Source organism: Rhizobium sp. BK379, assembly GCF_014193955.1.
Taxonomy (GTDB): Bacteria; Pseudomonadota; Alphaproteobacteria; order Rhizobiales; family Rhizobiaceae; genus Rhizobium.
In genome coordinates, this window is record NZ_JACIAD010000001.1 from 888,988 (window position 1) to 941,736 (window position 52,749).

Sequence of the window (52,749 nt, forward strand, 5' to 3'; positions counted from 1 at the left end):
CGCGCGGCCGTCCTTCTGCCCGTAGAACTTCAGCCCCTCGCCCGGCTTGACGTAGGGGTCGTAGCCTTCACGGTAGCGCCACCGCGTCTCCTTGCCGTCGACGACGGGCCAGCGCATGCCGCGCACCTGATGGTACATGTCGTAGGGTGCCAGATCATGCCCGTGCCCGCGGCCGAAATGGGCATATTCCTCGAACAGCCCCTTCTGGATGTAGAAGCCGAAGGCCTTGGCCTCGCGGTTCTCGTAGTCGGGCGAGACGTCCGTCAGCGGGAATTCGTCCACATTTCCGTTCTGGTAGAGCACCTGGTAGAGCGTCTTGCCCTTGTAGTCCGGGTTCTTGTCGAGGATGTCGGCGGGCCAGACCTCGTCGGTGGTGAAGCGCTTGGAAAATTCCACCAATTGCCAGAGGTCCGAGCGGGCATCGCCCGGCGCATTGACCAGCTGGTGCCAGACATGCGTGCGCCGTTCGGCATTGCCGTAGGCACCCTCCTTCTCCACCCACATGGCCGCCGGCAGAATCAAGTCGGCGCTCATGGCTGTCACTGTCGGATAGGCGTCCGAGACGACGATGAAATTGTCCGGGTTGCGATATCCCTTATAGGTCTCGTTGCTGGTATTCGGGGCTGCCTGGACGTTGTTGTTGACCTGCACCCAGTAGAAATTCAGCTTCCCGTCATGCAGCATGCGGTCCTGCTCGACGGCGTGATAACCGGGCTTGTCCGGCAGCAGCCCCTCCGGCACCTTCCAGATTTCCTCGGCATGCTTGCGATGCTCCGGATTGGTAACGACCATATCTGCCGGCAGGCGGTGGGCGAAGGTGCCGACCTCGCGGGCCGTGCCGCAGGCAGACGGTTGCCCCGTCAGCGAAAACGGGCTGTTGCCCGGCTCGGAAATCTTTCCCGTGAGCAGATGCAGGTTATAGACCATCTGGTTGGCCCAGACGCCGCGCACATGCTGGTTGAAGCCCATGGTCCAGAGCGACATGACCTTGGTCTTGGGATCGGCATAGAGTTCCGCGAGCTGTTCCAGGAAGGCGCTGTCGACGCCCGAAAGCTCGACCGCCTTTTCGAGCGTGTATTCGGAGACCATCGCCTTGAAGGCCTCGAAATCGATCGGCTCCATCTTGGCGGCGTCGGCGACACCCTTGGCCTTCAATTCCAGCGGATTGTCGGGGCGCAGGCCGTAGCCGATATCGGTCGTGCCCTTCATGAACTTCGTATGCTTGTCGACGAAGTCCTGGTTGACCCGGCCGGTCTGGATGATGTGGTTGGCGATGTAGTTGAGGATCGCAAGGTCCGAACCGGGCTTGAAGATCAGCGGTATGTCGGCAAGGTCCATGCTGCGATGCGTGAAGGTGGAGAGCACCGCGACCTTGACATGCTCGTGCCCGAGCCGCCTATCGGCGACGCGCGTCCAGAGGATCGGATGCATCTCGGCCATGTTCGAGCCCCAGAGCACGAAGGCATCGGCGTTTTCGAAATCGTCGTAGCATCCCATCGGCTCGTCCATGCCGAAGGTGCGCATGAAGGCGACCGCCGCGGACGCCATGCAGTGGCGCGCATTGGGATCGAGGTTGTTGGAGCGGAAGCCCGCCCGCATCAGCTTTGTCGCGGCGTATCCTTCGAAGATGGTCCACTGGCCGGAGCCGAACATGCCGAGCGCCGTCGGCCCCTTTTCTTTCAGCACGCGCTTGGCCTGCGCCGCCATCACGTCGAAGGCTTCTTCCCAGGTGACGGGCTCGAACTCGCCGTCCTTGGCGTAGACGCCGTCCCGCTTGCGCAGCAGCGGGCTCGTCAGCCGGTCCTTGCCGTACATGATCTTGGAGAGGAAATAGCCCTTGACGCAGTTGAGGCCGCGATTGACCTCGGCCTCCATGTCGCCATGGGTGGCAACGACCTGGTTCTCCTTCACGCCGACCATGACGCCGCAGCCGGTGCCGCAGAAGCGGCATGGCGCCTTCGACCATTTGATCTCCAGCGCCGCCACTCCGCCCGGCACCGATTGCGCCGCAGCGGGCGCAGCGATGCCGGCAGCCGTCGCGGCAATCGCCGCCGCCTGCGCCTTCAGGAGATCACGCCGCGTGAGTTCGGTCGTCATCATTTGTCTCCTCGATTTCCAATGCCTGTTCAAAAACCATGTGGGCGGCGAGCACGCCGTCCATCCCCGAAATGCCGATGAGCCTCTCCCCGAGCACCCCGGAATGCGGCCCCTCGATCACGACGACGATCTTGCCGGGCACCGTCGCGTGAACCTCCACCCCTTCGATCGCAACCAGACGCGCCGCGACATCTCCGGTCAGTTCCGGGCGGGTGATGACGACGGCGCTGGAGACGTGATGGCGGCTGTCAGACATGGGCTGTCTCCCGATGGCGCGGTTTCATCGCGATTGCATCGGCCGGACAGACCGAAATGCAGGCGCCGCATCCCGTACAGGCATGCGCATCGAGCTCCGGAACGAACGGCCCGCCGAGCCGCGGCCAGAATCGGATGGCGCCTTCAGGACAGCTGTCGCGGCAGGCCTGACAGTCGACGTAATTATTGGCGAGGCACCCGTCATCGATAACTGCATGATGGGCAAAGCTGCTGGCGGCACCTGCCGGAAAAACGCTCTCGGGACATCGTTCCGCGCACTGGCCGCAGAAGGTGCATTCCCCGAGCCTGAAGTCCACGGTCGGAACGCCCGAACGGATCGAAATGATCTTGGTGGGACAGGCATCGACGCATGCGCCGCAGCCCGAACAGCTCCGAACGGATGTTTCAGTCGCTCCGGGGGGAAGTATCACCCCGGGAGGAAAATTCGTCGCCGGATCTGCCGATGACCTGCCGGTCAGAAAACCGCGTCGCGTGCGTGTCGAGAGAACCATTGGAGATCCTCACTCTGCCGAGCCGGGAGGTGCGGCCTTGACCTCATGCGGCCCCGGCGGCCCGTAGACGATCTGGTACATCCAGACCACGAAGCCGTAACCGCCGACGACCCCGACAGCAACGACGGGCCAAATCCCGAAAGCGAGCACCGCGAAGGTCAAAAGCTCCCGCCTGCGCTTCCTCTTGAACTCTGCGACAGAATCCGTGATTTGAGCCACAACGCCTCCCCAGAGTTGCCGACGCAACCATTATGACACTTTAGGCGTGTCAGGCCAATCACCATCTCCTGTCGCGCCATCGCAGGCGCTGCACGTCCAGGAATCGGGTACATGAGAAGGTGTATCGCAGGCCCGCCCGGCAGTCCTTGACAGAGATCAAAGCAGACCGCCGACGAAAGTGAATCCACCTCTGCCAAGCCTCGTTTCTTTGTGACCGGCACGCTATCCTTCCACGGGCGGGTGATGGCGCAAGGCCGGCTCCGCTTGGCCCGCGCCGGGATTATTTCCATCGTCCCGCTGTCGGATTCAGGCCCGCCTGCCCGTCTTCCAGACGGACAGATCACGGAGGACAGAAATGACGATCACCATTACCGCCTTCGAACGCTCGCCCGATCGCGGCAAGGGCCTTGCGCGCGATATGCGCGTGCGCTGGGCGCTGGAGGAAGCAGGCCAGCCCTATGATGTCCGCCTCGTCTCCTTCAAGACGATGAAGGAGCACGCCCATCTTGCGCTTCAGCCCTTCGGGCAGATCCCGACCTATGAGGAAGGCGATCTCGCGCTCTTCGAATCCGGTGCGATCATCCTGCATATCGCCCTCAATCATGGCGGCCTGCTGCCCGACGATGCCAACGCCCGGGCGCGCGCGATCACCTGGATGTTTGCCGCCATCTCCACGATGGAACCCGTCATCGTCGACCGCGAAACCGCCAGATATCAGGAGGGCAAGGAGGCCTGGTACGAAGAGCGACTGGCCTACGTCAACGACCGCATCCGCAAGCGGCTCGGCGAACTGTCGAAACGGCTCGGCGATGCCGACTGGCTCGACGGAAACTTCACCGCCGGCGACCTGCAGATGATCTCGGTGCTGCTGCGGCTGGAGGGATCGTCCCTGCTGGAGGAATATCCCAACCTCTGCGCCTATATCGCGCGCGGACAGGCGCGGCCCGCATTCAAGCGCGCCTTCGAGGCACAGAAGGCGGTGTTCCTCGCCGTATCGGCCGGCGGGCAATAGCCGGATCAGGCCGATGGGCTGCGAGGTTTTCGGCCGCCCTGCGTCAGAATCTATGGTGCGTCATAGTAGTGGACCTCCAGCAGCAGACATCCCGTCTCCGATCTGAATGGTCCGTGAAAGACACCGGGCGGACGGCAGGCATAGGTATGGATGGAGAAGGTGGTCGCCAGTTCTGTTCCATCGCCGACGATCAGGTCGCCCTCGAGCAGATAGACCTCCTCCCAGTAATCGTGGACAAACGGCCGCTCGGTCCGCGCACCCGGGCTGAAGCGGAGCAAGCGGGTGCGGCTGCCTTTGCCCCCGGTCTCGTCCAGGCGTCCCGCCAGTATCTTCTGTTCGATGCCGGGCGGATAGCCGGAAAGACCATGCCAGCCGGTATCCATGTCGACGCGGTGGAACTCCTTGTGCTCCCGGAAGGCCGAAATCGGGAAGCTCATGCCGCCACCGCGGCATCGGCGGGACGCTCGCCCTCGAGCGAATAGGAATCCAGCATCTGGTCGACAAGCCTTGTGCCGGAATGCCAGTCGAAGGTGCGGAAGCTGTGGTTGGTGGTGACGAAATTCGCCCCGGCATAGAACATTTCGTATTGCGTATGGCGCGAGGCGAATTCCGAGCCGATCGCATCCCAGGCCAGCTTGAACAGCTTCACCCGTCCTTCGGCGCTGGTTGCCGGTGATTGCTGCGTCCTCTCGATCAGTTCCTTCAGCTGCGGGTCGGCGAAATCGGCGACGCTCGAAGGCAGCATGATCAATCCGCCGCCCGCCAGCTCACGCAGGGTCGAGATCACGGCGGGATAAAGTTTCTGGGTCAGCACCTGCGCCGAATAGAGCATGTGCGCATCCGGGATGAAATAGCGGCCGCGCATCTGCCCCTTGACCTCCATGGCGTGGACAAAGGCGTCGACCATCGCATTCTGGGCTGCCAGCGAGCCGAGGATCTCACGCACCTGCGGGAAATTGACGATGCCGTTGGTTTCGGCAATGCGATGCGCCAGCCCCGACAGGAAGCGCATCTTCACCATCAGGCGGATCTGCGCCTGATAGTTCTGCAGGACATGCGCCGGCGTGCCATGAAACTGCCGCTGGCACATCTTGATATCCTGGTTGATGAATACCCTGTCCCAGGGCACCTTGACATCATCGAAATAGAGGACCGCGTCGTTCTCGTCGAAGCGACTGGCGAGCGGGTTGTCGAACACGCTCACCGCATGTTCCTCGTAGGATTTGCGGGACATGATTGTCATGCCGCGCGCATTCATCGGGATGGCGAAGGAGACGGCATAGGGCTCATCTCCTTCCGAGAGCGGCTGGATGCAGGTCACGAGGACTTCGTTCGCCATGATCGCACCCGTCGCCAGCATCTTTGCGCCGCGGATCGTCAGGCCCTCCGCATCCTGATCGACGACACCGGCAGTCAGCGTGCGGTCCTGCTGCTGGCTTGCCGTCTTCGACCGGTCCGCCTGTGGATTGATGATCACGTATGTCAGGTAGAGGTCGCTGTCGCGGGCATGGCGATAATAGTCGGCCAGCGCATCGGCGCGCTTCGGATCATGATCCCGGAAGACATCGATCCCCATCATCATGCCGGACAGGCAGGAGGCGACATGATCGGGAGCACGGCCAAGGAAACCGCAATGCAGTGTGGCCCATGTCTCCAGCGCCTTGCGTCGCTCCACGAGTTCCGCGTAGCTCGCCGGCATCTGCCAGATCCGGCTTGCGCGGTCCCCGCTCTCCGTCTCGCAGGTCATGAGCGCCCGGTTCCGTTCCTCGCTCTGGAAGTCATAGAGCCGCGCCAAGGACCGTACCGTTTCGCGAAAGGCCGGATGCGCGGTGACATCACCCGCAACAGCGCCGTTGATGAACACCTGCCTGCCGTCGCGCAGGGCTTCGATATGCTGTGCACCTGTCTTCAACATCACTACCCCCTTCAATAGTGCGAGGCCAACGGCCACGATTGATCGGCGAATCCTTCATTTTCCAGGGCGGCGTAGCGGCCCTTGGAAAAGACCAGCGGATGGCGGTCTCGGAACGTGCGGAACGAGATGACTTTGCCTATGAAAAGAAGATGGTCACCGCCCTGATGGACGGCCCAATGTGCGCAGTGAAACACCGCCGCAGCACCCGGCAATGTCGGACCGTGCCCTGCCCGGGTCTCGCAGGCGATCCCCTCCCACTTGTCGGTCAGCGACCGCGAGAAGCGGCCCGACAGGTCCGCCTGGTTTTCCGAGAGAACGTTGATCGTGTAAGCCGCCGCCTGCTGCCAAAGCGGCAGGCTGGCCGCACGGCGATCGATGCTGAACAGGACCAGCGGCGGGTCGAGCGAGAGAGAATTGAACGAGCTGATCGTCACACCGAGCGTCTCTGTGCCGACGACACTGGTGACCACGCACACACCGGTCGGAAACTGCCCCAACGCCTGCCTGAATGCACTCACGTCGAAAACTGGTTCCATGTCCGGCCCCCCGGTGCTGATCTGAATTATCCGATTGCCATTCCTGCTTTCCTGTCAGCCTTAAGTTTGCGTCCGCGCAGCGGCTATTCCGCAGCCCGAGAGACGGCAGCCCGGCCGCCGAAAGCCGGCGCCCGCAATGCCGTCAGCGTCCTCGCCAGATGCTCGCCGACCGCCGCCACCGCCCGCGCCGGCTCGCCGGCCCGGATCGCATCGACAATTGCGCGATGTTCGACCAGGACCTCGTCGATCCGGCTGCCGACGGAGATGGCATGCACGCCCATCCTGACCTGCCGATCCCGCAGGCTCTCGTAGAATGTTGCGAGAACCACGTTGCCCGCTGCCCGCACGATTGTCCTGTGGAATTCCCGATCGCTTTCGATGAAGGCGACGGGATCGTTGCGGACTTGTTCCTGCCGCTCGATCATCCTGTCCAATTCATCGGCGACGCTGCTGCCGAAACTGCTTGCCTGCTGCGCGCACCATTCTTCCACAAGGCGCCGTGCCTGCATGATATCGTCGATCTCGGCCTCGGTGATCGGCGCGATGTAAGCCCCCTTCTTCGGCATGATCTTGAGCAAGCCGTCGGCTTCCAGCCGCAGGAAGGCCTCCCGCACGGGGGTTCGGGAAACCCCGGTCTCCCGGCAGACCTGCGACTCCGTCAGGAAAGTCGTCTCATGGCGGGGCAAGGTCAGCACGTGCTGCTTCAACCAGGCATAGACCATGTCCTGGGCGGCATCCGGCTGCGAAGAGAATGAAAGCGACATGGACCTGCTCCACGAGCTGATAAACAACTTGTATACAACATGCGTATCAGAATTCAAGCAGTTTCTAATGAATGCTATCGTCGGCGCGACAGTCGACGTCCTGTGCGTTTGCTTTTTGCTTCGATCGAGATCGAGCGGACAACTGCAAATTATGAATGTCGCCGCCGCATGTTCGGCGTATGATCCTCCCTGGCAATCTGGGGGGATTTCCAATGCGTCATCGCACGAGAATCCGCATGGCGACCAGCACTGTGGCTGCCCTGCTGTTCACATATTTGCTGCTTGCCTATTTCGTCATTCCCGAAATCTGGATTTTTCACGATGCCGACCGCGTTGCCAAAGTTGGCAACATGGTCACGACCACCGAGCAGGGTATTCCCGGCGACCCCATCAATGTCGGTCTTGTCGGTTCGAAGGAAGAGGTTATCCGGGCGTTCGCGGCGGCCGAATGGGATCCTGCCGACAAGATTACCCTGCGCACATCGATCGATATCGGGCTGAGCGTGGTGCTTGATCGGCCTGATCTCGATGCGCCGGTCAGCCCACTGCTTTTCGAGGGCAGAAAACAGGATCTGGCTTTCGAAAAGCCCGTCGGCAAAAGCGCCGACGAACGCAACCATGTTCGTTTCTGGCTGACCGAACAAACCGGCCCAAATGGCCGCCCGCACTGGCTGGGCTCGGCAAGTTTTGATCGCGGCGTCGGCTTCAGCCACGATACCGGTCAAATCACGCATCATATCGGCCCTGATGTCGATGCAGAGCGAGACCTTGTCATCAGCGACCTTCTCAAGGCCGGGCAACTTTTGTCGAGCTATGAGATCAATGGCATCGGACCGACCAAAGACGGTCGCAACGGCGGCGGCGATCCCTATTTCACCGACGGAAAGGCTCTCGTCGGCGTGCTTCGAAACCAGTAACGGGTCGCAGAAGCCGGATGCAGCATGATGTCCCCGGGAGCAGCGAGACGACGAAACAATATTTTCACTGGTTCAGTCAAAGCGCGTGTGTCAGTGTTTTGCAACCGATACGGCGCGTCTGGCGGTGAAGGTGGCACATGTCGACAATACAAGTCCCGGGACTGCTCTCCTTCACCATAGCGATCCTCGTGTTCTTCGCCGGCGCGAACCTCAATCGGCTCATCCCCGTCCTCACCCGCTGGAGCATCCCGGAGGCAGTCACGGGCGGGCTGCTGGCAGCGCTCGTGACGCTCGCCGCCTACGAGTTCTTCGATATCGAGATCAGCTTCGAGCTTGCCGCACGCGACATGCTGCTGCTTTACTTTTTCACCGGCGTCGGCCTGAACGCGCGGGTCTCCGATCTCTTTGCCGGAGGCAAGCCGTTTCTCATCCTGCTTGCCCTCACGCTTGCGTTTCTTGTCATCCAGAACCTCCTTTCCATGGGGGCGAGCGAAGTGCTCGGTCTTCCGCAAGGCATGGCAATCCTTCTCGGTTCGATTTCACTGATCGGAGGGCACGGCACGGCGATTGCCTGGGCACCTATCGTGTCGAGCCGTTTCGGGCTCACCAATGCTCTCGAAATCGGCATTGCCAGCGCAACGCTCGGCCTGGTCGTCGCCAGTCTGATCGGGGGACCAATCGCGCAGTATCTGATCGCCCGGAATGGCCTGAGCGGCCCCAAGGACCAGGAGCTGACGATCGGCGTGTCGCGGGATGCCGTTGCCGGCCAGGAAGACGATGTCAGCTACATCGGCCTGTTGCGCACATTGCTGGTGACAAATATTGCCATCATCATCGGCTACGCCCTGCACGAGCTTATCCTTGAAGCCGGGATCAATCTTCCGCTGTTCGTCGTCTGTCTGCTGGTCGCCATCGTGATGACGAACAGCATTCCGATCCTGGCTCCGAATTTGCCCTGGCCAGCACACACCCGCGGTCTGGCGCTCATATCCGATCTCTCTCTGAACGTATTCCTGGCGATGTCCTTGATGAGCATGCAGTTGTGGGCCTTGAGCGGACTGGGCCTTTCGCTCGCGATCGTGCTGGCGGTGCAGACGCTTGCGGCCATTATCTACATCATCTTCATCGTGTTCCCGGCCATGGGGCGCAACTACAATGCGGCGGTCATTTCCGCCGGCTTTTGCGGGATCTCGCTCGGAGCCACCCCCACGGCAATAGCCAACATGACGGCGGTCACCAAGATCCACGGAGCAGCGACCATCGCCTTCATCATCCTGCCGCTCGTCTCCGCATTCTTCATCGATCTTGCAAACGCAGCAGTGCTTGGGTTCCTTGTCCGGTGATTGGTCCTGCTCTCTCTGTGTCGTGATGCGAGGAGATCGCAATGGCCGATGCGTGGAACAAGGGCCATCTTGAGCGGGGGGCAGCGGTGTTGCCGCTGCCCCTCATGAAGGCCCTATCGGTCAATGCGCATAGCGATTAGCCGGCAGGATCGACTCGGCACGAGTCCGGTCGGCCGCCATCGACCAGATTTCCTCGGCAAGTACGTCGGGATCGATCGTCGTGAAGCGCCGATCATCGAGCGGCAGGCCATTTGCGGCCGCAATGCGAAGGCCTGTGGAATTGTCGATCATGGCACCGATGTGGAGCATCCCGGCGAACACGCCGCGCGCCTTGATCTCTTCGTGGAGGCCGAGGATGTATTTGCGTGTGGCGGCAAAGGCCGGGCCTGGGCCGCTCAATCCGGGCATTGGCGTCACCGCCGAAAGACCGTCGGCGACGATGATCGCCCCGTTGCCGCGAGCAAGCATACCCGGCAATACCGCGCGGACGACTTCGACTGGAGCCAAGGTCAGGATATTGACGAGTTCCTTGAGCAAGGCTGCCGTCAGATCGACAGCCGGAAGCATACGAAAGCTGCCGACAGGCGCGAAAACGGCGGTGTGAATTGGACCCGACTTCTCTTCGATCTTTTCTACCAAAGCCGCGATTGCGTCGATCTCATTGAGATCGCCGGGAAAGGCGGCCGCTTCTATGCCCTGCGCCGACAACTCGGACACCCTCTGGTCCAGAAATTGCGCGTTGCGAGCGACGAGGGCGACGCGGAACCCGGCCTTTCCATAGCGCCTTGCGACGGAAGCACCCAACCCTGTGCCGGCACCAAAAATCGCGATTGTTTTCCGGTCAGTCATAACATCTCCTGTGGTAGTATGTTTTACTGACTAGATATGTTTGCTAGACTGCATCGGCACAAGAACGCATAATTTTAGGGCCTGGTCACATGGATTTACCTACCCCGCCGCCGCAACCGGGAACGAGCATGGACTGTCGTCCAATCAGCCAGATGCTTGGTCGCATTGGTGACAAGTGGACGATCATGACGATCACGATGCTGCTGGATGGCCCAAGGAGATTTAACGAATGCGCCGGCTTATCGGGGGCATCAGCCAGCAGATGCTGACACGGACCTTGCGTGCCCTTGAAAACGACGGTCTCGTTTCCAGAAAGGTCTATCCGACAATCCCGCCTCAGGTGGAATATAGCCTTACCACCCTCGGCAGGTCGCTTGCCGAGCCTTTGACGCAGCTGACGCGCTGGGTTCTGTCGAACATGAGTGAAATTGAGCGCAACCGCCTGGAGGCTGCCAACGGTTCCCGCTAGATGAGAGCGCCACGAAAACGTTCGTCGCTTATCCGGGCCTCGTCATCCCCATCAATCGGCTGGCTGAACGGCAAATTCCGCGTCGGCCATGTGAATGAAGACAGGCGCTTGAAATTACATTAGCGCTAATATAATTTCCTGTCCATGAGCGACAAAGACAGGCCCGGTCTGGGCGAACTCCTTCGATATGTCGGCGAATTGGTGGACCAGGGCGCAGCCGAGCGCTATCGGGCCATGGAAATCGACTACCGCCCCCGCTATACGCCCGTGCTCCGTGCCCTCAGCGCAGGAGCCGTCACGGTGACTGATATCACGACCGCCAGCCGCCTGACGCAAGGGGCGATCAGCCAGACCGTGAGCCTGATGCTGAAGGACGATCTGGTCGTTCGGCACGATCTGGAAGACGGACGCAAGAGCGGCCTGAAGCTGACCAGGCGCGGACTGGAACTTCTGAAGAGGCTGGAACCCCATTGGGAAACGACGTTCCGCGCCATCGGCGCGCTTGAGACGGAAATCGGATTCCCGCTGCTCGACATGTTGGGCAGCCTTGCGGCCGCCCTTGAAAGACAGGGCTTTGCCGACCGGCTGGCGGATGCGGAACGTGCAGGAAAGACGGATGACTAGGAACACCTCGACAACCACTGCGAAAAACTGGTTCGACATGGGCGGCAGGGCCTATGCGTTGTTCAGACCGGAATATCCGGCGGGGCTTTCGAAGTTTCTGGCTGAGACCGTCGGCAGCAGGGGTTGCGCGGTCGATGTCGGATGCGGCACCGGGCAACTGACGCGACAACTCGCGGAGCATTTCCACAAGGTCATCGGCATCGATCCCAGCGAAGACCAGATCGCCAATGCGCAGGGTCCTTCGAACGTCGACTATCTCCGTGCCCCCGCAGAACAGCTCCCCCTGCCCGACGCAAGCGCGAGCTTGATCACCGCGGCGCAGGCGGCCCACTGGTTCGACCGCCCGCGTTTCTACGCCGAGGTGCGACGTGTCGCCGACGACGGCGCGATCATCGCCTTGCTCAGTTATGGCGTGATGCGGCTTGCACCTTCCGACCTGCAGCACCGGTTCGACAGGTTCTACAGCGATGAAATCGGTCCCTACTGGCCGCCGGAGCGCAAGCTTGTGGATTCCGGCTATGCCGACATCGAGTTTCCATTCGAAGAGATGCCCTATCCCGAAATGACGATCGATCGTGTCTGGGAGCTTGGAGAATTCCTGGGTTACCTGTCGACCTGGTCCGCCGTCCGGCGCGTGAACGAGGCCGGGCGCGATGATATTCTGGAGGGCTTCGTACGCGATGTCTCGTCCCTATGGGGCGAGCCAACGCGGAAGCTGCCGATTTCCTGGCCGATCAATATGCGATTGGGCAAGATATGAGACAGTCCGCCGAACTGCCGCCACTCTTTGTCGGGCTGCGTCATGTAGAACGGCTGCGTGTCGCCCCCATCCATACGGTTCCCGAGATCGACGATTCCTGGCCCGGTTTTCGTGACATGCCGCCGGTGCTGGCGACAGCAATCATGATTGCCTTCATCGAGCAGACCTGTGTGCAGGGCCTTCGACCTTTCCTTCGTCAGGGACAGCGCACCGTCGGCACCCATGTCAATGTCAGTCACGTCGCGGCAACGCCGGTCGGAATGAACATCACCGCGGAAATTGAACTGGCGGAGATCTGCGGAAAGTCGCTCCTGTTCAACGTAACATGCCGCGACGATGCCGGTCTTATCGGTGAAGGAACGCATCGGCGCGCCGTCATCGAGATGGAGCGCTTCATGAAGAGGCTTGACGAGAAGCGCCCTGCGCCTGCAACGAAGGCTCCCTAGGGGCTGGGCTCAACGATCCCGGGATCAACGATCCGGGGATCAATGCGAAACTGTTGAGAGTCCAGAGGCCGGCCGTCGCGGGCTGCAAGCTGAAGCTTCTGCAAGGGTTGCCGGTTCAGGCTGTCCACGATCGCATAGTTCAGTTCACCCTCTGCAAAGCAATGCTCCTCCCCCCATTGCCAGAGAGCGACAAGGACCACGCTCAGCTGGCGGCCTTTCGGCGTCAGGAGATAGAGATGGCTGAGTGCGGAGTCAGGGTCCGGCTCCACCGTGAATATGCCCTCTTCCACGAGCTTTCGCAGGCGAACCGAGAGGATGTTCTTTGCGAGCCCGAGGCTCTTCTGAAACTCGGAAAACCGTCGAAGCCCCTTGAAAGCCTCCCTGATGATGAGGAGCGACCACCAATCGCCGACGGCTTGCAAAGACCGCGCGATCCCGCACTGGGCATCCCCCATGTCAGTTCGCTTGCCCTTCATTTTTCCGCCTTTCATCCGAATTACGGTTGCAAAGTTAAACCATATCGGAATAGATGTCGATAGGTTTCAAAGTTAAACCTTTATGATCATCACGAACCGGAGGCTCTCGAAGTGACCGACCTATTGGATCTCGCAATCGAAGCGCATGGCGGCCTGCAACGCTGGCAGCAGATCGAGCAATTGCATGCGCATATCAAAGTTGGCGGCGCGGTCTGGCATGTGAAGGGCTGGCCGGATGTCTATGCCGACATCCACACCTCGGTCTCCACCCGTCGTCCGCACACCGAATTCACGCCCTTCCTGGAGAAAGGGCAGCATTGCGTCTGGGAGCCGGAGCAAACGGCTGTCGTTGCTGACAGCGGCGACGTCATCGAGCATCGTGCCGCACCGCGTTCCCTCTTTGAAGGACATACGATCGCCACGCCCTGGGACCGGCAGCACCTGATCTATTTCACCGGCTATGCCATGTGGACCTATCTGACGACGCCGTTTCTCTTCACGCTTCCCGGTTTCAGGACGGAGGAGATCGAGCCGTGGCAGGAAGAGGATGAAACCTGGCGCCGGCTGAAGGTAACCTTCCCGCCGACCGTCCCCAGCCATTCCACCGTGCAGACCTTCTATTTCAATGCGGACGGCCTGTTGCGGCGCCATGACTACAGCGTCGACATCATGGGCGGCACCAGGAGCGCCAACTATGCAAGCGATGTCAGGAGTTTCGCTGGTTTGAAAATCCCGACGAAGCGCAGGGTTTACGCAATCGGCCCGGACAACCGGCCCATCCTCGATCGGGTCGCCGTCTCGATCGATCTGCTCGACGTCGGCATCGAGCCGCAGCCTGCCCACTCGTGAGAGGCGGAACAGGAGTCAGCCATCACGCCCCCTTGACCATCCATGAACTCGTATCGTGATCGGGGTGCTGGTTGCTGCTCTCCTTGATCGCCGCAGCCCAGTCGGCGCCGTTGGTTTCGGTCGCACCGGTATTCTCTATGCCCGTGATCGTATCGAACCACCCCACCATGTTCTCGGTGCAGGTGCTGGCATGCGGCGGAAAGGCGTGCGGATCGTCGAGCGAACCGATCATCAGGTTGGTGCGGCCGTTTTCGAGGTGGTGGAAAAACAAGGGTGTGCCGCAATTGGCGCAGAAGCCGCGCTCGACTAGCTCCGAGCTCTTCCAGACTTGAGGCCTGCCGCGTGTCCAGGTAAGCGCATCGTCGGGCGCGGCGACGAGCGCGGCAAAGATGTTGCCCGAAGCTTTCTGGCACATGCGGCAATGGCAGAGATGCGAATTGTCGTGCATCGCGGTTGCCTGGTAGCGCACGGCCCCGCACTGGCAGCCGCCGCTTACTTCCCTCTCGATACGCTCCATTTTTTTTCCTCCTTCAAAACGCGGGCTTGGGGTCGATCTCTTTTAGGTTTTCGTTTTTTGATCGTCCAGCACAGCCGGCCTCTCCAGCCACGTAACCAAACCTAGGCCAGCCAGTCCGGTTTGCGGGCGACGCGCGACTGGTCCGGGCGGGCGGCGAGATCATCCAGCCATGCCAGCTCATCGGGTGGCACCTGCCGGCTTGCCTGCGGCGCCTCGCGCCAGCGATCCCACTCGGAGGTTTCCCGATCGTTCAGGACAAGGTGGTCGCGCAGGACATTGATCTTCACGAACCAGAGGCCGGTTGTGCCGCCATGGCCGAAGCTTGCGGGCTCGGCCTCTCCGCGGCGGCATGTCAGCCATGCTTCCCCTGCCATGAGGAAAGCGCTGCGGGGCATGTCGACGGCATCGAATTCAATGTGTTTCCTGCGTCTCAGCATCGAGTCAATCTGTGCATCGGCAAGCCGCCACTCGCCCGTCCCGCCATCCCGATATTCGCAGATCCAGTGATCTTCCCACTCCGTCGAAAAATAGGATGCGAAGCCGCATCGCACACGCGCGGGAACGCCCTTGCTCCGGAGAAATGCACAAAGCATGAGTGCGAAATCCCGGCATGTACCGACGGATCGCCTGTCGGCCGGCCGCGCCTGGGCGAGAGGACGGTCGTCGCGCTGCATGATGTCGGCAAGCCGTTCGGCGATCGGCAGGGTCTTGCGCGCGCTCGGCCCGAGCTTCGAGGCGTCGAGACCATAGTCCCCGAGCCAGCTGGAATGCACCAGGAGGCCCTGGACGATGCCGGCGAGAGGCCCGACCTCGTCAGGCAAAACTGCGATCGCCCTGGCGTGTTGGCCGGGGTCAGACATCGGCGTGTGGACGGTCCATCGATCGAGGCTGGTCATGCTGGCTCCCATTGATGGCTATGGTCGCCAGCCAAATCCATCATCGGGCCGCCGGCAAGGTCGGGAAACGGGCAATTCGACCACATCGCCGCCGTCGCGCAGCGAATTCATAGAATCTCGAACACATCGTATTCGACACCATCAGCGAGACGCTCATCGACGCTCTGGGAGGAGCGCCTCACGCCGCGACAGGTCATCAGGATCAGACCGCAGTCGTCAGCGGCGAGCAGGAGCCTGACATCCTGCTGAAACATACCGTCCGCGCGTCCGAGAAGGCGGTCGGAACCGATCAGCGGCGACGTCGTGATGGACGTGATCCGGAAGGCGGCCGTCGCAGTTCAAAGCGCCCGTCAGGTTTCCAACGACTCGAGGGAGGCCGCCGTAAAGTGGCCTCTCGTAAGCTTTGTTTGCCGCTATGCCGGTCAGCCGGCCTCGTTAGGCCGAGTATTTCACCGTCACGCCGCGCTGGCGAAAATATGCCTGCATCAGCTTCCTGCCTTGACGGTTGTTCTGCACGAGCCTGGCCGGATCGAATACCGCTTCTTTCAAACCCGCCCGAGCCAATGCCGCCTTGAGTGCAGCGATGTGTGTGTCGAGGTCGGCATTATCGGCATGCAGCGATTCATAGATGCGGTTTGTTGCATCCGCTACGGTCAGTTCGCTCACAATTGCACTCCTGTCATTGTCTGGCTGGCGCGCTTAGCACCTTTTTCAGCCTGATCCTATCGCAATGACAAACGTCCATGTCGATGGGCGCAACCGATTGGAAGATTGCGCCCGCTTCCCCCGGGCCCGTGCGGCCGCGGCTTCTACTGCCTCGCCAGGACGGTATGCGCCGTGATCGTGTAGCCGAACGGATCGACGAAGGCGAAATAGCGTCCGAACGGGCCGTCCTTCGGCGGGAAGGCTATGGGCACGTCGTGCTCGCAGAGATGCGCGTGCAATTCGTCGGCATCGTCGCAGCCGAACCAGATCGCGATGCCGACCCCGAGCTTTTCCGTATCGTCAAAATCCCCGATCGGCGTGCGGACGGCGAAGGGGATGGGCTGCGTTTCGAAAACAACCGCACCCGGAGGGGCTTTTGCCGAAGGCGTGAGCCCGACAATATCCTGGTAGAAGGTCCGTGCGGCGTCCAGATCCCTTGTCTGTATCCCGATGAAATCCGGTCCAATGAGGCGAGCCATGAGCTGTCTTCCCTTTTTATACCTGACGCAGTATCGTCAGGGGCCTGATATAATATAAGGACCCTGATATGTCCAGCCTGATTGATCCCCCGGTGGATGACACCTACCGTTCGCTCGGATATGCGCTGAAGCGGGCGCAACAGGCGCTGCGGGGCCATCTCGACAATGAACTTCGAAACATCGGATTGACGACCCCGCAATATTCGGTGCTGGCGGGGCTCGAGTTCAACGCGGGCCTGTCAAGCGCGGAGCTGGCGCGGCGCGCCTTCGTGACAGCGCAGACGATGCAGTCCATCATCGCCACACTCGAACGGGACGGCCTCGTGAAACGAACCGCCCACCCGGTGCATGGCCGGGTCCTGACGACGGAACTCACGCCGGACGGCCGGTCGGCATTGCGCGCGGCCCACGAGATTGTCGCCAAGGCGGAAGCCCTGACCCGAGACGCCGTTGCACCCGGCGATCCGGAGGTCATCTATGCAGCCTTGCTGCGGATAGCAGAAGCCATGCGGTGACCTCCGCATGGCAAGCGACCGGCGCGAATTGACGGCAACAGCCGTCTAATGCGCCACCGGTTTGGCATTCTCGCAGTCGGTCACCGGCACGACGATGCCGGAATAGAGCACGGGCGAACCGCTCTGGTCGCGAAAGGCCCGGCCGAAGGCCGCGACCGTCCGGTACCGGCCATCGCTGCCCTGGACGCGATAGATGTTCTGCTGGGCAATTTCGGCGACGATCGCCTGCGAGATCGTCTTTGCGAGATCCGGCTTGTCATCGGGATGGACTCGCTCAAGATAGTCTTCCAGCGGCAGGCCGCGCACCGTGGCGTCGGCATCCATGCCGAAAAGCTCGGCGAGCGCGCTGTCTGCGAAGACGAGGTTCCTGACGATATCCCAGGTATAGATCCCCGCATCCGAGGCCACTTCTTCGACGATCTCGAACGAGTGAACGGCTTTGCCAGTCATTGCCTGCATGTCCCTGCGACTATTTTAGTCGAAACTAAAGGTTTGACGGGCAACTTCAAGCTAGGGCCGACCGCAATGCGGGCACCATGGAAACGCACCCGGCCGCCGTTGCTGTATCAAGGGCCGGGTTGTCGTCGAGCCAGCCTTCCGGCGTCCCGCATCTCAGATATTCGGCTTCTGCCCTGGCCCTTCGCCGATGCTCAGCGCGCCATTTCGCTGAACGGACAGACATCATCCTCGAAGGGCACGTGCCTTCGACGAAACTGCGTGCCCTCCACGATCTCCGGCGCGCTGATCCGGTCCATGCGAAAATGGCGGAAATCCCCGCGCGCGGTATCCCAGCCGACGAGATACCAAAGTGGCGGCAGGATGAGCATGGCCTGCGGTTCGGCCTCGCGCAGCGTTTCCATTCCCCTGGCGTCACGGTAGCGGAACCGCAGATGCAGCCGCTGCAAAAATGCCGTCTCGAAGGCCGGCAGCAGCCCGGAATCGATCGAGCCAATGTCCGAAATATCCTGCCTGGGAGACAATTGCCCGACATAGAGGCAGTCGAGAAGCCGGCGCAGGTCCCGCACTTTCTCTGCCGAAAGCGCCTTTTCGATCTTCGCAAGCCCGGCATCGGCGAGATCGGAGAAGGGGAGCGAGCGTGCCGCGCGCATGGCCGCCACGCTGATCAGGAGCGCAAACACCTCTGTGACCGAGAGCCGGGCCGTGGTCTGCACCGATTCCGGGTCGAGCTGCAGCCCGCCACCCCGGCCGGATTCGGAATGGATGAGAAAACCCTGCTCGCGCAGCGCCCCGATGTCGCGCAGTACGGTTCGCCTGGAAGCACCAACCTCCTCTGCCAAATCATCGACTGTCGAGCTTCCGTTGCGCCTGAGGATGCGCACGATGGCGTCGTGTCTGAGGCGGATGTTCATTTGCGCCCCCTGGAGCTTTCCCGATATTCGGTGCCAAAATCTGGCACCGATTTACCTTAGGCGTGTCATGGCAACCCGACAAGGAGACAGACCATGACATCCCATCAAACCCTCGCCGCAACGCCTGTTATCGTGAACCCCTCCCATCTGCACGACCCGACACCGCACGGCTACAGCACGGCGGTCATCGCCCCTGCGGGCGGCCGGCTGGCCTTCATCTCGGGCCAGGGCGCGTACGACCGGAACGGCGCTCTTTCGCCTGACTTCGCCACCCAGGTGGAACAGGCTTATGCGAACCTCGCCGCCGTCATCGCAGCACTTGGCGCCCGCCCCGACCAGGTCGTGAAACTGACCGTCTACGTGGTCGGCCACGATATGTCGAAGCTCGGCATACTGACGGAGACCGTCACGCGCATGTTCGGCGACAGGCTGCCGGCACAGACGCTGGTTCCGGTGCCGAGACTCGCGATCGACCCAATGCTCTTCGAGGTCGAGGCTGTCGTCCTCCTGGATTGAGCGCCGCCCGCGCGAGGAATGGCTGGCCGGCTGAGTACCTTCGCCGGCCAGCCGGACCGCCGGATCAGCCGAGCCCCTCCTCGGCAAGGGCCTGCGTCACCGAAGGCAGCGTTCGCATATGGGCGAGGAACCTGCCGAGCGCTTCCGGCAGTTCGACGCCGGTCCTCGGCGCGACCGTCAGCACCCAGAACAGGTAGCAATCGGCAATCGTCATCTCGTCGCTGACCAGGAACGTCTTGTCGCCCATCTGGCCGGCAAGGATGGCGAAGGCCTGCGCGAGCTTTTCGCGGGCGCGCTCCTTCTCCGGCTCTGGGAAATTCCGGAAAAAGGGCTGGTACCGTGAGTGGATCTCCGACGACATGAAGGCGAGCGCCTCGAGCGCGCGCCAGCGTAAGATGCCGTCCCCGGGCAGGAGCTTGCCGCTCGTCTCGGCGATATAGGCCAGGATGACCTGGTTCTCCGTCAGGATCGCTCCGTCCTCGAGTTCGAGCGTGGGAATGTAGCCCTTGGGGTTGATCGACAGGAAATCGCGCCCATCCTCCGTCATCTTGTCATGCCGGATGCTGGTGAGCCTGTAGGCAAGCCCGGCCTCGATGAGCGCGATATGATCGGCAAGGCTGCAGGCGCCGGGATAGTAGAAGAGGTTCATGGTGGTCTCCTGGTGGTGACCCGCCCGCCGGCTTCGCCGCGAGACAAGGTCTCAGATGTTGACCACGGCCATTTATGGGACCTAAAATTATCCGTCAAAAGCATATCTTTGGGAGCTGGTCAGATGGATGTGACTGCAAGGCCGGCAGGCGCCGACTGCAGGGGTGTCAGCGAGATCCTCAGCCGGGTCGGCGACAAATGGACGATCCAGGTCGTCGTCGCACTTCGGCTGGGTGCTCTCCGCTTCAACGGGCTTAAGCGCCAGATCGGCGGCATTTCGCAGCAGATGCTGACGCGAACGCTGAAGACGCTGGAACGCGACGGCATGATCGCCAGAACCGTCCACCCCAGCACCCCGCCGCAGGTCGAATATACCTTGACCCCGCTCGGCCATTCCCTGTCGGAAACCGTCCGCCACCTGGCCGACTGGGCGGCTGAAAACAGGGGCAGCATCGAGGACAACCGCCTGCGCTACGACGCCGATCACCCATGAACCGACCTGCCTGTTCCGCAGGTGCCGCCAAAACCGCAAGATCGGTCGAGCGCATGCCCCCTGCCCGCGTTTAGTTGGAGCCGCCACGGAGGACGGAATGATGAAGGCGGCGCTTCGAAACTACCATGCCCGAATGCAGCGGGTGCTCGATCACATAGACCGGCATCTGGATGACGATCTGGACCTGGATGCGCTGAGCGCTATCGCAGCCTTTTCGAAGTTTCACTTTCACCGGCAGTTCTCGGCAACCTTCGGTCTGTCGGTGCATCGCTATGTCCAGCTCGCCCGTTTGAAGCGCGCCTCGCACCACCTGGCGTCAAACGGCGACCAGAGTGTCACCGACATAGCGATGGATGCCGGTTACGGTGCACCGGATGCCTTTGCCCGCGCCTTTCGGCAACGGTTCGGGCAATCGCCTTCCTCGTTCCGGAGATCGCCCGACTGGGCTCCGTGGCTTGCCGCCTTCGGGCCCCTCGAAAACGCAAGGAGCAAGCTCATGCAGATAACCTATGAAGAAGACGACGTGACGATCCGCGACGTGCCGCCAACCCCGGTGGCGATCCTGGAACACCGGGGCGACCGGGCAAATCTCGGCACCAGCATCGAGCGGTTCATCGCCTGGCGCAAGGCCGCCGGCCTGTCACCGGAGACGAGCCCCACCTTCAACATCTTCCGGTCCCCGAGGATCCCCGCCAATCCGGCCGATTACAGCATGGACATCTGCGTCGGCACCGACCGGCCGATCGATGCGGACGACGAGGTGATGAAATCGGGCGTGATCCCGGCCGGCCGCTGCGCGGTCATCCGCGTCGTCCACGATACCCACAACCTGGAGCCAGCAGCCCTCTATCTCTACCGGGACTGGCTTCCGGCAAGCGGCGAGGAAGCCCGCGATTTCCCGATCTATTGCCAGCGGCATTTCTCCTTCTTCCCTGATGTGCCGGTCCATGAGGTCGTCGTGGAATTGTTCCTGCCGCTGAAATAGCGCGAGCCGATGGCGGCCCGCCCTTCCGATCCCTGGGACGGGCGGGCCGCTTCAGGCTGTGCTTCCCGATGCGATGATCAGTCGATCTCCCGGCTCGCGCAGATTATGCCACCGCGCCTCCCATCCAGCTTTCCCGACCGGCCGCCTTCCCGTACAATCCCTTCATCACATGGGGGATTTCATCATGAGCGAAGACGCCTTCAACATGTCCATCCGCAAATTCCTGAAGGAAGTCGGCGTGACCTCGCAGCGCAAGATCGAGGAGACGGTGCGCGACGCGCAGATCGGCGGCAAGAAGCTGAAGGTCCGCATGACGCTGACGGCGGAAGGCACCGGCCTCAACCACGTGGTAGCAGGCGAAATCGAACTTCCCTGAAGCCTGTCGCGATCTCCACGCTGTCAGCGGCTATCAATATTGAGGCGAGACGCACGCCTGCCGTGGGCCGTAATAGGGCTGGAACGTGTTGTCGTAAGCCCTGTAGGACCGGTAACGCGCAAAGCACCAGCGTACATGGTCGTTGCCGCCATAGTAGGCCCGGGGATAGTAGTAGGTCCGGGGATAATAGTAGCGTCGCGCATAATATCGCGTCGAGCCGTAATAGTACGGACCGGAATAGCCGCCGTAGTAGCCGGGATCATAATAGCCGGAGCCATAATATCCGGAGCCGTAATATCCGGGCTGCGCCAGCATTCCGCCGATGATCGCGCCTGCGGCCAGGCCGCCGAGCGCCCAGCCCCAGCCGTCGCCGCCATGGTGGTGGTAGTATCCGCCGTGACCGCCATAATAGCCACCGTGATAGCCGCCATAGTAACCGCGGTAGCGTACCAGCTGCGCCTGCTGTGCCTCGACATCAGGGGCGGCGGCCATGGTGGGAAACGCCTCGGCCGGCAGTGCGCTCGCCAGCGCCGTTGCCAGCGACAGGGCAATGATTGAGAGCCTCTTCATTGGCTTCACCTCCGTCTGCATCCGCCGCGCGTCATTATACCGCGGAAAGGACGGCGTGGCACTCAATTTCCGGGCCTGACTGGTGCTCCTGGAGGGCTGATTTCAGTCGGCATTCCTCCCGTCCCGACAGCATCGGTCCGAAGACCGGCCGCAACTTCCGGCAAGCCTAACGTGACGTTTCAATGTGGAGCATCTTCACCCGGTCCCCTAACCCGAATGCAGCATTGACTGCCTGCCGCTCCGGCCTAGAATCATCAGCGGGTCGAACTGTCGGACTGGGGCTGGCGCATCTTGAGGAGGGTGCCATGCAGAAAACCGATAAGCAGAAAACCGATATGCAGCAACCTGACATGCAGAAAGTCGATGCACTCGTCGGTCGCCTCGTGGGCGATCTCGGCGCCAGTGTATCGGGCGTTCTCGTCGTGCTCGGAGATCATCTCGGACTGTTCCGGGCGATGATGGACGGGCGGCCGCGCTCGTCGATGGAGCTTGCGGAAACGACCAGTCTCACCGAGCGCAATGTGCGCGAATGGCTCGCCGCCATGGCGGCTGCCGATTACATCACCTATCACGAGGCCTCGAACAAATTCGCCATGACGCCCGAACAGGCGCTGGTCTTCGCCAATGAGGAAAGCCCCGCCTTCTTCGGCGGCGCCTTCGAGATCGTCCAGTCCATGTGGATGGACGAGCCGAAGGTGGAGGATGCCTTCCGCACCGGCAAGGGCCTCGGCTGGCATGAGCACAGCACCTGCCTCTTCCGCGGCACCGAGCGCTTCTTCCGGCCGGGCTATAACAGCCATCTCGTCACCGAGTGGATCCCGGCGCTGAAGGGCATGAAGGAAAAGCTGGAAAGCGGGGCGGAAGTCGCCGATGTCGGCTGCGGCCACGGCGCTTCGACGATCCTGATGGCCCAGGCATTCCCGAAATCGCATTTCCACGGCTTCGATTACCACGGTCCGTCGATCGAGCGGGCAAAGCGCGCCGCAAAGGACGCCGGTGTGGCCGACCGCGTGACCTTCAGCAAGGCATCGGCCAAGGATTTCCCGGCCGGCGACTATGATCTGGTTGCCATGTTCGACTGCCTGCACGACATGGGCGACCCTGTCGGGGCCGGCCGCCATATCCGCGAGACGATGAAAAAGGACGGCACCTGGATGATCGTCGAGCCCTTCGCCCATGACGGGCTGAAGGACAACCTCAACCCCGTCGGCCGCGTCTATTACGGCGCCTCGACGATGATCTGCACGCCCGCCTCCATGGCCCAGGAAGTCGGCCTCGGGCTTGGCGCACAGGCGGGCGAGATGAAGCTGCGCAAGGTGGCGCTGGATGCCGGATACCACCACTTCCGCCGCGCCAGCGAAACGCCGTTCAACATGATCTTCGAGGTCAGGAACTGAACGGAGCTGGGTGAGATGCGGGTCCAGGCCCTGACAGCGAGCATGTCAGGGCCTGGGCTCGTGCATGTTGGTCATTTGCCGTTCTGCCAAATCAGAATAGGCTCCATGCGAAGAACCTTGCCCCGAGAGCCTGATGACCCTCTTCTGGATTGCATCCCTTCCCTTCATGGCGGTCTTCATTGCCGCCCTGGCCATCGGGCGCGCGAAAAGCCTCTGGCTGCCGATCGCGGTTGCAGTTGCTTCACTGGCCGCAGGCACGCTCTGCCTTCATTCGATTATGGTCGCCCCGACCTGCGCGACCGGTGAAAGCGAATGCCTGGGCGCAACGGTGATCGCCTATCTAATCGCTGTCTTCTGGTGCGCTCCGGGCATCGGATTCGCGCTGCGACTTTACAGCCACGTGCGTTCGGACTTCCGGCGCGGGTAGGTTGCCCGCTCCCACGACCCGAACTAGTTCGCAAGCTGTTAAGTATTCATTCAACAACATGCTGTGAAGCGGGAACTATAACCGATTGCGCCGGTTATATTCGCAGCAAAGGATAAGGCCATGACCAGGGTCCTGAATTCACGCACAATCATTATTTCGGCAGATCGTCTTGATGATTGCAAGGAATACCTCGGAACCGACTTCCACCAGCTGATCGACCATGCTCTGAGCGTCGGCTGGTCCATCGACGAGGTCATTGTCGCACTCAGCGGCCTCGCAGAGGAAGAAATCGCCGTGCCGGAGCGAGCCGTCACCTTGCATTGAAATCCGCAACCGATCGCCATCATTCAGAAGGCCGGGCTTCGAAACCCCGGCCTTTTCGTGATCGCTCTGGGAATGTGGCCTGCAATGATTTGGCGGCCTCCATGAGGCCCGGCGCCATCACCAAACACAAAAAACGGCGCCCCGGAGAGCACCGCTTTATCATGCCATGGCAAGGCGAGGCACAGAGGCCCTAAGCCTTCTTGCCCGCTCTCGGCTTCTTCGGCGGCGCCTCGACCGCCTCCTGCGCGAGCCTCAGCGCGCGCAGCTTTTCGGTCTTCTTCTGCCTAGCGACAGCTTCGCTTTCGAGGATACCCTTGGCGACAGATGTCGTCTGCTCGGCCTTCGCCTGCGGCGAAAGCTTTTCGGGCTTGAAGAAAGTGTCTTTCGTCTCGGTCATGTTTCCTCCTTGTCGATGGAACGGGAGACCGGGAAGGCGTCAGCGGCCGCGAGCAATCACCTTCTTCTTCGGTGCCGGCAGCAGGCCTTCGCGCTGCGCCTGCTTGCGGGCGAGCTTGCGGGCGCGGCGGATCGCTTCACCCTTTTCGCGGGCGCGCTTTTCCGACGGCTTTTCATAGGCGCTGCGTTCCTTCATTTCGCGGAACACACCTTCGCGCTGCAGCTTCTTCTTGAGCACGCGGAGGGCCTGATCGACATTGTTGTCTCGGACGAGTACCTGCAAGTTTTCTCCTTAATCAGCGTAGCTGCTGTTACTTCCTGATGCGGATCACGTTCGAATTGATCCAGCTCGATTTCGGCTTTTCGGGCGCCGCCTCTGCTTCTGGAAGCGAAGGCGACGAAGGTGATGCCTGGACGTCGATGTCATCCTGGCGGATGCTGCGCTCGAAATTCTCGTTCTGAAACCGAACGCGATAGTGGACGAAGCCCTGCGCGGCCGGCAGAATGGACAGAATGTCGCCGGAGCCCAAGGGCTGCGCGCCGCCGAGAACACCATGCTTGAGCATGATGGTGTCACCCGGACTGTAACGACGATATGCCATGCCGTTCTACCCTCATGCAATGAAAAATAAAAGGCCGGGACTGCTCCCGACCTTCCCAGATCCTGACTTTTTTCAGGCCAGGCCCTGGCCTCGGTCAACGTCTCCGCGCGCCAGTACATCCGTGGTCGCGCGAAGTCGTGACAAGTTCTTATTCAGCGCGGAGGTTGTCGGCAGAGCTCTTGCCCGAACGGCGGTCCTGCACGATTTCGTAGCTGATCTTCTGTCCGTCTGCGAGCGAGCGCAGGCCAGCGCGTTCAACTGCAGAAATATGGACGAAAACGTCGGTGCCGCCGTTATCCGGCTGGATAAAACCGAAACCCTTGGTGGCGTTGAACCACTTGACTGTACCTGTATTCATAACGATCTCCTTTCAAAGCAACCGTTGAAACTTCCCGCGATACCCTGCGGGCTTGGGTCGATTATTTGGAAGGAAATCTGACGAGAGCAAATAGCTCCGCAACGACGTCACAAGCAATGGTCGATAACGGCAATATAAGGTCAATTTTAAATTTGGCAACAGATTTAGGCACAAAAACTTCGAATCACCTGCAAGTTTCTGTTGTAATATACTGATTTTTTTATGGAATATTATTCGTCTAGCGACTATTCGCAGGCGCGCTGCGGTGCGCCACCCCTGTCCGTGAGCCTCCTTGCCGCGATTCGCATCCGGCTTTCCGACACCATTCATCCTTGCTCGGCGTCCTCCTCGAACGGTTGGTGACCAGGTGGCTATCAACTGTTCGCAAGGGCGGCTGACCGCACACGGCGGGCTCCTCGCCCACGCGGCATATGGCCTTGGAACCGGCCGCGATGTAGGAAGGATCCAGGCGCCGCTCCCGCGCCTCCATTTGCAAGACCACTGGAACCCATATGGCGAAAAAGCCGGTTGAACATGCAGTCAGGATCCGCCCCGCCACATCGGCCGACATGGATATTCTCGGCGGCTTCGGCGCCTTGCTCGTTGCCCTCCATCACGAACTGGACCCCAAGCGCTTCATCGAAGCCGCCAAGAGCACCCCGCTCAGATACGGGCAGTTCCTGAAAAGCCAGCTCGCAGAGCCCGATGTCATCGTGATCGTCGCCGAAGACGACAGCGGCCTCCTCGGATATGCCTATGCCGCATCGGAGGGCTTCGACTACATGTCGCTTCGCGGACCGGCGGGCGTCATCCACGATCTCTTCGTCGATCCCGGCCGCCGCCGCGAAGGTGTCGGCCGGATGCTGCTGGAAGCGGCGATGGCCCGCTTGAAATCCCTCGGCGCCGAACGCTTCGTGCTCTCGACCGCCCACCGCAACGACGTCGCCCGCAGCCTCTTTAGCGCCATGGGCTTCCGCCCGACGATGGTCGAGATGACGCGAGAGGCGGACGAGGCTGACGGCTGACCAGAGCCAAAACCACACGTCCCGACCTCTTCACCGGTACCCGGCTACCTGCCTGCGGCATCCGGACCTCTCGCCTATATGCGCCATTGCGAATAAAATTGTGCAGTGCTGCTCTCCCGGCTTGCCCTCGCCTTCCGATGACGGTTTTTGGGAACTTCCGGCTGCAGGGAGGATTCCTTAGATGACGCTCCCCTCGCCCTTCCTTGCACGGCAGGAGTGGACCATGGCAAAGGCAACTGATTTGAAGACCATCCGAGCGCTTGCGATCGCGCTTTGCGCCTCCCTGCTTTTCAGCGGTGCGGCCAAATGGCCGGACCTGCCGAGCTCGGGCTTCCTGATCGGCCGCAGTGCCGCCCCCGAAGATGTCGACAACGGAACGGCGATCTTTGCGACCGGCGAGGATGCCAGGAACTACGGAAAGCCGATCGACATCGAAATCCCGCAATACGGCTATTTCCGCCAGGAAGACAAATACGTCATCATCCTGCAGGCCGAGAAATACGACGGCAAGAGCATCATCGGCGCCGAGACGTTCGACGGCGAAAAGGTGGTCGGCCTGATCGACGAGTTCGAATTGCTGGGTATTCACGCCAAATAGTCTGGCTCACCCGCGCACCGCTACCTACGCGTCCGACTGCGCCGGCGCCCAGCCCGTCTCGGCCGCCCAGCGGTCCGCCCGGCGGATCACCGCCCAGAGATGATCGGCCTTACCGTCCGTATAGGCCTTCCGATCGTCCCCATGGGCAGCGACGAGCGCGTGCTTGAGTGCGATATAGGCAGGGTGTTCTGCTGCATGGGCGCGCATGTAATCGCGAAACAGCAATGCCCATTGCTCGTGCCAGCTGCCGGAACGCCTGACATGGATATGCATGCGCTCCTGATCGGGACTTTCACGAAAATAACGTTTGGCGCGATCCGGATTGTCCTGCCGCCACACATAGCCGATGGCATTGAGCGGCATCAGCAGCCGCTCGAACGGTTCGAATCCGGCAACGGAAATCTGCATATCGATGACAGGCTTGGCGGCCATGCCCGCTATGGCGGTGGAGCCGATATGATCGATCCGCAGCGCGACATTTCCAAGCGCCCGGCGAATATCCACGGCCTTCGCCCGGAATTTCTCCGACCAGAGCGGCGACCAATCGGCAATCTCGATCGTCATGGCTGATGTCCCGGCTGTTGCGGAAAAGGATGCCCAACCGTGAATGTGAGCGCCTGCACCTGACGAGCCCAGGATAGACGCTTTAGGCCTCCGCGCAACGACAGCGGAATTCGCGGCTCTAGCAGCGGAAGCGCATGGCATAAAAAAAGAGGCTCGTCGGGAGAGACGGCCTCCAAGGTTGCGTCAAGTCGGCCCAGCTCCACAAGGCCGGCTTCCACCCTAGCCGTTAGCCTGATAATCGCCACCCCCAATCGGGTGATATTTGACCGGTTGATGACGATTTTCGGGAAAACCGAGAAGTTTCAATGATGTATTCCGTTGCGTAAGGCTCGCTTGGATGGTTTCTTCCTACCGCTTTCCCTAAGGTAAGCTGCAGGCGCCGACAGCGGAAAGACAGCATCGCCACGCGTCATGCCCGCCCCGCAGGCGACGGGCACGCGGCAATGGGCCGACTATGGCCACAACTGATTGGTTTCAACACATCAGGATTGGCTATAAGCCCGGACTGCGGCAACGACAGCGAGATCGGGCACATCCTTGGCTGTCGGCAGCATTGCCTGCAGATGTTTTATCCCTTCCCGCGGATCAAGCTGCCAGTTGTAATCCTTGCCGGGATCGAAGGCGATCTGCTGCAAACTGCCGTCGGCGAATTTCACCGTCAGGGCGGAATCCGGCGTCAGGTCCACGGTGATGCTGTCGCCGTCGCTTCCATCGAATGTAATGGTCGCCCTGTTGTCGGTGATGGAGATATGGGTGTTCTCCGCAGAGATGCCTTCGCCGAGCTCGAGCGTCGAGTCCGATCCGACAAGGTTCAGCTTGTCCTTGCCGTCACCGGCCGCATATTTGATAAGCGAGCCTGTTTCGGTCGGGATGTTGCTGCCCATTTCAGAGCGTCTGGCGGTGAGAGTAATGATATCGTCGCCCGTTCCTCCGGTGACGACATTGCTTGCGCCTGCGGTAATGCGATCGTCGCCTTCTCCGCCATCGATGGTGTTGGCCGAACCCGCCTCGATGATATCGTTGCCAGCTCCGCCCCTGATCGTGTTGTGGGTCGTGGCAGCCGTGATCTGATCGTCGCCGCTGTCGCCGTTGATGTCTGACCAGCCGCGGGTCACGATCGTGTCATTGCCCGCACCACCGCTGATGTTGTTGAGGCCGCCGGCGTCGATGTAGTCATTTCCGGCGCCGCCGCTGAACGAGGAGCCGAGCCCGCCCTTCATGATATCATCGCCATCCGTGCCGACGAGACCGGCATTGACGCCGCCGGCGATCAACTGCCCGCCGCTCTCCAGCAGGATCCGGGTGATCTTTCCGCTCGCATCCAGGGGGCCGGGCAAAAGACCAGCCGCGGTTGCAGCACTGAGAATCCCGTCCGGCGACGTCGGATCCTGCTCCTGATTTGAGCGAATGCCCTTCAGCAAGGTCAGGGCGGCCGAACTATGAATAGATGAAATAAATATCATGGTGCTTCCTCAAGGATCGCCCGCAGCCATCATCGGCCTGGAGCGCCAGTTGATTGCAGAGCGTCATGCTTGCCTCAAGAGTAACGGCACGACCCTAGGTGGCAGTTGGTTAACAAACGCAGAACGGGATATGCAGGATATTGAGTACCTGCAGTTGCGGGCGGCAGGGCAATTCCAGTGCAGCAGGTCGGTCAGCGTGCGCATAAGGCAAGCTTTGCAGGCAGAGATTAAGTTGCTCCCCGCTCTCGCCTTCTTTCCCGGTCATCAGCTACGAATTATCAGCCACGAGTCGGGAGATGCCATGCTTCGCACCATAATCGCCTTTGCCATGCTCCTTGCCGGTGCGTTTGCCGCGAAGGCCGAGGCGCCCGATGCGGCTGGCGCGCCGACGCCTGCCGATCCCTGCACACGCCAGAATTTCGAGGGCGGCAGCTATATCGTCTGCAGCGTCGATCCCGCAAAGGCGGATCTGCGCCTGTTCTGGAAGGATGCCGGGGGCAAGCCCTATCGCAGGTTTTCAGGCGTCGCCGATGCGGTTGCCGGCAAAGGACAGCGGCTTCTCTTTGCCATGAATGCCGGCATGTACCGCGAGGATTTCACGCCACTGGGGCTTTATGTCGAGGATGGCAGGGAGCTGATAGCGGCCAATGTCGAAGCGCCGCCCAAAGTGTCCGGCCCGGTGCCGAACTTCTTCAAGCAGCCGAACGGCATCTTCTATCTCGATGAGACCGGCGCCCATATCATCCCGACCGCCGATTTCCTGAAGCAGAAGCCAAAAACGCGCCTCGCCACGCAATCCGGCCCGATGCTGCTCGTCGCCGGCAAGGTCAACCCGATCTTCATACCCGGCTCGACCGACCGCACGCGGCGCAACGGCGTCGGCCTTGCAGCCGATGGCACGCTCCGCTTCGTCATCAGCGAGGGCAACGTGAATTTCCACGATTTCGCAAGGTTCTTCCGCGACGAGCTGAAATGCCCCGATGCGCTCTTCCTCGACGGCGGAAACGGCACCGGCCTCTACAATCCGGCGCTCGGCCGCAACGACACATCCTGGCACGGCGGCTATGGGCCGATCGTCGCGCTGGTGGGCGGCAAACCGGATTAGGCGGCGGCCCTCAGGCCGCCCACTCAGGCAGGCTGCATGGCCATCAGCTGCCGCGTCTCGACGATTTCGGCGAAATCCGATTTCAGGTGCGCCATCGTCACGTCGAAGATTTCCCGCGCCGAGAGATCGGCATCCGGCAGGTCGAAGCCGAGCACCGCGTCGCTGACGACGCTCATCTTGAAGCCGAGGTCACTGCCGGCGCGCACGGTCGTGTTGACGCAGAAGCCGGCGACCGCCCCCGTCACGACCAGATGCGTGATGCCGACCTCGTGCAGATAGCCCTCGAGCTCGGTGGAGGCAAAGGCCGACGACGTGGACTTGATGAAGACGGGCTCGTTCTCCCGCGCCTTCGCGCAGGGCATCGGCTGGTATCCAGGCGCTTTTTCGTTGAGCGCCGACCCTTCCGCGCTATCGCGGTGACGGACATGGATGACAGGCTTGCGGGCGGCGCGAAAGGCGCCGGCAAGGGCTGCGATATTCTCTCCCGCCTCGCCGTTCACGCGCTCGCGCCCGGCATCGAGCCGCTCCTGCATGACCATCTGCATATCGATGATGAGGAGTGCGCTGGTCATGGTTCCCTGGTCCTTTGCCGCTTGGAGGGCTTTGGAAAAGTTTAGCATCTGCTGCCGGCCAAGTCGCATGCAAAACAGGAAAACGGGCTCGACGGGTCATCACTTCTGCGACAGCAGACAGAAGCCTCAATGCCTCGCCCAGCCGGCGATCACGACAGGACGGCTTCGACGTCAGCCTCGTCGAGATCAGTCAGCGAGGTCTGATCAGGACGTTCCCCGGGCCTTGGGCCGGCTTCGACGCGCCGGGCTGCCCGATAGCGGCCGGGCGACAGGCCGTGGTGGCGATGGAACAACTTCGAGAACGCCGCAACGGTTTCGTAGCCAACGCGGCTTGCGATCCGGGCAATCCCCTCATCGCTTGATTCCAGCAGGAACGCAGCCTCCGACATCCGGCGTGCGATCAGATAGCGCTGCATGGACTGGCCGACGAGCTTGGTGAAACGAGCCGAAAACACCGAGCGGCCGAGCCCTACGCGATGTGCGAGGTCGCGAAGTGTCCACGGCCGATCCGGTTGCTCGTGGATCAGCTCGAGCGCTCGCCCAATATAGGGGTCCGCCATCGCCCCAAGCCATCCGCCTTCTCCCGGCCGGAGGGATTTGATCCAGCTTCGCAACACCTCGACGAAGAGCACCTCCGTCATTCGCGACAGCGCGACGCGTTGACCGGGACGTGCAAGCGCCGACTCGCTCACCATGCGGCGCAGGATAGCCTCGAGCCAGTCACCATCCATCGCCGGCTTCAGGAGAAGGACGGGCGGAAGCAGTTCCATCACGCTGCCGCGCGCCGGCCACGACAGGATGAAATTGCCGCAGATCATCGTCGAGAGCGGCTTCGTGCTGCCGCCGTGATGAACGACGCCAAGATGCGCGGGTCGGTCGAGGTCCGTAACCAGGAAAGGCGTCGTTCCGCTATCCGAGTAGATCAGATGGGGCTCGCCGCGTGTGATGACGACGAGATCACCCTCCGCCATCAGGAGTTCTTGCCCGTGTTCGAGCGCAAGCGTGGCTGAGCCGCGACTGAGATAATGGAACAGGGCGTAGGGCCGCTGCGGCATGGCCAGGTTCCAGGGATGACCGAGCTCGAAGTGAAAGAGCAGGGTTCCGCTAAGGCGAACGCGATCGAGCACTTCGGCGAGGATGTCCATGTCTGATGTTAATCCGCCGTACGGTCGGACACAATATCCGGACGATCGGGGCCTAACCTCCCGGAACTCTTCGTATTATTTCGTGTCGACGTGAGCCGACAGGCCACCCAGCAAGCAATCTGGAAAACTGCCGCAACACGTACCCAAGCGCCTGCCCTTTTCCATGGGGCGGGGTTGTCGGCATCCCAACAGGAGCAAGCAATGCGAAATAGACTACTCTTAGCCGCCACCGTTCTCGCCGCCGGAGCAGCGTTTGCCGCACCCGCCCATTCGGCCAAACTACCCGAGGGCGCGGCGCACAATATCGTGCTCGTCCATGGCGCTTTCGTCGACCAGTCAAGCTGGAAGCCCGTTGCCGACATTCTCACGAAGAAGGGCTATAACGTGACGCTGGTCCAAAATCCGCTCACGTCGCTGGCTGCGGATGTCGATGCCACCAAGCAGGCACTGGCAAAGCAGGATGGCAAGACCGTCCTCGTTGGTCACTCCTGGGCCGGCGTGGTCATCACGCAAGCCGGTGACGAACCCGAGGTCTCGGCGCTCGTCTACGTCTCCGCCTTCGCGCCTGACGTTGGAGAATCCCTGGCGTCCCTGGCCGCGCACGGCCCGGCAACCGAAGGCACCAATGCCATTCATCCCGACGACAAGGGCAACCTCTATATCGATCCCAAGGTGTTTCCGACGGCGGTCGCCGCCGACCTTCCCCTGAAGGTCGCCGAATCCCTCGCAAATTCGCAGCTTCCGCTCAACCACACGGCCTACGAGGCTCCGGTCGATATCGCAGCCTGGCACGACAAGCCGACTTTCTATGTGATCACCACGAAGGACAGGGTGATCGCGCCGGAGGCCCAGAAACTGTTCGCGGCCAGGATCAAGGCCAAGACCACCGAGGTGGCCGGCAGCCATGCCTCCCTCGTCGTCCACGCGGACGAGGTTGCCGCCGTCATTGAAAAGGCCGCGCTCGCGAAGTGACGATCCTGCTCCCGGTGCCACCGTGCCGGGAGCAGCTTTCCCCGCGCCCCCACCCCAGACAGCGCTCATACAGCCCCAAGACAACCAAGGGCTGAAGCCTCACAAAATACATTACACGCGCCAAAAAATGCGGCTATGATCCCGCCATCATAAGCCGGGATGGTGAAATGATTTCGTCGCTTCAAAACCTGCTTGCGGGACGTGTCGACGTTTGCGTCGTCGGCTCGGGGCCTGTCGGCCTGGCGCTGGGCATCGCGCTTGCCCGCTCCGGTCTCTCTGTCGCGCTGCTTGAATCCGGCGGCAAGACCATTTCCGAGAAGACGAACCGGCTGGCGGCAGCCGCCTCCATCAGCACCGACCACCATGCCGAAGCGAGCCTGACGATCCGCCGCGCGGTCGGCGGCACCTCGAAAGCCTGGGGCGGCCGCTGCGTCGAGTTCGACGACAGCGATTTCGATGGCAGGCCGGCGCGCGGCGATGCCCGCTGGCCGATCGAACACAGCGCCTTCAGGGCCTATTACGACGATGCCCGGGCCTTTCTCGGCGCCGAGCTGCCGGCAGTCGATATGCCCGACATGGACGGCGAATTCGAACCCTCGATCGAGAGCTGGGCCCGCGAGCCGGATATGGCAAAAGCGCACGGAGCGCTGATCGAGAACCTGCCGAACCTGCACCTCGTCACCCAGGCGACCGTGATCGGCCTCGATCTCGACCGCGAAGGCGCCCGCACGAAACGGCTGATGGTGTGGCATCGGGGCAAGCTGCATTCGCTCGGCGCCACGATCTTCGTTCTGGCCTGCGGCGGGCGCGAAAATGCCAGGCTGCTGCTGGCCGCACAGGAGATCGCGCCGCGGCTCTTCGGCGGCGTCGATGGCCCGCTCGGGCGTTATTACATGGGGCATCTGGCCGGCGAGCTCGCCCGCATCCGTTTTACCGATCGCAGCTTCATGGAAAAGATGTTCTTCCGCCGCAACGGCACCGGCGCCTGGTTCCGCGCGCGGCTGATACCGAGCATTGCCCTGCAGAACGAGCGCGATCTGCTGAACAGCGTCTTCTGGCTGCGCAGTCCGCCGCTGGAAGAAGTCTATGCGACGGCGGGCGCGCGTGCGACGCTGAACCTGTTCAAGGCCATCACCGGCAGGCGCAAGATGCGCCGCATGTCCTTCAAGTCGAAAGTATCCGATACCACCTCGCTGTCCGATCTCGTCGCAAACCCGGTGCAAAGCTTCAACGCCGCCCTGCAGCTGACGACATCAGCGCTCAAATCCGAACGGCAGCCGAATTTCTTCGTCAAGAACGGCGAGCATCTCTACTGGCTCGCCTATCACGGCGAGCAGCGGCCGGTCGCGTCCAACCGCGTGCGGCTGAGCTCCGAGGTCGATGAAACCGGCCTGAAGCGGCTCGCCGTCAGTTTCGACTTCGACGAGGAGGATCTCGCCTCGCTGATCAGGTGCCACCATGCGCTGGCGGAATGGATCGGCACAAGGCAGATCGGCACCTTCGAATGGCTTCACCCCGAAGACGGCCTGCAAACCGCCGTCCGCCGCCAGGCGCTCGACGGCTACCACCAGATCGGCCTGACCCGCATGGGCGCCTCGCCCCGCTCGAGCGTGGTGGACGGCAATTGCCGCTGTCACGACCTCGAAAACCTCTATGTCGCCGGCAGCTCGGTCTTCCCGGTGTCAGGACAGGCCAACCCGACCTTGCCGGCGGTGGCGCTGGCGCTCAGGCTGGCGGATCATCTGAAGGGGGAATTGCGGGCGGCGGGGGCGTGATGGTGCGCCTTGGGGCACCCCTCTGCCTTGCCGGGCTGCAGGGGTCGAGCCACGGGTCTCGACCCGTCCTTCGCCCCCCGAGGGTCACGATTTAACCGACGCCCCCGACGGCGACCCGAAACCGTTGCGCCTCTCAGAATTGAACCGCGATCAGCTCGGGAGGCTCCTTGTTGAAATCGGAATATCGAATCCACCGCGGCACCGCTTTGAACAACACGGCCCCTCTCTCGATGAACTCCCTGGCGGCCGGAAGGCTGTTGAGATAAGCGTCCTGGTATTGTTCGATATCCGCGGCAGGAACTCTTGTCGCCTCACCCTCGTATTGAACCGTGATATTGTCGTCCCATCCGACAACGAACGCGACGCCGGGACGCTCGGCGAGATTGTCGAACTTCCGCGTGTGCGTGAAAGTGCTGAACACGATCTCAAGATTGTCGCGCACCGAGAGGTCGATCGTAGCAGCCTCCGGCGTGCCATTACCATGGCAGGTCGCAATGACCGCCAGGGTGTGCTTCCTCAGGAATTCAAGGATCATGCGTTTCGTATGATCTTCGTCCATTGGCTCATCCCCCGGTGAGTATTCTCGATTTTTGTGCAGTTCCGTTTGACAGCCTGCCGGCCTCAGCGGAGTTTGGCCAGATGCGCCGCGTGCTTGAGAGATAGGCGTTCACCGCCCGACCCGGCCATTGATGCGTCCGTTCTAATCCCGTGCCTTCCAGGACGATTAACACATTGCTCGCCCTCGTTCGATGGTGGTGGGCGGCAACTGCCCGGAGATCGAACGGGCAATCGTCGACCGGGCAATGTCAGCCACGGCTGCGCGAATGACCTCCCGCATCCACGATCGCCCGAACGACCAGCGCGATGCGCTCGTCCCGCATGCCGGGCCGGATGCGCCCTGCCCGTTCGAGCGCGACAAGCCCGTGAAGGGCTGCCCAGAAGGTCTCGGTCACGATCTCCGCATCGGCGCAGAACGGAGATACGGCCGCGGCCAATGCCTCGAAACCGGCCCGAAGCTCCGGCCGTGTCTCGGCCTCGGCGAAGCGCAGCTGGGTCGGGAGGACAAACATGGCCTCGTAGAGCGACGGGCGGCTTTGCGCGAAGTCGAAATAGGCCATGGCGAGATCGGTCAGGGCCTCCCGCCTGCCCTTCGCCCCTTCCGCAGCTGCGCAAAGAGTGGCCGCGAGCTCTCTGAATCCCTCGATTGCGACGGCTGCCACGATCGCATCCCTGTTCTCGAAATGCGAATAGAGGACCGGCTGGCTGTATTCGATCTCCTTGGCCAGGCGGCGGATTGTGACGGCCTCCCATCCCTCGCTCTCGGCGATGCCACGGGCTGCCGCGACGATACGATCTTCGCGATCGGCGCGTTCCCGGCTCTTCCGCTCTGCGATACCCATTCCCCACCTCCATGCCCTGCCGCCTGAATGCAGAGATCATATCACGGCTTGAATATCTAGCAACGCTAGCATAAATGTTAGCACTGCTAGATTATTTAAAACCGCTAGAAGGATGGCGTGATGGATTGGCTTCTGAATGGGATCGGGCTGCTTGTGGCCCTTGCAATTATCGCGATCGGCACCGGCTATATTGCGAGCCCGACGACCATGGTGCGCAGCTTCGGCCTGCCGCTGCCGGGCGATGACCCGAACTTCCCTTCGTGGCTCCGCCTCAAGGGTGTTCGCGACATCGTCGCCGGATTGCTGGTGCTTGCCTTCATGGTCTGGGGCGTCCAGCGCGAGATCGGCATCGTGCTCTTGATCGAGGCCATCATCCCTCTCGGCGACATGCTGGTCATTCTCGCAGCGAAAGGCTCCACGAAAAGCGCCTTCGGCATTCATGGGCTGACGGCCGCGATCATGGTCCTGGCGGCCGTTCCCATGATTGCAGGTGCGCGCTGAGATGGTTCATGTTCTCTCACTCTGGTTCCTGTGTGCCGCGTTTTCAGGCGCCGGCCTCGTCAACGCCATCGGCACGTCAGGGATACGAAGCGATTTTGCCCGCTGGGGCTATCCGCGCTGGTGGGGCATCCTGACAGGCGGACTTGAGATATCGGCGGCCGCCCTGATTGCGTTTCCAGCCAGTCGAAGCTTCGGCCTGGTGCTCGCCACGGTCATCATCGCAGCCGCGATCGTGACTGTTCTGCGCCACCGGGACATGCAGCACCTTCCGCCGCTGAGCGTCTTCGTCAGCCTCATCGCTCTCGGCGCGATCTCGTCTTGAAACGGCCTATACCCTCGCGGGATTCACAGGGTTGCGCAACTCGAGGTAGCGCAACATCTGTTAGAACATTTCCCGGGCACCAATGATCTCTGACGGGATAATCCGCAATGGCTAATTGTTGTTATCGCGATCCCTGGTGCATCATTTCGCCGGCTGGTTGGGAAGACCAGCGGGAGATCATCGGCATCCAGGTGGAGGACGGAAACATGAAGCGCATCGCAGCTTTGGCAGTGGTCCTTGTCTTCGGCGCATTCCCCGCAATCGCCGCGACCGCGATGACGGGCAAGGAACTGACGGCCCTGTTGTCAAATGGCAAGGAACTCACCCTGGGCGGACCGAAGGAGGGGTATGCCGGCATGCTGTCCATATCGAAGGACGGGACCGCCAAGGGTCAGGTCAAGCTCGACAACGGCGACGTGATCCTGATCGAAGGCACATGGCACATTGCCGGCAACAAGTTTTGCCGAACCTGGAAGGGTCGGGACGCCGGAAAGGAAATCTGCGAGACCTGGAACAAGATCGGCCCGAACTCCGTGCGTGTCATGAACGGCAAGCGCGATATGGGCCTCAACTCGTGGTGATCGATGGCGAGGCCCCGTCCTCGCCTCAGTCAGCAGGTCACTCGCCCGGCAGGTCGCCGGCTGCCCGCAGTCTCGACATGCCGAGCTGCACGACCTTGATCATATGCGTCATTCGCAGCCCCCGGCCGGCCTGATACTCCTCGAGGCTGGGGCGCATGTGGACGAGATAGTCGAGTTCCCTGTGCCGCCCCTCCCGCGCCGCCTGGACACCGGCGGACCAGATGCGGTCGAAAAGCACACGCGTGCCGTCTCGGTTGGACATATCAGCCTTTTCGGATTGCAGTTCGGAAGCGGAATAGAACGAACTGGAGCGGCCAAAGTTCCCTCAGCCTTGCCTTTGGTACGGCAACGCACCCTTTCCCCGTCCGGGGCGCAAAAGACGGAACATTGAGAGCCGCGTCAGGTTGAGCCTCTGTCACAAAGCTCCAATTGAAGAGGCAATACCGATGTTTCTGAGAATCCTTGCAACGTCCGCCCTCGCCCTCACCCTGGCGGCCCCGGTCATGGCACAGTCTTCCGGCAGTTCAGGCGGCACCTCGGGCGGCACATCCGGCAGCGGCAGCAGCACCTCCGGCACCAATGGCAACAGCAACGGCACCGGCAGCAACATGAACGGCAGCGGCACCAACGGCGGCGCGACGGACAAGAGCACGACCGGCTCGACCAACAACGCCGGCAATCCCTCCAGCAACACCACCAATTCCGGCTCTTCGGGCGGCGACCCGAACGACTGCCAGCGCACGACCAACAGCGGCACAGGCAACCCGGCGCCGACCCCTTCGACGAATTCGGTCCAGCCGGATGCGGCGAACGCCTGCTGATGTCACCTCGCCATCAGCCCGGCTGAAAGCGGCCCGGCTCCCGGCGGGTAAATCTCCGCCGGGAGCCGGGTCATTCATGGCGCGGTGAGCATCACTTCGCCCGGACCGAGATGCTGGTCAGTTTCAGCCTGTCGTCTGCCGACAGCGGCTCAAGCGCCATGATCAGCGCCTCGCCGAGCGAGAACGCCTTCAGGTCAGACGTCCTGACGACGGTGTCGATCGTAAAGACAGTCTCGAAGACCTGGCGCTCCGGCAGGCCTATCGAATGTTTTTCGACCGCCAGCACCTGGAACGGATATGGCCTGACGGCGGCCGTGTGGACGGCGGCCAGCGCCATTTCGAGGTGTACGTTCACGAGATCGACGAGCTGCTCGATGTTGCTGAGAATACCCGCGCGGTCCTTCACCTCGCGGTGATGAGAGCAGAGATTGCGCGCGTCGCGCACCCTTCTGAACATGCCCATGAAGACTTCGAGGTCCAAAGGCGCGCCGTGATGAAGCCTGTCCGGTATCGAGGTCTTGAACTGCACCCATTGTTCGCGGATCAGCTCTTCGATGTCGGAGAGCTTGCTCCTCTCCAGCATCTTCCTGCCATCGCTCAAGGTCGGGATCAGCGTTCCGTGCAGTCCCTGCCCATCTATGCCTCTCAGCATGTTCTCGATCACGCGAGGCGTACCCGCCGTGACGCTAACCCCGTTGATATCGGAAAAATCGGAGGATTTGCCGCCGCGCTTGATGTGGGCATAGATATCGCTCCACCATTGGGGCGTGCCATAATGATGCTCCATCCATGCCGACAGATGCGTGCGGTAGGCCGCTTCGAACAATGACAATGCCGGAAAGAGCTTCGATTGCTCGCCGAGCTTTCGATAATAGGTGCGGATGATTTTCGGGATGAGTGCGGCAGCTTCGCACTTCGTTCCCGCCGCCTCGGCACGAGCCTTGGCCTTCGCGACGCTTCTGGCGACCCCGCGCAGTTCCTTCAATGCGCTGGTGAGGAAGTCGCCATTGGCCTGCGCGCAAAGAGCAGTAAACTGAGCTCTCTCGTAGATTTCCAGCTCGATTTCAAACTCTGCCAGCAGCCCCTCGGCATGCTTTTCGACGACAGTTTTCATGAACTTGCAACCGCGTTTGCTTTACGGTAGCGTTACACCCAATGGTTTGGGTTGCATAGATAATTTGCAACTGAATGGGTGCCATGGGGCTTGACATTGCCGGGGTGAACACTTACTTTCGATGCACTCCGTTGCGATGCCCTTAGGGGGGCTGTGCGCATTCTGCAGAGATTGCGACGCGAATGAGTCTAAACAACCCAAAAGAGGCCCTTCGAGGCCTCTTTTATTTTTTGTGCCCTCTGCACGACCACTCCCCTATTCCTCGGTCTCCTCGCCGGCAGGCTTGGTGCTGAACAGGTTCTTCAGCGCATTGGTCTTGGATTTCTGCGCCTTGCTGAGCTTCAGCGCGCGATTGGCGGCCTTGGCCTGTTCCAGCATCATTTCGATCTGGATCTGCTGGATCTCGGTCAGCCGTTCCCACTGCCGGTTCAGCAGGTGATCGACCTTTTCATGCAGGTGGCGGATTTCGAGTTCGGCCTTCAGATTGACCTTGTAATCGTTGAGCGCCCTCAGCCGGTCTTTCGCTTCCTGGCGGCGCTGGCTCATCATGATGATCGGCGCCTGCAGGGCGGCGATGGTCGAAAGGATGAGGTTCAGCAGGATGAAGGGATAGACGTCGAAGGCAGCCTTGTCGCCCAGCGCCAGGTTGATGCCCATCCAGACGGCGAGAAAGAAGCAGAAGGAGATGATGAAGGTCCAGCTGCCGCCGAAGGTGGCGACGACATCGGCGACACGATCGCCGAGCGAACGGCGTTCCTCGTAATCCTCTTCGATGTTTTCGGCGAGCGTGTCATGGCTCTTCAGGCTCTCGACGACCTCATCTTCCAGGTTGGAGAGCTCGCCGCGTTCGTCGCGCAGCAATTCGGCAATGTACTGGCCGCGATAGTCGTCGATCAGCTTGCGGCTGATATAATCGTCCGAGCGGAGGCCCGGATGTTTCTGCCGCACGAAATCGGCAAGCGCCGGGCGCAGATCGTCGAAATGGAAGGCGTCCTTCTTCTTCAGCGTCGCGCCGGTGATCGCATCCACCAGCTTGACCGACTTTGCCTTCGCCTGCGCCAGGCTCTTGGAATAGTCGTCCATCTCGACGGTGGCCGCCTCTCCGTGCCCCGCATCGAAGTCGACGATTTCGCCCGTCAGGTCCAGGGGCTTCTCTTCTGCCATCTGCCGATCCTCGCTGCCGATTTTTCGCCCGTCTAGCCATCAATTCCAACAGGATTGTGACATGCAACCGTCTCTGAATTGAGCAATATCTGCGGCAAATTAGCCGCCTCGCTACCGGGGGCAAGAAGAGGCCAAAACGCTTCGCAATGGTGGCAAGCCCCTCCCCGACCAAGTCACAAGTGGCGCGAGTCAGGGCCGGGTGAAAACAGGCAGAATTTCACTGGCTGCGACGGTGAAGATTCATTCGGCCGGACACCGCTAACCGCGCATCTGATATTCGGTGGATAGCAGGCCCATCATAAGGTCATCGTGCCACTTGCCATCTACAAAAGCTGTTTCCCGCTCTTGTCCCTCTACGATGAAGCCGCATTTCGCGTAGGCCCGGATTGCACGTTCGTTGTACGCGAGCACTCGTATGCCGATACGATGAAGTTTCAGCTCGAAGAAGGCATGTCTCAACAGCAGGTCGATCGCCTCGGTTCCTATTCCCATTCCAAGACGGCTACGGTCATAAATGGCAATCGCCATGGCCGCCCGCTTGTCCTCAGCGTTGATACTGTGAAGCTTTATTTCGCCAACCAAGCATCCTTCCACCTCGATAACCCACGCGTGAGGATTTTCTGCTTGGCCTTGAGCCCATCGCTTAGCAGCGTCTTTCGTCATTGGCTTCGCGTCCGCCAAGCTGACGCCGAACATCCTGACGATGTCGGGATCCGTACCCAGCGCGAACCGAGCATCCGCATCATCGGATGAAGCAGGCCTTAGCCTTACCCGTGCTCCCTGCAGAACAGTCATCGAAACGACCCGATATCAAGACAAGCCTAAAGCACTGTAGGAAAACCATAGCGGATCGCAATAACGGCTCATGACGCCGAGCGGTTATGCCGCCCAACCACACCTGCTGCCGATCCCGCCATTTCTATCAGCCCTCAGGGAAACACTATTCGTAATCGGGAAAGACTACCCTCTTGTCATCAGGCGCATCCACCCACGCTCGATAGGTTTCGTATTTCACGGCACCGAACGCAATTCCCTTGACCAAACGACGGCACACCTCTGCAGTCGCCTTCTCAGGAGGCATTCCGCTATCCCGCTCCACCTCCGTCCTTGCTGGACCGGCCATCGCTACCAACCCATTCTCAGTACATGCTTGGATAATTCGTGAATGGGTCGCCGGCTGCTTACGGATGATAGAAGCGTAGTATTCGAAGGTTTCACTGTTCCATGTACCGCTATCAGCCTGGGCCAAAGATGGCGTCGCGACCACTGTGATGAGTGCCGCAATCAATTGAATTTTGTTCGGCAAAGAATCCCCCGAAAGTTGCACAGGCAAGAAAAGCAGTTTCTGGATGTGAGCGCAACCGTTCACGCGGACCTCGACTGAAACCCAGCCGATGAAGACGGCAACCTGCGCCATTGCGTCGCTTCGTCGGTTCATTGCCGGTGCTGCGCAATGGCATATGTTTCGTCGCTGTGTTTTCGTCAGAAAGCGAGGACGTTTGATGTTCTGCGCATTGCCACGCCTGCCATTTGCCGGCTTCCTTTTTCTCTTCGGCCTGATCCTCGGCCCGGCATTTCTCCTCGGCGCGAGGGGCGCTCATGCCGATGACCTCCTGACCTACAGATGGCAGGGCGTCGACCGCACCGCGATCCTGCATATCCCCGCGGGCGCCGCCGGGCACCCTGCCCCGCTCGTCATCGTCATGTACGGGTCCGACGACAAGGCCGCCAACTTCCAGAAAAACAGCGGATTCGATGCCGTCGCCGATCGCGAGAATTTCATCACCCTCTATCCGGAAGCGATCGATGGCGCCTGGAACATCAAATCCAGAAAACCTGCCATCAACGGCGAGCCGGTAGACGACATCGGCTTCTTCCGCACCATGATCGACGATCTCGTCAGCCGGAAGATCGCCGATGGCTCAAGGGTCTATGCCACGGGCTTCTCCTTCGGCGCGCTGATGACCTATACGCTCGCCTGCGCGCTTCCCGACAGGATATCGGCGATCGCGCCCGTCGCCAGCGCGATCAACGAAGCGCAGGTCGAAGATTGCAAGCCCGGCCACCCCATGCCGGTCATGATGGTCAACGGTACGAGCGACGACGTGCAGCGCTACGACGGCTATATCCGCTCCTTCGGACGGCTGCTTTCCGTGCCCGAGACGACCGAATACTGGCGCCGGATCGACGGCTGCACCGGGGAGACGTCAACGCCGCTGCCGCATCTCAATCCGCATGACCTCACCCGCGCCAGTCTCGTGCAATGGACCGGATGCCAGGCCGATACGGGCGTTCAACTGTATCGCATCGAAAACGGCGGCCACTGCTGGCCCCGCCTCGCCAGGCCCGATACCGGCTCCGGCATGGACGATCCGCCGGACGGACCGCGTTTCGGGGGATGCAGCAACGATCTCGAGACGGCGGCCGAAGTCTGGAGCTTTATCAGCCGCTATCACGGCGAGTGACTAGGATCGGCAAGTGTGCTTTCAGGCGAAGCGGGCCGCCGATCGTGCTTTCGCCTTGGCGGCGACTTCCTCGCGGTCGCGGGGCGGTTGCGACGTCTCCATCGAATCGAGCAATTCACGGGCACAATTGGCAATCGCCATGACCGCGTTTTCGAACGCGGCCTCGTTGCGTTTCGATGGCTTGTTGGTTCCGCTGAGCTTGCGCACGAACTGGAGCGCCGCATCGTGGATTTCCGCGTCCGTCGCCGGCGGATCGAAATTGAACAGGGGCTTGATGTTCCGGCACATGCCTTTGCTTCCCTTTGATATCTTCGCCACGAAGGGCGTGGTTCCCCGAAAGTTAGTCCTGTGCGTGCCAATTGCAACGGACCATATCGCGATCATGCGGAAAGCAAAAATCGGCGGGATGGTTGTCGGTATTGCGCCGCCTCGAGCGTCCTTTGGTGCACGAGGCGATGCCTTGCAGAGTGAAACAGCAGCCTGGAGATCGGGAATATGGCGCTCAAGCGAATGGACAATGTGGGAATCGTCGTCGAAGACCTCGCAGAAGCGATCGATTTCTTTCGCGAACTCGGCCTCGAACTCGAAGGCCGGGCCATGATCGAGGGAGAATGGGCCGGACGGGTCACGGGCCTCGGCGATCAGCATGTCGAGATCGCCATGATGCGAACGCCTGATGGCCACAGCCGGCTCGAACTCTCCCGCTTCCTGAGACCGCAGGTCGTCGCCGACCACCGGAATGCCCCGGTCAACGTGCTCGGCTACCTCCGCGTCATGTTCGCCGTCGACGATATTGACGAGACGCTCGAAAGGCTGCGTGCGCGCGGCGCCGCACTCGTCGGCGAAGTCGTCCGGTATCAGGACACCTACCGGCTCTGCTACATCCGCGGCCCCGAAGGCATCCTCATCGGGCTTGCCCAGGAACTCGGGTGAGCTGAACGGCCAGGAGCAAGAATAGTGCGCTGGCCGTCGGCGACTTCGCCGGCGGCAAGTGCATATTTCTCAGCGTATTTGCCTTCCGACACGCTATAGTCGCGGCTGGCTAGCGGGAGGCGCTCATGGCTGACAACGACCGTTCACGGCATATTACCCAAGGCATTGCCCGTTCCCCCAATCGCGCGATGTACTATGCGCTGGGTTATGCGAAAGCCGATTTCGACAAGCCGATGATCGGCATCGCCAACGGGCACTCGACGATCACGCCATGCAATGCCGGACTCCAGCCGCTTGCCGATGCGGCAGTCGCCGCCATCAAGGCGGCCGGAGCCAATCCGCAGACCTTCGGCACGCCGACCATATCGGACGGCATGGCCATGGGAACGGAGGGCATGAAATATTCCCTCGTCTCGCGCGAGGTCATCGCCGATTGCGTGGAGACCTCGGTGCAGGGCCAGTGGATGGACGGCGTTCTCGTGATCGGCGGATGCGACAAGAACATGCCGGGCGGCATGATCGGCATTCTCCGCGCCAACGTTCCGTCCATCTATGTCTATGGCGGCACCATCAAGCCCGGTCGCTGGAAGGACCAGAGCCTTTCCATCGTCTCCGCTTTCGAGGCCGTCGGCGCTTACATCGCCGGGAGGATGAGCGCCGAGGATTTCGAGGGTATCGAGCGCAATGCCTGCCCGACAACGGGATCCTGCGGCGGCATGTACACCGCAAACACCATGAGTTCGTCCTTCGAGGCGCTCGGCATGTCGCTGCTCTACTCCTCCAACATGGCCAATCCCGATCAGGAGAAGATCGACAGCACGGTCGAGTCCGCGCGCGTCCTGGTGGACGCCGTAAGGGCCGGCATCCGGCCGCGCGACATCGTCACGCGCAAGTCGATTGAAAATGCCGTGGCGCTGATCATGGCCACCGGAGGTTCGACGAATGCGGTGCTGCACTATCTCGCCATTGCCCATGCGGCCGAGGTGGAATGGACGCTGGAGGATTTCGAGCGGATACGCCGCAAGGTGCCTGTCATCTGCGATCTCAAGCCATCCGGCCGCTACATGGCTGTCGATCTCCACTCTGCCGGCGGCATTCCCCAGGTTCTGAAGCTGCTGCTGAATGCCGGCCTCCTGCACGGCGACTGTCTGACGATCACCGGCAGGACGATAGCAGACGAACTCTCGGCCGTGCCCGACGAGCCGTCTGCCGACCAGGAGGTGATCCGGTCGCTCGCAGCGCCACTCTATCGCGAGGGACATCTCGCAATCCTCACTGGCAATCTGGCGGAAGGCGGCGCGGTGGCAAAGATCAGTGGCCTCAAGAGCCCGGTCATGACAGGCCCGGCGCGCGTCTTCGACGACGAGCAATCCGCTATGGACGCTATTTTGTCGGACAGGATCAGGGCCGGCGATATCATGGTCCTGCGTTACCTCGGGCCGAAGGGCGGTCCGGGAATGCCGGAAATGCTTGCCCCGACATCGGCCATCGTCGGACGTGGCCTTGGCGAAAGCGTCGGCCTCATCACCGATGGACGCTTTTCCGGCGGCACATGGGGCATGGTGGTCGGGCATGTCACACCCGAAGCCTTCGAGGGCGGAACGATCGCACTTGTCCACGAGGGCGACCAGATCACCATCGACGCCCATCGCCAGCTTCTGCAGCTCGACGTCCCCGATGAAGAGATTGCGCGACGCAGAAGCCTCTGGGTCCAGCCTCCACCGCGCTACAGGCGCGGCGTCCTCGCCAAGTTCGCGGCCCTGGTCCGACCGGCGAACGAGGGAGCCGTGACGGGCTGAGGCCCGCTTCGACCGTAAGGCACCCGCCGGGCAAGACCACCGACTGGTGGCATTGCTGATCCTCATTCGCAATCTCGACGCCGTCGGTCACAAGGACCACGGCTCGATGGAGGTGGAGAGCGCCTGGACTTGCCCCCTGCCCCTTGTTGACTCACCGACGGTTGAACAATAACTTGCTAATTCGGTCGTTAGGCTTGTCCTCACATGACGGATCAATCTCTTCAGCGTCGCCTTGCCGCCATCGTCGTTGCCGATGTGGTGGGATATTCACGCCTGATGGAGGCAGATGAAGTCGCAACGCTGGAGAACCTCAGGGAACTCCGTTCCGGCACGATCGAACCGGCGGTGATGCGCCACAAGGGCCGCATCTTCAAGGTCATGGGCGACGGCTTCCTGATCGAATTCGGCAGCGCGGTGGAAGCGGTCGCAGCAGCGCTGGAAATGCAGCTGGCCAACGCTGCCGTCGAGGCTTCCGGAGACCGGCGCCTGCTCTTGCGCATAGGCGTCAATCTGGGAGATGTCATCGACGAGGGTTCAGACGTCCTCGGCGACGGGGTCAATGTCGCGGCGCGCCTCGAGAGACTGGCCGCGCCGGGAGGCATCTGCATTTCATCCAGCGTTCACGGCGAGATCCTCGGCAAGATCGACGACCGGTTCTTCGATGCAGGCGAACGCTACCTGAAGAACCTCACTCGCCCGGTCCACGTGTGGCATTGGCCGGATGCGCTGCAGAGCATATTGCCGCTGCCGGAAAATCCCTCGATCGCCGTATTGCCGTTCACCAACATGAGTGGGGATGAAACGGACGCGCCTTTCGTCGACGGCTTGACCGAAGACCTGATCACCGACCTTTCCCGCACGGCCGGCCTGTTCGTCATCGCGCGCAATTCCGTCTACGGCTACAAGGGCAAGCCGGTCAACGTGAAGCTGGTCGCCCAGGAACTCGGCGTCCGCTACGTCCTGGAGGGGAGCGCCAGACGCGCAATGGGCCGTGTCCGCATCAACGCCCAGCTGGTCGACACGCTTGCCGGTGGGCACTTGTGGGCCGAGAGGTTCGACAGGACCGTGGAAGATGTTTTCGAGCTGCAGGATGAAGTCAACGCCAAGATCGTCGAAGCCCTCGTCGGCCGGCTGACCATCCCGCCGCAGCGCAACCGGCCGAAGAATTTCGAGGCCTACGACCTGTGTGTGCGCGCCCGCCTCCTGACGGAAGAGTCGCCGCAAACCGAGCGTGAGGCCCATATGCTGCTCCAGCGCGCGCTCAAGCTGGAGCCATCCTATGCCGAGGCGCTCGGCCTGCTCGCCTATAACCGCTGGCTGGCCTGGACGCATTTCGGCGAGCCCGAAGATCCCAACCGGGAGATGGCGACGACATCGGCGCAGAAGGCGGTCGACCTCGACCCCAACGATGCCGGCTGCCGTTACGTCCTGGGGACCATCCTGGCTTATGAGCGGCGCTGGCAGGAATCGGAGGCCGCCTTCGCCAAGGCCCTGGAGCTGGACCCCAACCACGCCGACACCTGGGCCGCCATGTCGGACATTTCCGTGCTGGACGGCAGGATTGCCGACGGACTGGCGCAGATCGAAAAAGCCCTGCGGCTCAATCCCCGTCCGGCCTGCTGGTATCTTTGTCATCTTGGCCAGGCGCAATACGCCGCGCGTGACTATGAGGCGGCGGCCGCGACACTGCGCAGGGAAGACACCTATCGTACCAACTCACGCAAATTCCTGGCTGCCACGCTTGCGCAATTGGGCCACCAGGACGAGGCGCTGCGAGAAGCAGAATTGTTCCTGATCGCCCACCCTCATTTCACCATCGCCCATTGGCTCAACTCCCAGCCGCTGCGCGATGCATCTGTGAGGGACCACTTTGTCGACGGCTTTAGGAAGGCCGGCCTGCCGGAGATGTGACGGGAGGGGTGGCTAGGGCGGACAACGGCATGCCCGTGATAGATGACATCCATAGGTCGGATGTGGTTAGTCCGGTTCTCTCGAAAGGTGTCTAATAGCCGATGTTACCGCTCCCGAGCTCGTTGCTGTCGAAACGGCAGCGCTAGTCTAATCAAAAACGACCATCAAACACATTGCTGATATGGCGGTTTCAGATCAATTGCGGACATCGGCAGACGGTCGCGCCCGAAACGCCTAGCCCAGTCTGGAAACCGGGATTAGGGCGTTTCCATCTCGGAAAATTTCAACTAGGTGCACGTTTTTGAGCCCATCCCAATATCGCGGATTGATATGCTCAAAAACAATCATCTGGAACTCTTTACCCATTTCATTTGCCGTGGTGATGAACTGGTCCAAAAGCCCCAGTGCCAACTTCACCTTCGCGACGTCGCTCTCGTCGACATCCTTCCCACCCCCCTCGTCCTCCTGATCATCCTCGCCCCAGTATGGTCTGGAGAACTGATCGATTATCAGGAACGGAGCCACGTGAATGCCGTCGTTCCGCATTATCAATTCATGCAGGCCCAGGAAAAGGAAGAGGTGAAGGAACATGTGATTGGAACTGCTGCCGACGTTTTCGGTCGAAGCGGTCTTGGGCTTGCGCAGATGGAGCTTCTTTTCCGAATAGTTAAAGGCGGAACGATAATCGCCATAGTTGCCGAGCGCCGCCTTCGTCAGTGTGATGTATTCCTGGATCGCCTCATCCAACGCTCTGGTGAAAAGCTCTTTTCGGTCCTCGACAGGTGATACCGTAAGGTCTTCGATTTGAGCTTCCAAGTTTGCGATCAACTCGCTGTTGTCTGGAGCCTTGTCTGACTGTGGATCGCTATACAGCTCAAGCTTGGCCTTAGTCTCGCCGATGAAGATGTACTTATCTTTGTCGTTTTCGAAACTTTCCATTTCGGCAGGCAAGGCTTGAAGGTCCTTTTCGAGCTTCTCGCGCTGAGATTCCAGATCTTTGATGATTTCGGAAATGTTGCTGTCTAGCGGCGTCTTTCGAGCAGTGGCGTCCTTGATCTCCTGTAGGCCTTGGGAAAGGTTTTTGAGAATGTCGTCGAACACGGATGTCCGAACCGTCTCCTCAAAATTCCTCATCAGATATTCAACAGGCTGGAGGCTGTCTGCTGTTTCCTTAAGGGTCGCCTTGTGGTTCACATATTCCGACGAGAACCTGCGGAGCCCCCTGATCTTCCGAGAAACGCGGTATATCTGTGAGGAAATTTCTTCATATTTCGCAGACACGTGCAGGTCGGGACCACTTTCCCGCTCTGCCACCATTTGCCTCAACGCGGTGACTGAAGTATCAGCGTCGGTGTTCTCGGCAACGAGCCCGTATCCTTTTGCCCGTGCGACGGTTTCGGCCAGCTGAGCGTTAAACTGCTCGCGCTTCTCCTCCGTTCTCGCCGACAGCTTTTGCTGGCGGGCAAGGTTTCGCTCCAACTCTCCGCGCTTCTCCCGCTTCAGGATGTTCTCGACTGTGTCGATGCCCACAGCGATATCGAATATGCGGGGTAACGCCTCTTGGTAGCGGGCCTGATTCTGCTTGTCGAAGAACTGGTCGCTATGCGTGATGATGTCTTGCGAGATGGTGTTGAAGAGCAGGAAATACCGGAGGGACACTCTCGAATTGGCCTGCAGAGTTCGCCCACCAAAGGGTATTTTTACGTCTTGGTCGATGCCGAAATCAGCGCTCAATAGCTTCTTCAAGACGCTCTCGCTGATATTTGGGATTGGCGCCGAGTTTGGCACCTCTCCCGTTGAAGAGAAGTAATAATCGGGCGACGGTGCCGTCCCGATCGGCGCGCGTCTCGCAAGCAGGTAGATTTTATCGTTTACATGTATGCGCAGCCCGTACCAGGCGACATTTTCATTGATAATGCTCTCAGAAATCCGATGGTTACTCGCGAACATGCAGTAGTCGACAATGTCCAAGATCGCCGTCTTACCAGTGTGACTTTCGCCGGTAATCACGTTGACCTTGTTCGGCAAGAACGTAACGGACCGTCTCTGTTCGGTCTTCAGCCAGAGTTGCAGGCTTTCGATATGGAATTTCACAGTTCGATCCTCGCATTGAGGTAGAAAACATCAGCATTGCCCGAGACCAACGCAGCTATGTTGGCTGACGCACGCTGGACGCGCTCGGCGCGTTTGCCCATGGACGCATCGAAGGGTAAGGCAGACGCGGCGACCGCCCCGTTATCTTTCAGTTGAACGACACCAATTTCACACAAAAGCTGAAGAGCATTCACCATAGGCGTCAACGACGCCGAGTATCGCTCATTGAAATTGTAGAAATATTCAATGTTATCGATTAGATACTGCTCAAAGCTGACGAAACGAAATCTGCGGTCAGCAAGCTTTTTCACCGTCTCGCGATGTGCAACAACGGGCAAGATCAAAGCGATTTTGGGAAGCGTTAGAAATCCAGCCTCTTTCAACACAGAAGATATAGCGAACGCATTGATACCAAGGTTATTGTAATATGAGCTAAACTTCACTTGTAGCGATCTTTCCAGTTACTCAACCAGCCGATCACCGGACGATCAGAAAGATCGTAGAATCCGCCATTGCTCATGGATAACGGAAGCTCCTGCGAAGCCAGCGTGAGCTTTCTCAGCCGCAAGTCCCCGAGAATCGCACGGGCAGATGCCCTCTCGTCGACGGCGGCCTGTTGGCCCGAATAAGTTTGGAGGAACTTGCCTTCCCACATAATGCTAGCTTCCTCCTCCAAATCGTCGATATCAGATTGAGTGATATCTCCGTCTTGGTTGAGCCGCTCCAAATTATCGCGAAAGTGCAGACGTCTGGTGGTGAACTTGGTGTGAAACTCGATGTTATCCGCCGCGACATCATCGATATCCACTAGTTGCCTGATGAACATCTGATCGGACAGATTGTCCGGCAGAACCGACGGAAACTCCCTAAAAAGCAGGGAGCCGCTCCGGGCCTTATCGAAATGCCGTCGGTATTTCTGGTTGAACTCGTCAAAGCTGATCGTGATCTTGTTGCCCGCCTTGACGGTGGCGAAGGAGTTTTGCCGCACCTCTGAGTCGACGGCGCTGAAAACGTCGTCAATTCGTGACTGGTGTATCTGCTTTTCAGCGATGGACGCTTTGCACAGATTGATGATCTCGTCCTTACCCAAGGCGAACGACAGCTGCTGAAAAAACCTCTCCGACACGGCGCTGTCGAGTGAGAGCACATCATTAATGTAACCCCGAATGACCAGGTCTTTGGTTTTCGCTTTAAGTGACGTGATATCAGCGACAAGCTCCGCATGACTCTTGGTGGCAGACTTGAAGGCTTCGATAGATATCAAGAGGGCGTTTTTGTCATTCTCCGACTTGTTGGACGCGAGCAGGAAGCTGGTCGTCTTAAGAAAGGCCAGCTGAGAATTCACCGACGCCCTTCCATCAGCCGGATCGATGATCAATTTGCACCAGTTCGAAATCGATTTCCAAAGGTCACTATCCAAGGTCGTAAGATTGATAGGCATTCCTTGCGTGCTCGTCTGAACGGTGTGTTTCAGCTGGACAAGTAGATTGGTGCCGTCGGGGCGCTCGACATGAACATCATCGAGAACTTCCAAGCCCACGACTTGGCCGCTCCTCAGATTTAGTAGCTCGTTGAGAAAGTAATAATACTGATAGTCGAAACCAATTGATTTATCTTCTGCACTAGTCGTATCGACCCGCGACCTTCCGCTCATGACCTACCAACAGAATTCCAGAAAACATGCCTCAAGTTGTCACACCGACACATAGCAGCTGCAAGTCGCTATTTCAATTTACCAACAATGGGTCTGGAGATCAGTTCCATGTCAATTTAACAGATTTGGTTGCTGATTTCGCCTTCTCGGGGATTGAGAAGGAAGATCTGGAGCTCTTTCTCGCTTGAATGATTCTCTTCCTGTCTAGAACCGGCAGGGCTCCGCAACTTTCGATCTAACTCAGTTCCGATCGTCTGAAATGTTCGAAAAGAAGGCGCAAAACTGTCCTTCAGCGAACCCTACCACGAAAGCCGCTTGCGCCCGAAAGCGACCGTGGCTGCCAGCGACTTCAATTTGGGCACCGACGCCCCACCTCCACGCCTCGTCCATGTGCTTGGGCTTGTTCCGGGGATCATCAAAGGGATTCCGCCTGCCCAAATCGCGGGCAAGAAGGGTTTCTTGCTAAGAGTGAGTCATCACCGCGCAGACGCGCGATGGATGGATTCCTGTGACAGGCACAGGAATGAGCCAGCTTGGGGCGGCGCCGGCGACCGCCTAAAACCAGCGCCGCCCCCATCCCCTGGGTGCGTCGCAGACCTCTCGCCCGCACGTCGCCGGCGGACCTCTCAGTTTGGTTCGCGGATCGCCTCAACCAGCCCGCGCAAGACTGGGTAGAGGAAATAGGACATCACCGTCCGGTTCCCGACCTTGGTTTCCGTCGAGACGGTCATGCGCGGCATCATCCGCACCGGCACATCAGAGGCATTCAGCCCTGTATCCGCGAGTAGGATGCGCGCCTTGAAGAAGGATTCCCGAACGCCAACGACACCCGCCGCGAAACTGCCCCCTGCCATTACATAGCTGCCTTGCATCATCGGAAGTATCCGTTTGCCCAAGAAGAGATCATAAGGCGCGTAGCTGATGTACATGAAAGTCTCCAAGATGGATTGGATCCCCGTAGTCCTCGTTATCTTCAAGCTTCTCGCATTGGGAATTGCCATGTTCTTCGCCATCAAGTGGCATTACGACCGAGGAGAAAAGGGCGAGAGGCGAGCGTTACTGCGCACGGGCGGCACGATGGTCGCAATGTTTGCGCTGGCGCTACTGGGCACGGGGCTCGTCGCCTTCGTCCTTGGCGGGATGCTTGGCCTGGA

The 52,749-nt window shown here is 60.6% G+C and carries 66 protein-coding genes and 3 pseudogenes (2 of these 69 cut by a window edge); 30 read left to right on the forward strand and 39 right to left on the reverse strand.

From position 1 onward, the window contains the following. The 4 genes in view from napA to napE are tightly spaced (at most 9 nt apart) and all read right to left on the reverse strand, a layout consistent with a single transcriptional unit that may run on beyond the window. Positions 1-2,097, reverse strand: partial view of a periplasmic nitrate reductase subunit alpha gene (gene napA / locus FHT93_RS04550; RefSeq protein WP_112971877.1) — the 5' portion only. It extends 408 nt beyond the left edge of the window; only the first 2,097 of its 2,505 coding nucleotides appear in the window; the start codon lies at positions 2,095-2,097; its stop codon lies beyond the left edge, outside the window. Further along, positions 2,072-2,353: a chaperone NapD gene (locus tag FHT93_RS04555; RefSeq protein ID WP_183846334.1), complete on the reverse strand. Its 282-nt coding sequence runs from the start codon at positions 2,351-2,353 to the stop codon at positions 2,072-2,074. Before FHT93_RS04555 ends, napA begins: the two co-directional genes overlap by 26 nt. After that, positions 2,346-2,864, reverse strand: coding sequence for a ferredoxin-type protein NapF (napF, locus tag FHT93_RS04560; protein WP_112546553.1), 519 nt, complete (start codon positions 2,862-2,864; stop codon positions 2,346-2,348). Before napF ends, FHT93_RS04555 begins: the two co-directional genes overlap by 8 nt. A 9-nt stretch (positions 2,865-2,873) precedes the next feature. Beyond that, the gene (gene napE / locus FHT93_RS04565; RefSeq protein WP_183846336.1) at positions 2,874-3,083 is read right to left on the reverse strand and encodes a periplasmic nitrate reductase, NapE protein; all 210 of its coding nucleotides are present in this window, start codon (positions 3,081-3,083) and stop codon (positions 2,874-2,876) included. A gap of 355 nt (positions 3,084-3,438) precedes the next feature. On the opposite strand from napE, the gene FHT93_RS04570 reads away from it, so the two are divergent. After that, on the forward strand, positions 3,439-4,095 hold the full coding sequence (locus FHT93_RS04570) for a glutathione S-transferase family protein (RefSeq protein WP_183846338.1): 657 nt from the start codon (positions 3,439-3,441) through the stop codon (positions 4,093-4,095). A 50-nt stretch (positions 4,096-4,145) separates the two neighbouring features. Here the strand turns inward: FHT93_RS04570 and FHT93_RS04575 are convergent, their stop codons facing one another. The 4 genes from FHT93_RS04575 to FHT93_RS04590 all read right to left on the reverse strand — a co-directional run bounded on the left by FHT93_RS04575 (position 4,146) and on the right by FHT93_RS04590 (position 7,310). After that, positions 4,146-4,532, reverse strand: coding sequence for a cupin domain-containing protein (locus FHT93_RS04575; RefSeq protein WP_183846340.1), 387 nt, complete (start codon positions 4,530-4,532; stop codon positions 4,146-4,148). Continuing rightward, entirely contained in the window at positions 4,529-6,010 is a 1,482-nt protein-coding gene (locus FHT93_RS04580) for a 4-hydroxyphenylacetate 3-hydroxylase N-terminal domain-containing protein (RefSeq protein WP_183846342.1), read from the reverse strand. Before FHT93_RS04580 ends, FHT93_RS04575 begins: the two co-directional genes overlap by 4 nt. Before the next feature lie 11 nt (positions 6,011-6,021). Beyond that, the gene (locus FHT93_RS04585) at positions 6,022-6,546 is read right to left on the reverse strand and encodes a flavin reductase family protein (protein WP_183846344.1); all 525 of its coding nucleotides are present in this window, start codon (positions 6,544-6,546) and stop codon (positions 6,022-6,024) included. An 83-nt stretch (positions 6,547-6,629) separates the two neighbouring features. Then, positions 6,630-7,310: a GntR family transcriptional regulator gene (locus FHT93_RS04590; RefSeq protein ID WP_183846346.1), complete on the reverse strand. Its 681-nt coding sequence runs from the start codon at positions 7,308-7,310 to the stop codon at positions 6,630-6,632. Positions 7,311-7,546: 236 nt separating this feature from the next. On the opposite strand from FHT93_RS04590, the gene FHT93_RS04595 reads away from it, so the two are divergent. Both FHT93_RS04595 and gltS read left to right on the forward strand, forming a co-directional pair. Beyond that, the gene (locus FHT93_RS04595) at positions 7,547-8,227 is read left to right on the forward strand and encodes an LssY C-terminal domain-containing protein (RefSeq protein ID WP_246781540.1); all 681 of its coding nucleotides are present in this window, start codon (positions 7,547-7,549) and stop codon (positions 8,225-8,227) included. A 137-nt stretch (positions 8,228-8,364) separates the two neighbouring features. Then, positions 8,365-9,570, forward strand: coding sequence for a sodium/glutamate symporter (gltS, locus tag FHT93_RS04600; protein ID WP_183846350.1), 1,206 nt, complete (start codon positions 8,365-8,367; stop codon positions 9,568-9,570). Between the two features lie 120 nt (positions 9,571-9,690). On the opposite strand, the gene FHT93_RS04605 is transcribed toward gltS, so the two are convergent. Further along, positions 9,691-10,419, reverse strand: a complete 729-nt coding sequence (locus FHT93_RS04605) for an SDR family NAD(P)-dependent oxidoreductase (RefSeq protein ID WP_183846352.1) — start codon at positions 10,417-10,419, stop codon at positions 9,691-9,693. A gap of 89 nt (positions 10,420-10,508) precedes the next feature. On the opposite strand from FHT93_RS04605, the pseudogene FHT93_RS04610 reads away from it, so the two are divergent. From FHT93_RS04610 to FHT93_RS04625, 4 genes and pseudogenes are all read left to right on the forward strand, one after another. Next, positions 10,509-10,888, forward strand: a pseudogene (locus tag FHT93_RS04610) (helix-turn-helix domain-containing protein). 144 nt (positions 10,889-11,032) lie between these two features. Beyond that, positions 11,033-11,512, forward strand: a complete 480-nt coding sequence (locus FHT93_RS04615) for a MarR family transcriptional regulator (RefSeq protein ID WP_183846354.1) — start codon at positions 11,033-11,035, stop codon at positions 11,510-11,512. Next, the gene (locus FHT93_RS04620; RefSeq protein ID WP_183846356.1) at positions 11,505-12,272 is read left to right on the forward strand and encodes a class I SAM-dependent methyltransferase; all 768 of its coding nucleotides are present in this window, start codon (positions 11,505-11,507) and stop codon (positions 12,270-12,272) included. Before FHT93_RS04615 ends, FHT93_RS04620 begins: the two co-directional genes overlap by 8 nt. Continuing rightward, positions 12,269-12,718 (forward strand): thioesterase family protein, encoded by a 450-nt coding sequence (locus FHT93_RS04625; protein ID WP_183846358.1) that lies wholly within the window; start codon positions 12,269-12,271, stop codon positions 12,716-12,718. The genes FHT93_RS04620 and FHT93_RS04625 overlap by 4 nt, the downstream gene beginning before the upstream one ends. Here the strand turns inward: FHT93_RS04625 and FHT93_RS04630 are convergent. Continuing rightward, entirely contained in the window at positions 12,715-13,194 is a 480-nt protein-coding gene (locus FHT93_RS04630; protein WP_183846360.1) for a helix-turn-helix domain-containing protein, read from the reverse strand. The two genes, FHT93_RS04625 and FHT93_RS04630, sit on opposite strands and share 4 nt — an antisense overlap. Before the next feature lie 111 nt (positions 13,195-13,305). Here FHT93_RS04630 and FHT93_RS04635 point away from each other — a divergent pair, with 111 nt between their 5' ends. Further along, a complete protein-coding gene (locus tag FHT93_RS04635) occupies positions 13,306-14,043 on the forward strand; it encodes a hypothetical protein (RefSeq protein ID WP_183846362.1) in 738 nt (245 codons plus the stop codon). Positions 14,044-14,065: 22 nt separating this feature from the next. On the opposite strand, the gene FHT93_RS04640 is transcribed toward FHT93_RS04635, so the two are convergent. The 5 genes and pseudogenes from FHT93_RS04640 to FHT93_RS04660 form a co-directional block, all read right to left on the reverse strand. After that, positions 14,066-14,560 carry a GFA family protein gene (locus FHT93_RS04640; protein WP_183846364.1) on the reverse strand — a complete coding sequence of 165 codons (495 nt, stop codon included), beginning with the start codon at positions 14,558-14,560 and terminating at the stop codon, positions 14,066-14,068. Positions 14,561-14,661: 101 nt separating this feature from the next. Continuing rightward, positions 14,662-15,456 (reverse strand): transglutaminase domain-containing protein, encoded by a 795-nt coding sequence (locus FHT93_RS04645; protein WP_183846366.1) that lies wholly within the window; start codon positions 15,454-15,456, stop codon positions 14,662-14,664. A 146-nt stretch (positions 15,457-15,602) separates the two neighbouring features. Then, positions 15,603-15,755: pseudogene (locus FHT93_RS04650) on the reverse strand (DUF3237 domain-containing protein); the annotation flags it as partial. A gap of 136 nt (positions 15,756-15,891) precedes the next feature. Further along, positions 15,892-16,125: a hypothetical protein gene (locus FHT93_RS04655; RefSeq protein ID WP_113145718.1), complete on the reverse strand. Its 234-nt coding sequence runs from the start codon at positions 16,123-16,125 to the stop codon at positions 15,892-15,894. 140 nt (positions 16,126-16,265) lie between these two features. Then, the gene (locus FHT93_RS04660; RefSeq protein WP_183846368.1) at positions 16,266-16,640 is read right to left on the reverse strand and encodes a VOC family protein; all 375 of its coding nucleotides are present in this window, start codon (positions 16,638-16,640) and stop codon (positions 16,266-16,268) included. Positions 16,641-16,708: 68 nt separating this feature from the next. Here FHT93_RS04660 and FHT93_RS04665 point away from each other — a divergent pair, with 68 nt between their 5' ends. Beyond that, on the forward strand, positions 16,709-17,155 hold the full coding sequence (locus FHT93_RS04665; protein WP_112971862.1) for a MarR family transcriptional regulator: 447 nt from the start codon (positions 16,709-16,711) through the stop codon (positions 17,153-17,155). A 45-nt stretch (positions 17,156-17,200) separates the two neighbouring features. On the opposite strand, the gene FHT93_RS04670 is transcribed toward FHT93_RS04665, so the two are convergent. Next, complete coding sequence (locus tag FHT93_RS04670; RefSeq protein WP_112546687.1) at positions 17,201-17,605, reverse strand: PAS domain-containing protein; 405 nt, start codon at positions 17,603-17,605, stop codon at positions 17,201-17,203. Between the two features lie 200 nt (positions 17,606-17,805). Then, entirely contained in the window at positions 17,806-18,525 is a 720-nt protein-coding gene (locus FHT93_RS04675) for a WYL domain-containing protein (protein ID WP_183846370.1), read from the reverse strand. Between the two features lie 93 nt (positions 18,526-18,618). Here FHT93_RS04675 and FHT93_RS04680 point away from each other — a divergent pair, with 93 nt between their 5' ends. Next, positions 18,619-19,041: a RidA family protein gene (locus FHT93_RS04680; protein WP_183846372.1), complete on the forward strand. Its 423-nt coding sequence runs from the start codon at positions 18,619-18,621 to the stop codon at positions 19,039-19,041. Between the two features lie 64 nt (positions 19,042-19,105). Here the strand turns inward: FHT93_RS04680 and FHT93_RS04685 are convergent, their stop codons facing one another. Continuing rightward, positions 19,106-19,690: a glutathione binding-like protein gene (locus FHT93_RS04685; protein WP_183846374.1), complete on the reverse strand. Its 585-nt coding sequence runs from the start codon at positions 19,688-19,690 to the stop codon at positions 19,106-19,108. 123 nt (positions 19,691-19,813) lie between these two features. Between FHT93_RS04685 and FHT93_RS04690 the strand changes: the two genes are divergently transcribed. From FHT93_RS04690 to FHT93_RS04700, 3 genes are all read left to right on the forward strand, one after another. Next, a complete protein-coding gene (locus tag FHT93_RS04690) occupies positions 19,814-20,182 on the forward strand; it encodes a helix-turn-helix domain-containing protein (RefSeq protein ID WP_112971858.1) in 369 nt (122 codons plus the stop codon). Positions 20,183-20,282: 100 nt separating this feature from the next. Next, the gene (locus FHT93_RS04695) at positions 20,283-21,167 is read left to right on the forward strand and encodes an AraC family transcriptional regulator (protein WP_183847522.1); all 885 of its coding nucleotides are present in this window, start codon (positions 20,283-20,285) and stop codon (positions 21,165-21,167) included. A 184-nt stretch (positions 21,168-21,351) separates the two neighbouring features. Beyond that, positions 21,352-21,543: a DUF6494 family protein gene (locus FHT93_RS04700; RefSeq protein ID WP_112546528.1), complete on the forward strand. Its 192-nt coding sequence runs from the start codon at positions 21,352-21,354 to the stop codon at positions 21,541-21,543. Positions 21,544-21,576: 33 nt separating this feature from the next. On the opposite strand, the gene FHT93_RS04705 is transcribed toward FHT93_RS04700, so the two are convergent. Further along, the gene (locus tag FHT93_RS04705) at positions 21,577-22,113 is read right to left on the reverse strand and encodes a BA14K family protein (protein WP_113145723.1); all 537 of its coding nucleotides are present in this window, start codon (positions 22,111-22,113) and stop codon (positions 21,577-21,579) included. Between the two features lie 335 nt (positions 22,114-22,448). On the opposite strand from FHT93_RS04705, the gene FHT93_RS04710 reads away from it, so the two are divergent. The 3 genes from FHT93_RS04710 to FHT93_RS04720 all read left to right on the forward strand — a co-directional run bounded on the left by FHT93_RS04710 (position 22,449) and on the right by FHT93_RS04720 (position 24,261). After that, a complete protein-coding gene (locus FHT93_RS04710) occupies positions 22,449-23,510 on the forward strand; it encodes a class I SAM-dependent methyltransferase (RefSeq protein WP_112546684.1) in 1,062 nt (353 codons plus the stop codon). A gap of 133 nt (positions 23,511-23,643) precedes the next feature. Then, positions 23,644-23,937, forward strand: coding sequence for a hypothetical protein (locus FHT93_RS04715; protein WP_112546527.1), 294 nt, complete (start codon positions 23,644-23,646; stop codon positions 23,935-23,937). A gap of 120 nt (positions 23,938-24,057) precedes the next feature. Then, entirely contained in the window at positions 24,058-24,261 is a 204-nt protein-coding gene (locus FHT93_RS04720) for a hypothetical protein (RefSeq protein WP_112546526.1), read from the forward strand. A 190-nt stretch (positions 24,262-24,451) separates the two neighbouring features. Here FHT93_RS04720 and FHT93_RS04725 read toward each other — a convergent pair whose 3' ends face one another. From FHT93_RS04725 to FHT93_RS04740, 4 genes are all read right to left on the reverse strand, one after another. Continuing rightward, positions 24,452-24,658, reverse strand: a complete 207-nt coding sequence (locus FHT93_RS04725) for a hypothetical protein (RefSeq protein ID WP_112546525.1) — start codon at positions 24,656-24,658, stop codon at positions 24,452-24,454. 39 nt (positions 24,659-24,697) lie between these two features. After that, entirely contained in the window at positions 24,698-24,940 is a 243-nt protein-coding gene (gene rpsU, locus FHT93_RS04730; RefSeq protein WP_112546524.1) for a 30S ribosomal protein S21, read from the reverse strand. Between the two features lie 28 nt (positions 24,941-24,968). Further along, positions 24,969-25,259 (reverse strand): cold-shock protein, encoded by a 291-nt coding sequence (locus FHT93_RS04735; RefSeq protein ID WP_183846376.1) that lies wholly within the window; start codon positions 25,257-25,259, stop codon positions 24,969-24,971. A 148-nt stretch (positions 25,260-25,407) separates the two neighbouring features. Further along, positions 25,408-25,617, reverse strand: a complete 210-nt coding sequence (locus FHT93_RS04740) for a cold-shock protein (protein WP_112546522.1) — start codon at positions 25,615-25,617, stop codon at positions 25,408-25,410. A 512-nt stretch (positions 25,618-26,129) separates the two neighbouring features. Between FHT93_RS04740 and FHT93_RS04745 the strand changes: the two genes are divergently transcribed. Both FHT93_RS04745 and FHT93_RS04750 read left to right on the forward strand, forming a co-directional pair. Beyond that, positions 26,130-26,642 (forward strand): GNAT family N-acetyltransferase, encoded by a 513-nt coding sequence (locus tag FHT93_RS04745; RefSeq protein WP_183846377.1) that lies wholly within the window; start codon positions 26,130-26,132, stop codon positions 26,640-26,642. Positions 26,643-26,865: 223 nt separating this feature from the next. Beyond that, on the forward strand, positions 26,866-27,240 hold the full coding sequence (locus FHT93_RS04750) for a hypothetical protein (protein WP_162728585.1): 375 nt from the start codon (positions 26,866-26,868) through the stop codon (positions 27,238-27,240). 24 nt (positions 27,241-27,264) lie between these two features. Here the strand turns inward: FHT93_RS04750 and FHT93_RS04755 are convergent, their stop codons facing one another. Both FHT93_RS04755 and FHT93_RS04760 read right to left on the reverse strand, forming a co-directional pair. Then, positions 27,265-27,804: a GrpB family protein gene (locus tag FHT93_RS04755; protein WP_183846379.1), complete on the reverse strand. Its 540-nt coding sequence runs from the start codon at positions 27,802-27,804 to the stop codon at positions 27,265-27,267. Positions 27,805-28,286: 482 nt separating this feature from the next. After that, positions 28,287-29,267, reverse strand: coding sequence for a calcium-binding protein (locus tag FHT93_RS04760; RefSeq protein ID WP_183846381.1), 981 nt, complete (start codon positions 29,265-29,267; stop codon positions 28,287-28,289). 301 nt (positions 29,268-29,568) lie between these two features. On the opposite strand from FHT93_RS04760, the gene FHT93_RS04765 reads away from it, so the two are divergent. Then, on the forward strand, positions 29,569-30,372 hold the full coding sequence (locus FHT93_RS04765) for a phosphodiester glycosidase family protein (RefSeq protein WP_183846383.1): 804 nt from the start codon (positions 29,569-29,571) through the stop codon (positions 30,370-30,372). Between the two features lie 23 nt (positions 30,373-30,395). On the opposite strand, the gene FHT93_RS04770 is transcribed toward FHT93_RS04765, so the two are convergent. Both FHT93_RS04770 and FHT93_RS04775 read right to left on the reverse strand, forming a co-directional pair. Next, complete coding sequence (locus FHT93_RS04770; RefSeq protein WP_112546683.1) at positions 30,396-30,944, reverse strand: isochorismatase family protein; 549 nt, start codon at positions 30,942-30,944, stop codon at positions 30,396-30,398. 149 nt (positions 30,945-31,093) lie between these two features. Beyond that, positions 31,094-32,089 (reverse strand): AraC family transcriptional regulator, encoded by a 996-nt coding sequence (locus FHT93_RS04775; protein ID WP_183846385.1) that lies wholly within the window; start codon positions 32,087-32,089, stop codon positions 31,094-31,096. A 201-nt stretch (positions 32,090-32,290) separates the two neighbouring features. On the opposite strand from FHT93_RS04775, the gene FHT93_RS04780 reads away from it, so the two are divergent. Then, a complete protein-coding gene (locus FHT93_RS04780) occupies positions 32,291-33,061 on the forward strand; it encodes an alpha/beta hydrolase (RefSeq protein ID WP_183846387.1) in 771 nt (256 codons plus the stop codon). 167 nt (positions 33,062-33,228) lie between these two features. Then, the gene (locus FHT93_RS04785; RefSeq protein ID WP_113016100.1) at positions 33,229-34,836 is read left to right on the forward strand and encodes a GMC oxidoreductase; all 1,608 of its coding nucleotides are present in this window, start codon (positions 33,229-33,231) and stop codon (positions 34,834-34,836) included. Positions 34,837-34,969: 133 nt separating this feature from the next. Here the strand turns inward: FHT93_RS04785 and FHT93_RS04790 are convergent, their stop codons facing one another. Continuing rightward, entirely contained in the window at positions 34,970-35,395 is a 426-nt protein-coding gene (locus FHT93_RS04790) for a pyridoxamine 5'-phosphate oxidase family protein (RefSeq protein ID WP_113145731.1), read from the reverse strand. 247 nt (positions 35,396-35,642) lie between these two features. Next, positions 35,643-36,236, reverse strand: a complete 594-nt coding sequence (locus tag FHT93_RS04795; protein ID WP_183846388.1) for a TetR/AcrR family transcriptional regulator — start codon at positions 36,234-36,236, stop codon at positions 35,643-35,645. A gap of 120 nt (positions 36,237-36,356) precedes the next feature. Between FHT93_RS04795 and FHT93_RS04800 the strand changes: the two genes are divergently transcribed. The 3 genes from FHT93_RS04800 to FHT93_RS04810 all read left to right on the forward strand — a co-directional run bounded on the left by FHT93_RS04800 (position 36,357) and on the right by FHT93_RS04810 (position 37,640). Further along, positions 36,357-36,737, forward strand: coding sequence for a DUF4267 domain-containing protein (locus FHT93_RS04800; protein ID WP_183846390.1), 381 nt, complete (start codon positions 36,357-36,359; stop codon positions 36,735-36,737). 1 nt (position 36,738) lies between these two features. Then, positions 36,739-37,059, forward strand: a complete 321-nt coding sequence (locus FHT93_RS04805) for a DoxX family protein (RefSeq protein ID WP_183846392.1) — start codon at positions 36,739-36,741, stop codon at positions 37,057-37,059. A 107-nt stretch (positions 37,060-37,166) separates the two neighbouring features. Further along, positions 37,167-37,640, forward strand: a complete 474-nt coding sequence (locus FHT93_RS04810) for a hypothetical protein (protein ID WP_246781542.1) — start codon at positions 37,167-37,169, stop codon at positions 37,638-37,640. Between the two features lie 37 nt (positions 37,641-37,677). Here the strand turns inward: FHT93_RS04810 and FHT93_RS04815 are convergent, their stop codons facing one another. Then, complete coding sequence (locus tag FHT93_RS04815) at positions 37,678-37,902, reverse strand: hypothetical protein (protein WP_112546509.1); 225 nt, start codon at positions 37,900-37,902, stop codon at positions 37,678-37,680. Positions 37,903-38,086: 184 nt separating this feature from the next. Here FHT93_RS04815 and FHT93_RS04820 point away from each other — a divergent pair, with 184 nt between their 5' ends. Next, positions 38,087-38,461: an oxidoreductase gene (locus FHT93_RS04820; protein WP_183846394.1), complete on the forward strand. Its 375-nt coding sequence runs from the start codon at positions 38,087-38,089 to the stop codon at positions 38,459-38,461. A gap of 91 nt (positions 38,462-38,552) precedes the next feature. On the opposite strand, the gene FHT93_RS04825 is transcribed toward FHT93_RS04820, so the two are convergent. From FHT93_RS04825 to FHT93_RS04840, 4 genes are all read right to left on the reverse strand, one after another. Then, positions 38,553-39,575: a hypothetical protein gene (locus FHT93_RS04825; protein ID WP_183846396.1), complete on the reverse strand. Its 1,023-nt coding sequence runs from the start codon at positions 39,573-39,575 to the stop codon at positions 38,553-38,555. A gap of 255 nt (positions 39,576-39,830) precedes the next feature. Next, entirely contained in the window at positions 39,831-40,739 is a 909-nt protein-coding gene (locus tag FHT93_RS04830) for a DUF1003 domain-containing protein (RefSeq protein WP_113145736.1), read from the reverse strand. A 258-nt stretch (positions 40,740-40,997) separates the two neighbouring features. Further along, positions 40,998-41,534 (reverse strand): GNAT family protein, encoded by a 537-nt coding sequence (locus FHT93_RS04835; RefSeq protein WP_113207351.1) that lies wholly within the window; start codon positions 41,532-41,534, stop codon positions 40,998-41,000. A 145-nt stretch (positions 41,535-41,679) separates the two neighbouring features. Next, positions 41,680-42,156 carry a hypothetical protein gene (locus FHT93_RS04840; protein ID WP_183846398.1) on the reverse strand — a complete coding sequence of 159 codons (477 nt, stop codon included), beginning with the start codon at positions 42,154-42,156 and terminating at the stop codon, positions 41,680-41,682. An 85-nt stretch (positions 42,157-42,241) separates the two neighbouring features. On the opposite strand from FHT93_RS04840, the gene FHT93_RS04845 reads away from it, so the two are divergent. Next, positions 42,242-43,204: a PHB depolymerase family esterase gene (locus tag FHT93_RS04845; protein ID WP_183846400.1), complete on the forward strand. Its 963-nt coding sequence runs from the start codon at positions 42,242-42,244 to the stop codon at positions 43,202-43,204. Between the two features lie 21 nt (positions 43,205-43,225). Here the strand turns inward: FHT93_RS04845 and FHT93_RS04850 are convergent, their stop codons facing one another. Next, the gene (locus FHT93_RS04850; RefSeq protein WP_112547968.1) at positions 43,226-43,492 is read right to left on the reverse strand and encodes a DUF2277 domain-containing protein; all 267 of its coding nucleotides are present in this window, start codon (positions 43,490-43,492) and stop codon (positions 43,226-43,228) included. 207 nt (positions 43,493-43,699) lie between these two features. Between FHT93_RS04850 and FHT93_RS04855 the strand changes: the two genes are divergently transcribed. The 3 genes from FHT93_RS04855 (at position 43,700) to FHT93_RS04865 (ending at position 47,847) form a co-directional block, all read left to right on the forward strand. Continuing rightward, complete coding sequence (locus FHT93_RS04855; protein ID WP_183846402.1) at positions 43,700-44,137, forward strand: VOC family protein; 438 nt, start codon at positions 43,700-43,702, stop codon at positions 44,135-44,137. A gap of 125 nt (positions 44,138-44,262) precedes the next feature. After that, positions 44,263-45,936 carry a dihydroxy-acid dehydratase gene (ilvD, locus tag FHT93_RS04860; protein ID WP_183846404.1) on the forward strand — a complete coding sequence of 558 codons (1,674 nt, stop codon included), beginning with the start codon at positions 44,263-44,265 and terminating at the stop codon, positions 45,934-45,936. Between the two features lie 204 nt (positions 45,937-46,140). Beyond that, positions 46,141-47,847 (forward strand): adenylate/guanylate cyclase domain-containing protein, encoded by a 1,707-nt coding sequence (locus FHT93_RS04865; protein ID WP_183846406.1) that lies wholly within the window; start codon positions 46,141-46,143, stop codon positions 47,845-47,847. A 234-nt stretch (positions 47,848-48,081) separates the two neighbouring features. On the opposite strand, the gene FHT93_RS04870 is transcribed toward FHT93_RS04865, so the two are convergent. From FHT93_RS04870 to FHT93_RS04885, 4 genes and pseudogenes are all read right to left on the reverse strand, one after another. Then, positions 48,082-49,941: a DUF3732 domain-containing protein gene (locus FHT93_RS04870; RefSeq protein ID WP_183846408.1), complete on the reverse strand. Its 1,860-nt coding sequence runs from the start codon at positions 49,939-49,941 to the stop codon at positions 48,082-48,084. Further along, the gene (locus tag FHT93_RS04875) at positions 49,938-50,384 is read right to left on the reverse strand and encodes a three component ABC system middle component (RefSeq protein WP_183846410.1); all 447 of its coding nucleotides are present in this window, start codon (positions 50,382-50,384) and stop codon (positions 49,938-49,940) included. Before FHT93_RS04875 ends, FHT93_RS04870 begins: the two co-directional genes overlap by 4 nt. Continuing rightward, positions 50,381-51,481 carry a hypothetical protein gene (locus tag FHT93_RS04880; protein ID WP_348649759.1) on the reverse strand — a complete coding sequence of 367 codons (1,101 nt, stop codon included), beginning with the start codon at positions 51,479-51,481 and terminating at the stop codon, positions 50,381-50,383. The genes FHT93_RS04875 and FHT93_RS04880 overlap by 4 nt, the downstream gene beginning before the upstream one ends. A gap of 740 nt (positions 51,482-52,221) precedes the next feature. Then, a pseudogene (locus FHT93_RS04885) lies at positions 52,222-52,401 on the reverse strand (HlyD family type I secretion periplasmic adaptor subunit); the annotation flags it as partial. Positions 52,402-52,516: 115 nt separating this feature from the next. On the opposite strand from FHT93_RS04885, the gene FHT93_RS04890 reads away from it, so the two are divergent. Next, positions 52,517-52,749, forward strand: the 5' portion of a protein-coding gene (locus FHT93_RS04890; RefSeq protein ID WP_246781543.1) for a hypothetical protein. 16 nt of this gene lie beyond the right edge of the window; only the first 233 of its 249 coding nucleotides appear in the window; the start codon lies at positions 52,517-52,519; its stop codon lies beyond the right edge, outside the window.

Excerpts from the sequence above, each read along its gene's own strand:
- FHT93_RS04555 (WP_183846334.1), bottom strand. The coding sequence starts at position 2,353 with ATGTCTGACAGCCGCCATCACGTCTCCAGCGCCGTCGTCATCACCCGC.
- napF (WP_112546553.1), bottom strand. The coding sequence starts at position 2,864 with ATGGTTCTCTCGACACGCACGCGACGCGGTTTTCTGACCGGCAGGTCA.
- FHT93_RS04570 (WP_183846338.1), top strand. The coding sequence starts at position 3,439 with ATGACGATCACCATTACCGCCTTCGAACGCTCGCCCGATCGCGGCAAG.
- FHT93_RS04575 (WP_183846340.1), bottom strand. The coding sequence starts at position 4,532 with ATGAGCTTCCCGATTTCGGCCTTCCGGGAGCACAAGGAGTTCCACCGC.
- FHT93_RS04580 (WP_183846342.1), bottom strand. The coding sequence starts at position 6,010 with ATGTTGAAGACAGGTGCACAGCATATCGAAGCCCTGCGCGACGGCAGG.
- FHT93_RS04585 (WP_183846344.1), bottom strand. The coding sequence starts at position 6,546 with ATGGAACCAGTTTTCGACGTGAGTGCATTCAGGCAGGCGTTGGGGCAG.
- FHT93_RS04590 (WP_183846346.1), bottom strand. The coding sequence starts at position 7,310 with ATGTCGCTTTCATTCTCTTCGCAGCCGGATGCCGCCCAGGACATGGTC.
- FHT93_RS04595 (WP_246781540.1), top strand. The coding sequence starts at position 7,547 with ATGGCGACCAGCACTGTGGCTGCCCTGCTGTTCACATATTTGCTGCTT.
- gltS (WP_183846350.1), top strand. The coding sequence starts at position 8,365 with ATGTCGACAATACAAGTCCCGGGACTGCTCTCCTTCACCATAGCGATC.
- FHT93_RS04605 (WP_183846352.1), bottom strand. The coding sequence starts at position 10,419 with ATGACTGACCGGAAAACAATCGCGATTTTTGGTGCCGGCACAGGGTTG.
- FHT93_RS04615 (WP_183846354.1), top strand. The coding sequence starts at position 11,033 with ATGAGCGACAAAGACAGGCCCGGTCTGGGCGAACTCCTTCGATATGTC.
- FHT93_RS04620 (WP_183846356.1), top strand. The coding sequence starts at position 11,505 with ATGACTAGGAACACCTCGACAACCACTGCGAAAAACTGGTTCGACATG.
- FHT93_RS04625 (WP_183846358.1), top strand. The coding sequence starts at position 12,269 with ATGAGACAGTCCGCCGAACTGCCGCCACTCTTTGTCGGGCTGCGTCAT.
- FHT93_RS04630 (WP_183846360.1), bottom strand. The coding sequence starts at position 13,194 with ATGAAGGGCAAGCGAACTGACATGGGGGATGCCCAGTGCGGGATCGCG.
- FHT93_RS04640 (WP_183846364.1), bottom strand. The coding sequence starts at position 14,560 with ATGGAGCGTATCGAGAGGGAAGTAAGCGGCGGCTGCCAGTGCGGGGCC.
- FHT93_RS04645 (WP_183846366.1), bottom strand. The coding sequence starts at position 15,456 with ATGACCAGCCTCGATCGATGGACCGTCCACACGCCGATGTCTGACCCC.
- FHT93_RS04660 (WP_183846368.1), bottom strand. The coding sequence starts at position 16,640 with ATGGCTCGCCTCATTGGACCGGATTTCATCGGGATACAGACAAGGGAT.
- FHT93_RS04665 (WP_112971862.1), top strand. The coding sequence starts at position 16,709 with ATGTCCAGCCTGATTGATCCCCCGGTGGATGACACCTACCGTTCGCTC.
- FHT93_RS04670 (WP_112546687.1), bottom strand. The coding sequence starts at position 17,605 with ATGACTGGCAAAGCCGTTCACTCGTTCGAGATCGTCGAAGAAGTGGCC.
- FHT93_RS04675 (WP_183846370.1), bottom strand. The coding sequence starts at position 18,525 with ATGAACATCCGCCTCAGACACGACGCCATCGTGCGCATCCTCAGGCGC.
- FHT93_RS04680 (WP_183846372.1), top strand. The coding sequence starts at position 18,619 with ATGACATCCCATCAAACCCTCGCCGCAACGCCTGTTATCGTGAACCCC.
- FHT93_RS04685 (WP_183846374.1), bottom strand. The coding sequence starts at position 19,690 with ATGAACCTCTTCTACTATCCCGGCGCCTGCAGCCTTGCCGATCATATC.
- FHT93_RS04690 (WP_112971858.1), top strand. The coding sequence starts at position 19,814 with ATGGATGTGACTGCAAGGCCGGCAGGCGCCGACTGCAGGGGTGTCAGC.
- FHT93_RS04695 (WP_183847522.1), top strand. The coding sequence starts at position 20,283 with ATGAAGGCGGCGCTTCGAAACTACCATGCCCGAATGCAGCGGGTGCTC.
- FHT93_RS04700 (WP_112546528.1), top strand. The coding sequence starts at position 21,352 with ATGAGCGAAGACGCCTTCAACATGTCCATCCGCAAATTCCTGAAGGAA.
- FHT93_RS04705 (WP_113145723.1), bottom strand. The coding sequence starts at position 22,113 with ATGAAGAGGCTCTCAATCATTGCCCTGTCGCTGGCAACGGCGCTGGCG.
- FHT93_RS04710 (WP_112546684.1), top strand. The coding sequence starts at position 22,449 with ATGCAGCAACCTGACATGCAGAAAGTCGATGCACTCGTCGGTCGCCTC.
- FHT93_RS04715 (WP_112546527.1), top strand. The coding sequence starts at position 23,644 with ATGACCCTCTTCTGGATTGCATCCCTTCCCTTCATGGCGGTCTTCATT.
- FHT93_RS04720 (WP_112546526.1), top strand. The coding sequence starts at position 24,058 with ATGACCAGGGTCCTGAATTCACGCACAATCATTATTTCGGCAGATCGT.
- FHT93_RS04725 (WP_112546525.1), bottom strand. The coding sequence starts at position 24,658 with ATGACCGAGACGAAAGACACTTTCTTCAAGCCCGAAAAGCTTTCGCCG.
- FHT93_RS04735 (WP_183846376.1), bottom strand. The coding sequence starts at position 25,259 with ATGGCATATCGTCGTTACAGTCCGGGTGACACCATCATGCTCAAGCAT.
- FHT93_RS04740 (WP_112546522.1), bottom strand. The coding sequence starts at position 25,617 with ATGAATACAGGTACAGTCAAGTGGTTCAACGCCACCAAGGGTTTCGGT.
- FHT93_RS04745 (WP_183846377.1), top strand. The coding sequence starts at position 26,130 with ATGGCGAAAAAGCCGGTTGAACATGCAGTCAGGATCCGCCCCGCCACA.
- FHT93_RS04750 (WP_162728585.1), top strand. The coding sequence starts at position 26,866 with ATGGCAAAGGCAACTGATTTGAAGACCATCCGAGCGCTTGCGATCGCG.
- FHT93_RS04755 (WP_183846379.1), bottom strand. The coding sequence starts at position 27,804 with ATGACGATCGAGATTGCCGATTGGTCGCCGCTCTGGTCGGAGAAATTC.
- FHT93_RS04760 (WP_183846381.1), bottom strand. The coding sequence starts at position 29,267 with ATGATATTTATTTCATCTATTCATAGTTCGGCCGCCCTGACCTTGCTG.
- FHT93_RS04765 (WP_183846383.1), top strand. The coding sequence starts at position 29,569 with ATGCTTCGCACCATAATCGCCTTTGCCATGCTCCTTGCCGGTGCGTTT.
- FHT93_RS04770 (WP_112546683.1), bottom strand. The coding sequence starts at position 30,944 with ATGACCAGCGCACTCCTCATCATCGATATGCAGATGGTCATGCAGGAG.
- FHT93_RS04775 (WP_183846385.1), bottom strand. The coding sequence starts at position 32,089 with ATGGACATCCTCGCCGAAGTGCTCGATCGCGTTCGCCTTAGCGGAACC.
- FHT93_RS04780 (WP_183846387.1), top strand. The coding sequence starts at position 32,291 with ATGCGAAATAGACTACTCTTAGCCGCCACCGTTCTCGCCGCCGGAGCA.
- FHT93_RS04785 (WP_113016100.1), top strand. The coding sequence starts at position 33,229 with ATGATTTCGTCGCTTCAAAACCTGCTTGCGGGACGTGTCGACGTTTGC.
- FHT93_RS04790 (WP_113145731.1), bottom strand. The coding sequence starts at position 35,395 with ATGGACGAAGATCATACGAAACGCATGATCCTTGAATTCCTGAGGAAG.
- FHT93_RS04795 (WP_183846388.1), bottom strand. The coding sequence starts at position 36,236 with ATGGGTATCGCAGAGCGGAAGAGCCGGGAACGCGCCGATCGCGAAGAT.
- FHT93_RS04800 (WP_183846390.1), top strand. The coding sequence starts at position 36,357 with ATGGATTGGCTTCTGAATGGGATCGGGCTGCTTGTGGCCCTTGCAATT.
- FHT93_RS04805 (WP_183846392.1), top strand. The coding sequence starts at position 36,739 with ATGGTTCATGTTCTCTCACTCTGGTTCCTGTGTGCCGCGTTTTCAGGC.
- FHT93_RS04810 (WP_246781542.1), top strand. The coding sequence starts at position 37,167 with ATGGCTAATTGTTGTTATCGCGATCCCTGGTGCATCATTTCGCCGGCT.
- FHT93_RS04815 (WP_112546509.1), bottom strand. The coding sequence starts at position 37,902 with ATGTCCAACCGAGACGGCACGCGTGTGCTTTTCGACCGCATCTGGTCC.
- FHT93_RS04820 (WP_183846394.1), top strand. The coding sequence starts at position 38,087 with ATGTTTCTGAGAATCCTTGCAACGTCCGCCCTCGCCCTCACCCTGGCG.
- FHT93_RS04825 (WP_183846396.1), bottom strand. The coding sequence starts at position 39,575 with ATGAAAACTGTCGTCGAAAAGCATGCCGAGGGGCTGCTGGCAGAGTTT.
- FHT93_RS04830 (WP_113145736.1), bottom strand. The coding sequence starts at position 40,739 with ATGGCAGAAGAGAAGCCCCTGGACCTGACGGGCGAAATCGTCGACTTC.
- FHT93_RS04835 (WP_113207351.1), bottom strand. The coding sequence starts at position 41,534 with ATGACTGTTCTGCAGGGAGCACGGGTAAGGCTAAGGCCTGCTTCATCC.
- FHT93_RS04840 (WP_183846398.1), bottom strand. The coding sequence starts at position 42,156 with ATGGCGCAGGTTGCCGTCTTCATCGGCTGGGTTTCAGTCGAGGTCCGC.
- FHT93_RS04845 (WP_183846400.1), top strand. The coding sequence starts at position 42,242 with ATGTTCTGCGCATTGCCACGCCTGCCATTTGCCGGCTTCCTTTTTCTC.
- FHT93_RS04850 (WP_112547968.1), bottom strand. The coding sequence starts at position 43,492 with ATGTGCCGGAACATCAAGCCCCTGTTCAATTTCGATCCGCCGGCGACG.
- FHT93_RS04855 (WP_183846402.1), top strand. The coding sequence starts at position 43,700 with ATGGCGCTCAAGCGAATGGACAATGTGGGAATCGTCGTCGAAGACCTC.
- ilvD (WP_183846404.1), top strand. The coding sequence starts at position 44,263 with ATGGCTGACAACGACCGTTCACGGCATATTACCCAAGGCATTGCCCGT.
- FHT93_RS04865 (WP_183846406.1), top strand. The coding sequence starts at position 46,141 with ATGACGGATCAATCTCTTCAGCGTCGCCTTGCCGCCATCGTCGTTGCC.